Source organism: Actinomadura physcomitrii (genome assembly GCF_008923205.2).
GTDB lineage: Bacteria > Actinomycetota > Actinomycetes > Streptosporangiales > Streptosporangiaceae > Spirillospora > Spirillospora physcomitrii.
In genome coordinates this window covers 1-55,133 of record NZ_WBMS02000042.1, presented here as the reverse complement: position 1 = coordinate 55,133, position 55,133 = coordinate 1, and the positions used below count along the sequence as shown (strand labels likewise).

The following is a 55,133-nucleotide window of genomic DNA, read 5'->3' as shown; positions in this document are numbered from 1 at the left end:
CCACCGAGGCCGGACGCGCCGCCGCGCTCGCCGGGACGGCCGACGCCTCGTCCAGCATGCAGGCGCGGCTGGCGGAGCTGACCCATCAGGCGCTGCCCGCGACGCTGCTCGGCGGCGCGGCCGTCACCGTGCTCGGCATGCTGCGCGGTCTGCCGCTGCGGCGCGCGCTCGGCTCCGGCGTCGCGGTCGCGGTGGCCGCCGTCCCCGAGGGGCTGCCGCTGGTCGCCACCCTCTCCCAGCTCGCGGCGGCGCGGCGGCTGTCGCGGCTCGGCGTGCTGGTCCGCTCGACGCGCGCGCTCGAAGCGCTCGGACGCGTCGACACGCTCTGCTTCGACAAGACCGGCACGCTCACCGAGGGCAGGCTCCGGCTCGTCCGCGCGACCGGACCCCTGCGCCCGCACGCGCTCGCCGGGGCGGGCGAGCGGCGGGTGCTGCGCGTCGCGGCGCGCGCCTGCCCGCCGCCGGGGAGCCGGCAGGTCCCGCACGCCACCGACCGGGCCGTCCTCGACCGCGCCGGCGACCTGCCGCCCGACGACCGCTGGTCGCTGCAGGAGGAGCTGCCGTTCGAGACCACCCGCGGGTTCTCGGCGTCGCTCGGCCACGACGGCTACCGGACGGTCCTCGCGGTCAAGGGCGCGCCCGAGGTGCTGCTGGCGCGCTGCACCCGCGTCCACGCGTCCGCCCACCACGACGAGCCGCTCAGCGCGTCCCGGCGCCGCGCCGCCGCCGGGACCGTGCGGCGGCTCGCCGGGCAGGGGCTCCGCGTGCTCGCCATCGCCGAGCGGGCCGTCGCCGACCCCGGGGCGGTGCGCGGGCGGCTCGCCGACCACGTCGATGACCTGGCGCTGCTCGGCTTCATCGGCATCGCCGACACCCCGCGCCCCACCGCCGAGGAGGCCGTGCAGCGGCTGGGCGCGGCGGGCGTCCGCACCACCATGATCACCGGTGACCATCCGGACACCGCCGCGGCCGTCGCCGCCGAGCTCGGCATCCCGGACGCGGACCGCGTCCTCACCGGCGCTGAACTCGACGCGATGCCCGCCGCCGACCGGATCCGCGCCGTCCAGCGGGCGGCGGTGTTCGCCCGCGTCTCGCCCGCGCAGAAGGTCCGGATCGTCAAGGACCTGCGGCGCGCCGGCCGGGTCGTCGCGATGACCGGCGACGGCGCCAACGACGCCGCCGCCATCCGCCGCGCCGACGTCGGCATCGCGGTCGTCGGGCGCGGCTCCGGCGCCGCCCGCACCGCCGCCGACCTCGTCCTCACCGCCCCCGACACCGCGCTCATCCTGGACGCGCTGCGCGAGGGCCGCGCGCTGTGGAACAGCGTCCGCGACGCCGCCGCCATCCTCGTCGGCGGCAACGCCGGCGAGGTGTCCTTCACCGTGCTCGGCACCGCGCTCAGCGGGGACGCGCCGCTCAGCACCCGGCAGCTGCTCGTGGTGAACATGCTCACCGACATGCTCCCGGCGCTCGCCGTCGCGATCACCCCGGCCGGCTCCGGCGGGGACGCGGCGCCGCTCGGCGGGGCCCCGGTCCGCGGCTTCACCGGCCGGGACATGCGCCGGGCGCTCGCCGTCCGCGGGACCGCGACCGCCGCGGCGGCCCTCGCGTCCTGGCAGCTCGGGCGGCTGACCCGGCTCGTCCCGGGCGGGCGCCGGCGGGCCTCGACGATGGCGCTCGCCGCGCTGGTCGGCGCGCAGCTGGGGCAGACGCTGATCTCCCGCTGGCGCAGCCCGCTCGTCATGGCGACCTGCGCCCTGTCCGCCGCAGCGCTGGTCGCGGTGATCGAGACGCCCGGGGTCAGCGCGTTCTTCGGCTGCACGCCGCTCGGGCCGGGCGCGTGGGCGATCGTCACGGCGTCGGCCGTGGCGGCGACGCTCGCCGCCGCCCTGGCGCCGCGGCTTCTGCCGTCCGCCGCCCCCGAGCCCGAGCCCGAGCCCGCCTGACGGGCGCTCAGCCCATGCTCTTGGCGCCGTCCAGGGCCTCGCGGATGATGTCGGCGTGCCCGGCGTGCTGGAACGTCTCGGCGGCGATGTGCATCAGCACCATGCGGGCCGACCACTCCGCGTCCTGGAACCACGGCGCCTTCGGCAGCGGCTGGGTCGCGCCCAGGTCGGGCAGCGAGACGACCAGCTCGTCGGTCCGGCGCGCGACCTCCTCGTAGTCGGCGAGGACGCCGGCCAGGGTGTCGCCCGGCAGCATGCGGAACTCGTCGGCGCGGCGCTGGAAGTCCTCCTCGGTCATCGCGGTGAAGTCCGGCATGGCGGACGGGCCCCGCACGATGAACTCCGCCCAGCCCCGCTCCACCGAGGCGACGTGCTTGACCAGGCCGCCCAGGCACAGCTCGCTCGCGGTGGTGCGCCGCCCGGCCTGCTCGTCGGTGAGGTCGCGGGCCGGGAACCGCAGGAAGTGCCGGGCCTTGGCCAGCAGCGCCAGCAGATCGGCGCGCTCGCCGGTCGCCTCGGCAACGCCGTCGCGGGTCCCGCCGGCGATCGCGTGCTCGTTCATATCCGTACCTCCTGGTCTGGTCTTTCCCCTGGACAAGACCCACGCTACGGACGACAGCGGCCACTTCCTGACCTCAATTGCGGGACACTCGGAACCATGGCGAACACCAGCACCCGCACCCTGCGGCTCCTGTCGCTGCTGCAGAGCCACCGCTACTGGCCGGGCGCCGAACTGGCCGCGCGGCTCGACGTGTCGCCCCGCACGCTGCGCCGCGACGTCGACAGGCTCCGCGAGCTCGGCTACCCGGTCGAGGCCCGGCGCGGCGTCGACGGCGGCTACCAGCTCGCCGCGGGCGCCGCCCTGCCGCCGCTCGTGATCGACGACGAGGAGGCCGTCGCGCTGGCCGTCGGCCTGCAGGCCGCCGCGCAGGGCCCGGTGGACGGCATCGCCGAGCCGTCCCTGCGCGTCCTCGCCAAGATCGTCCAGGTGATGCCGGGGCGGCTGCGGCGCCGCGTCGAGGCGCTGCGCGCCATGACCGTCAGCGGCGGCTGGGGCGGCCCGGCGCGCAGCGACGTCGACCCGGACGTCCTCACGACCGTCGCGCTGGCCTGCCGCGACAGCGAGCGGCTCCGCTTCTCCTACACCGCCGCCGGCGGGCGCCGCACCGACCGGCACGTCGAACCGCACCGGCTCGTCTCGCTGGGCCGCCGCTGGTACCTGGTCGCCCACGACCTCGACCGCGCCGACTGGCGCATCCTCCGCGTCGACCGGATGTCGCGCCCGGACGGAACCGGCGCCCGCTTCCGCCCCCGCGACCTGCCCGCCGCCGACGTCGCCAAGTACGTCCGCGCCCGGCTGGACACCGCGCCCCGCTCCTACCGCGTCGAGGTGCTGGCGGACGCGCCCGCCGCGACGATCCGCGAGCGGATCGGGCGCTGGGCCGTCATCGACGAGGTCGACGCGGACCACTGCCGCGTGCGCCTCACGTCCGACTCGCTGGACTGGCCGACGGTGGCGCTCGGGGCGCTCGGCGCCGACTTCCGCGTCCTGCACCCGCCCGAGCTGGTCGACCGGCTCCGCGACTGGGCGGACCGCTTCCACCGCGCCGCGTCCCGCGCCCCGGACGGCGACTGACCGCTCCCGCTCCGGCGTACCGGCGGGACGGTCAGGGGGCGGTCAGCGCGGTCAGGCGGGTGGTGGCGTAGTCCCTCATCTCGTCGTCGTGCAGGGAATCGGCGACGTCGCGCGCCCGCTCGTACGCCGCGGCGGCCTCACCGGCATAGCCGAGGTCGCGGAGGCTGCTGCCGAGCTTGCACAGCGTCCAGCCCTCCATGAGACGGTCGTGGATCCGCGTGGCGACGCCCAACGCGGCCTCCAGCGCGGTCTTCGCCCGCTCGTGGTCGCCGTGGGCGCGCGCGGCGTCGGCCAGGTCGTACCAGGACCAGCCGGAGGTCGGCAGGTCGCCGACCTCCTCCGCGCGCCGCGCCGCGCGTTCGAAGAGCGACTCCGCGGTCCGGTACTCCTTCCGCTTCCGCGCGCAGCGCGCCCGGCCCCCCAGCGCGGTGAGCTCGATCTGCGGATGGTCCGGCGACGCCTCGATCGCCTCGTCGTAGCGGGCCGCGGCGGCCTCGACGTCGCCCCGCCGCACGGCCAGCTCGCCGAGGTTGCACAGGTTCCAGGCGCGCAGCGGGACGTCGCCGACCTCCTCGGCGATGGCGAGCGCCTCGGCGAATGCCTTCCCGGCCGCGTCGTCGTCCTCGCGGTGGCGGCGGCAGACGCCGAGGCCGTCCCACGCCCAGCCCTCGTCGCCGCGGGCGCCGACGGCGGCGGACGCCGCCCGCGCCTGCTCGAACAGGGTCTCCGCCCGGTCGAGCCTGCCCGAGCCCCGTGCCGCGTGCGCCTGGTCCAGCAGGCTGCTCGCCATCAGCACCCGGTCGCCGGCCGCGGCGGCGATGGCGTGCAGGCCGTACGCGATGCCTTCGGCGCGGGCGTGCTCGTGCTCCGCGCGCGCGCCGTGGTACGCGGCCTGGAGCAGCTCCACCTGCGGACGGCGGGTCACCGCCTCCTGCAAGGACCGGACGGACGGACGGTCCGCGGGCTCCTTGGCCAGCGCCCGTCCGACGATGTCCCGCAGCCAGTCCGGCAGATCGGACAGGTCCGGTTCCATGGTGAGGACCTGGTTGACGAGCGCCGGGATCGAGTCGGCGGGGAAGCAGGGCCGGCCGGTCGCCGCATGGGCCATCACGGCGCCCCAGCCGAACACGTCCGCCTTCCCCGTCGGCCTCCGCTCGGCCAGAAGCTCCGGCGCCATGTAGCGCAGCGTGCCGATCGGCATCGTCGTGATCCGGGTCCGGTCGAGGTGGTGGGCGATGCCGAGATCGATGAGGACCGGTTCCCCGTCCGGCATGATGATGTTGGCGGGTTTGACGTCCCGGTGGACCAGGCCCGCCTCGTGCAGGGCGTCCAGAGCACGTGCGAGGCCGAGCCCGAGGCGTCCGAGGTCGTCCGGCGCCAGCGGCCCCTCCGCCAGGATCGCCTCCAGCGGCAGCCCCTGGACGTACTCGGTGACCAGGTAGGGTTCCGGGCCCGTCAGGTCGGCGTCGACGAACGCGGCGACGTGCGGGTCGTCGACCTTCCGCAGCGCCTCCGCCTCCCGCTCGAACCGGGGGCGGCCGCTCTCGGCGGCGATGGCGACCCCGTTCATCGTCTTCACCGCGACGATCCGCCCGTCCGGCGCCCGCCCCAGGTGGACGGTGCCCATCCCGCCCGCACCGAGCTTCGTCAGCAGCTCGTAGCGCCCGAACCGTCGTGGGTACATCCGGCCCCCCGCCTCATATGCAAGGACATGTGCGGACAAGGTAGACCAGGTGGGAGCGGCGGCACCGGCGCCACGCCACGGAGCCCGGCCGGCCCCGTCACACGTCGATCTGCGACCCCATGTGGACGGTGCGCGTCTCGGGCAGCGCGAAGTACTCGGCGGGATTCGCGGCGTTGCGGGCCAGCGCCAGGAACAGCCGCTTGCGCCACCGGCGCATGCCGGGCGCGCGCGTCAGCCGCAGCACCCCGCGGGAGAGGAAGTAGGAGGCCTGGTCGGGGTCGAAGCGCATCTCGGCGTGCGGGAGCCGGGACGCCCGCCGCAGCTCCGCCGGGAGGTCCTGGTGGTCCTGGAAGCCGTGCCGCACCGTGACGTGGACGATCCCGTCGTCGCCGTACCCGAGGTCGTCGATGCTCAGCCGCTCCGCCTCCGGGACGTACGGCACGTTCTCCGACACCATCGAGACGATCACGACGTGCTCGTGGACGACGTGGTTGTGCTCGACGTTGGCGCGCAGCGCGATCGGCGTCGTCGTCTTGGTCGGGTGCGGGAACACCGCGGTGCCCGGCACCCGCCGGAACCCTTCGCGGTGCAGCATCTCGATGAACTCCGGCAGCGCGCCCTCCTTGGCCGTCCGGTGCTCGGTGACGATCTCGCGGCCGCGCTCCCAGGTCGTCATCAGCGTGAACACCGCGGCCGCGATGAGCAGCGGCAGCCAGCCGCCGTGCGTGACCTTGGTGAGGTTCGCGGAGAAGTAGGTGATCTCCGCGCCGCCGACGACGACCCCGGCCAGCACGAGCTTCCAGGCCGCCCACCGCCAGGCCGCCCGCGCGATGACGAGGAACAGCACCGTGGTGATCAGGAAGGTGCCGGTGACCGCCATGCCGTACGCGGTCGCCAGCCGGCCGGACGAGCGGAACGTCAGCATGAGGACCAGCACGCCGACGAACAGGACTCCGTTGACGGCCGGCAGGTAGACCTGCCCGATCTCGCGCGGCGAGGTGTGCCGGATGCGCAGCGGCGGCAGGTAGCCGAGCCGGACGGCCTGCCGCGACACCGAGAACGCCCCGGAGATCACCGCCTGCGAGGCGATCACGGTCGCGGCGGTCGCCAGCACGACCATCGGCAGCCGCGCCCAGTGCGGGAACAGCAGGAAGAACGGGCTGCGGACGCTGCGCGGGTCGTTGAGGATCAGCGCGCCCTGGCCGAGGTAGTTCAGCGTCAGCGCGGGGAACACGACCGCGAACCAGACCCGCCGGATGGGGCCCTTCCCGACATGGCCCATGTCGGCGTACAGCGCCTCCGCGCCGGTGATCACCAGGACGATCGCGCCCATCGCGATGAACGCGGTGTAGGGGTGGTCCGCGATGAACAGGACGGCATAGCCGGGCGACAGCGACCACACGATGGCCGGCCGTTCGACGATCTCCGCCAGGCCCGCCGCCGCCAGCGCCGCGAACCACACCAGCATGACGGGCCCGAACAGGCTGCCGACCCGGTGCGTCCCCCAGCGCTGCACCAGGAACAGCAGCGCCAGGATCGTCGCGGCGACCGGCACGACCACGTGCGACAGGCCCGGCGTGCTCACCTTCAGGCCCTCCACGGCCGACAGCACCGAGATCGCCGGGGTGATCACGCTGTCGCCGTAGAACAGCGAGGCGCCGAGCACGCCGAGCGCCATCACCACCGCGGACCGGCCCCGCACGTGGCCGTGGACCCGCCGGACCAGCGCCGCCAGCGCCATCACGCCGCCCTCGCCGTCGTTGTCGGCCCGCAGGATGAGCGTCACGTACTTCACCGACACGATCACCGTGATCGTCCAGAACACCAGCGAGATCACGCCGTGGACGTCGCCGTGGGTCGGGCGGACGGCGCCGTGGTCGATCGAGAACACCGTCTGCAGGGAGTAGAGCGGGCTCGTGCCGATGTCCCCGTAGACGACCCCGAGGGCGCCCAGCATCAGCGCCGAGCGCCCCCGCGCCTCGGACGGCGCGGTGCCGGCCGCCTCCCCCTGGTCGCCCATGAGCCGTTACTTATCCGGATGAGCGCCGGATAGGCATCACCGTTAACGGCAAGCGTTCACGACCCCTGCCGCAACACACCGTCACGGGATACGCAACCCGCGGAACGTCACCCGCCCGCGGACCTCGAAGCCGAGCCGCTCGTAGAGCGCGATCGCGCCGGCGTTCTCCTCGGCCACGTGCAGGAACGGGCGTTCGCCGCGCGCCTCGATGCGCGCCGCAAGCGCGCGCACCAGGCGGGCGGCGTGGCCGCGGCCGCGGCCGCGGGCCTCGGGCGCGGTGCAGACGGCGCTGATCTCCGTCCAGCCCGGCGGGCGGAGCCGTTCGCCCGCCATCGCCACCAGCCGGCCGTTCTCGCGGACGCCGACGTAGGCGACGAGCCGACGACCAGAATGCCACCGCCGCCGGCAACACCGTGCAGTGGGGCGACGCCCCGTACTCGTCCCTCGTCAGTGCTTGACGGTGTAGTGCAGGTGCAGCACGCGGGGCTCTGCGAGGCGTCCGTCGCTCCAGGCACGCGTACGGCGCGTGTCACGAGCAGATGCTAGGCGGGCACCGGCCGCCGCTGCAGCACGAACGCTGCCGTCCCATCGCCTTACCCCGAGCGCACCGCCGATGAGCCCTCCTGTCAGGAGTGGCGCTGCTCGGCGAGGATCTGCACCTCGCCCTCCCCGAACGTGTACGTGATCGTTGACCACGGCGACGACTCGTTGTCCTTCGCCTCGAGGACGTACGCGACCGGCTCCTTGTCCGCCTCCACCTCGTACCCCGCGGCCTTCGCCTTCGTCTGGGTGTTCTCCCACGCGGCGCGGGCGTCGCCTATCCGCATGGTGATCGAGTACTGCAGGCAGGGCACCCCGGCGACACCGGAGTGCGTCTCGGACTTGATGGTGGCGTTGTCCGGCAGCGGGATCTGGTCGCGCGGGCACTCACCACCCTGCGCGGGCGCCGAGGACGCGGTGGACGGCGTGACGCTGGGCTCCGACGACGTCGCGGCGCTGCCGGCCGGAGTGCTCGGAACCGTCGCGGGCGCCGAGGCGGCGACGTTCGTGTGGCCGCCTCCTCCACCGGAACCGCAGCCCGAAACCAGTGCGGCCGAAACGGCGACGATAACGACGAAGACTCCGCGAGGTGACAGCATGCCGTGATCCTAGGAAGGTGGTGACGGCCTGCGATACCGGGAAACACCTGGACTCACCGCCGACACCACCTGCCGCCGGTTCTCGGCCGCATGGTGACGATGTTTACAGATATGAGCAGCCGGACGTATGTTGAGGCGGCCGTGGTGTACGGGAAGCCGGTGCGGAACCGGCGCGGCCCTCGCCACTGTGATCGGGTAGCTCTGTCCGATATGCCACTGGGTCTTCGGGTCTGGGAAGGCGGACGGCGCGAAGTCCCGTCAGCCAGGAGACCGGCCGCGGCACCGACGTAGTCGTTCCACGAGGTGCTGGAAGGCGATCTCCTTGGCCCCACGCATGCGCACGGTCCTGTCCGCTCTCGAACGGCGGGACTGGGCCCGCCTCGCCGGGCTGCTCGGTGTCATCGTCGTGCTGCACGTCGCCGCGTGGGGCGTGCTCGTGCTGCTGGTGGCGCCGCAGCACTACACGATCGGGACCAAGGTGTTCGGTGTCGGGCTCGGCGTCACGGCCTACACCCTGGGCATGCGGCACGCGTTCGACGCCGACCATATCGCGGCGATCGACAACACGACCCGCAAGCTCATGGCCGACGGCAAGCGCCCCGTGTCGGTGGGGTTCTGGTTCGCGCTCGGGCATTCCAGCATCGTCGTCGTGATGGCCGCGCTCATCGCGGTGGGCGCGCACGCCGCCGGGACGCTCCTCGACCAGGACTCCGGGACGCATCGCACGCTGGGGCTGATCGGTACCAGCGTCTCCGGCGGGTTCCTCTACCTGATCGCGTTTCTCAACCTCCTCGCGCTGTTCGGCATCCTCGGCGTCTGGCGGGCGATGAAGCGCGGCGAGTTCGACGAGCGGGCGCTGGAGGCCAAGCTGGACCAGCGCGGCCTGCTCAACCGGTTCCTCGGGCGGCTGCTGCGCGCCATCACCCGTCCATGGCAGATGTACCCGATCGGGCTGGTGTTCGGGCTGGGCTTCGACACCGCCACCGAGATCGCGGTGCTGGTGCTGGCCGGCAGCGGAGCGGCGGGCGGCCTGCCCTGGTACGCGATCCTCACGCTGCCGGTGCTGTTCGCCGCCGGGATGAGCCTGTTCGACACCCTCGACGGCACGTTCATGAACTTCGCCTACCACTGGGCGTTCGCCAATCCCGTGCGCAAGGTCTACTACAACCTCACCATCACCGGCCTTTCGGTCGCGGTCGCCTTCGTCATCGGCACCATCGAGATCGTCGGCCTGCTCCATGACGACGCGGGCCTGGACGACCCGGTGACCAACTGGATCGCCGGACTGGATCTGGACAACGTCGGGTTCATCATCGTCGGTCTGTTCGTCGCGGTCTGGGCGGCGGCCATCGCGTACTGGCGGCTGGCCGGAGTCGAGCGGCGCTGGACGCCTCGGCCCGACGAACTCTGACGAGAACGCATCGGTGGCCGCCTTGGGTGGTCATGATTCCAGCAGGGCGCGGCCGACGTAGTCGCCGGGCGCCGTGGCGCCGCCGGGGACGGCGAAGACGGCGCTGGACTCGTGCCGGATGAACCGGGTGAGGCCGTCCGCGCCGTCGAGTTTGCGCTGCACCTGGATGAACCCGGTGGTGGGGTCGGCCTGCCAGGCGATGAACAGCAGTCCGGCGTCGGGCGCACCGTCGGCGCGGTGGCCGTCGTGGTAGGAGAACCCGCGGCGCAGCAGGGTGGCTCCGCCGTTGGACTCGGGTGCCGCGACCCGGACGTGGGCGTCGCCGGGGACGGCCAGCGTTCCGTCGGGTCCCGTCGCCGACAGGTTCACCGGTGTGGTCTCGGTGCCGCCGGACAGCGGGGCGCCGCTGTCCTTGCGGCGGCCGATGACCCGCTCCTGCCGGGCGGTGGGCAACCGCTCCCAGGTGTCCAGCAGCATCCGGATGCGCCGGACGACCGCGTACGACCCGCCGTTCATCCACGCCTCGGGGCCCGTCGTACGGGAGACGAAGATCTTGGCGTCGAAGCCGGTGTCGGACGGGCGCGGGTTGTTGGTGCCGTCGATCTGGCCCATCAGGTTGCGGACCGTCATCGGCCGCCGGGTGGCCCCCGGCGCGCGGTTGAAGCCGTTCATCTGCCAGCGCGCCTCGGCGGTGCCGGAGGCGGCGCGTTGCAGGACCCGCAAGGCGTGCACGGCGACGAGCGGATCGTCCGCGCCGATCTGGATCCACAGGTCGCCGCCGCTCCTGGTGCGGTCGAGCGCGTCGGCGGAGAACGGCGGTATCTCCACCAGCGCCGCCGGGAGGCGGCTCTCGAGCCCGGTCTTGGCGAAGAACGTCCGGCCGAAGCCGAACGTCACCGTCAGCGAGGACGGGCCCGCGTCCAGCGCGATCTGGTCGTCGTCACCGGGCGGCCGTCCGGCCGTCATCGCCTCGGCCGCCTGCGACCAGCGCCGCATCAGCGCGGCCGCGGCACGGCGGTCCGCATCAGGTCGCAGGTCGAACGCGATCAGATGCCCGCAGGCCTGCAACGGCGTGGCGATCCCGGCCTGGTGGCGTCCGTGAAAGGGGACCGCCGTGGCGCCGACGGTGCTCAGCGCGGGCTCATCGCGTCCGTCCGCTCCGCGGGCTGCGGCACCGGCCAGCCCACCGGCCGCAAGGCCGACGACTCCGGTTCCGCCCGCGATGCCCAGCAACCGCCGGCGAGACAGGAGCGATGCCGCGGCGGCGGCCCGAGCCCTCATACCTGCCCCCGGATCAGCGCGGGCAGGTCGGCCGCGTACCGCTGGGTCGTGGTGCCCGAGGTGTAGATGATGTGGACCTTGTCGTCCGCCGGGGAGAAGGCCAGGACCTCGGCGCCGTGCGTGACGGTGTAGCTTCCGTCGGCGTTCTTCACGGGCTCGTCCACCGACACGCCCACGCTCCGCGCGGCCTTCTGCACGGCGTCGAAGTCGCCGCTCAGCCCGGTGAAGCGGCGGTCGAACGCGGCGAGCCACTGGTGCAGCCGCTTGGGCGTGTCGCGGGCGGGATCGGTGGTCACGAAGATCACCTGAAGGCGCTTCTGGTCCGCTTCGGGCAATTGCTTCACGGCGTTGGCCAGGTCGGCCATCGTCGTCGGACACACGTCAGGACAGTGGGTGTAACCGAAGTACATCAGCGTCGGCTTCCCCGCCGTCCGCTTGACCAGGTCGAAGGGCTTCCCGTGGTCGTCGGTCAGTGTCAGTTCCGGCTTGGTCAGCGGACGGTCGAGCCGGACGGCGGTCCCGCCCGAAGGCGAGGCGGTCGCCGTCGTCGCGGTCGCATTACCGGCGGCTGAACCGCCGCACGCCGAGACGGTCAGGCAGACCGCCGCCAATGCACCGGCGAACCCGACAGTGGTCGGACGGGACGAACGGAAGGAAGCGCGCGAGAAGGCACGCATGATGGCCTCCGAAGGTGAGGAGACACCGCCGGCGGGCACTTCACGCGCGGCGGCGCGAACGTGGGTGAGGTCAGGCCGTTGACACGGCCGTGGAACGCCGGGTCACCGCGATCGCGGTGCGTGTCGACGACGGGTGAAATCTCCATCGCGGCCCCGGCGAGCAGAAGGCTCGACGCCGGCGGACCCCGCCGTGCCCGAGGGGCACAGCGGGGTTCGCCGAGAGCTCGTCACAGAAGCAATGCGAGCATCACCGCCATGCCGAAGGCCATGGCGCCGTGGCACCCGAGATCCCACGCTCCCTCGTCTCCTGCCTGCTCGCCCGCAGGCCCTTCCGCCGCCGCTCCGTCCGCGCGCGCGATGTCGAAGGCTCGGGCCAGCCACCGCAGGGTGAACGCCAGCATCAGGACGGCCAGGACCGCGGCGGCCGCCCGCGCACCGCCGTGCACGCTCATCGACGAGAGCCCCGAGCCACCCGACATGTCCATGCCGGCCATGTCCCCCATGCCGCCGCTGCCGCCGTGCCCGGACATCGCACCGGTCATCGCATGCACCATCCAGGCCATCGCGCCCATCACCAGCACATGGGGAAGCGCGGCGGGAAGCGCCCGGACGCGGGGTACCCCTCCAGGAATCACCACGGCGACCGCGACGAACCACAGCGCCGCCACGGTGAAGAAGACGACCTGCGGCCGCGCGGGAAGGTCCATCCCCCGCGGCCACACCATCGCGCCCATCGCGACGGCCATCGCGGCGTGCAGCGCGTGCGCGACGCGGCCCGTCACCTCGCCTTGCCCGGCGTGCCGACCGCCGTGCCCGGTGATCGCCCGCCACGTGCCGTAGAGCGCGAGCACGGCGAACAGGATGGTCAGCACCCAGCGCAGACCCGTGGCTGCGATCATCGGGCCACCGCCCCGCGCCGCCGCAGCGCGCCCACCGCGAGGTCCACCAGCAGGAACGCCAGCAGCGGCAGGCCGAACAACGGAAGGTAGTAGCCGAGGACGGCCGCGACCACCACGACCGGCGCGAGCACCCGGCCCGGTAGCCTGCGCCAGGCGCCCCTCGCGGGCGGGCGTCCCAGCGTGGGCCGCTGCGCGCGGGTGGGACGCCGCAGCCACCACATCCGGTAGCCCAGAACGAGCAGGGTGATGAGCGACAGCGCCAGCAGCGCGAGGACGATCTGATTGGCCAGGCCGAACAGCAGGCCCATGTGCGCGTCGATGCCCCAGCGCGTCAGCTTGGCGAGCAGCGGGTAGTCGGCGAACCGCAGCTTGGAGACCACCGCGCCCGTGGCGGGATCGACGGCCACCGAGTCCTGATGCTCCGGCCAGGAACGGGTGTTCTCCTTGACCACCCAGGCGGTGCCCGGCTTCTCCGGCGGCGTGATGACGAGCTTGCCGTGCAGGCCGGCGCCGCGGGCCGATCGCGCCACCGCCTCGATGCCGACATCCCGGCCGGCCGCCGCCGATCCCGAGGGCAGCTCGGTGGCCACCGATGGGGTGCTGCCGCCCATCTGGTCCTGGATCGCGCCGATGCTCATGCCGGCGTGCGCGGACCAGGTCAGCCCGGTCGCCGAGAGGCCCAGGAACCCGATCGCGGCCCACAGCCCGACCGCGCCGTGCCAGGACAGCACGCGGCGTCGTCCCCGGCCCGCGTCGCCCGGCAGCAGCGTGCGGCGCAGGCGCCGCCGCGTCCGCGGAGCGCCGAGCCAGAGCGCGAGGCCGCCGAGCACCTCGACCCACAGCCAGCTCGCCGCGAGCTCGCTGTAGTTGCGGCCGACGTCACCGAGGTGCAGCGTGCGGTGCAGGCCGTCCAGCCAGGCGCGCGCCGGGAGCCACTCGCCGTAGGTGCGCAGCGTGCCGAGCACCTTGCCGTTGTAGGGGTTGACGAAGGCGGTCTTGCTGTAGCCCTCGGGCAGGCCGGGGGCGTCCATGACGACCCGCGTGCTGTCGGAACGGCCAGGGCCCGGGGTGACCGACACCAGAGTGCCGCCGGGCACCGCACGGGTACCGGCCTCGACCTGCTGGGCGAGCGGAACCGCCCTACCGTGCGGCGTGACGGTCAGTTCGTGCTTGTACATGATGGATTCGACCTGCGGGGCCGTCGTGTAGAGCAGCCCGGTGAACGCGGTCACCAGCAGGAACGGTCCGATGAGAATGCCCGCGTAGAAGTGCAGGCGCAGGAGGGCGGGCCGGATCCGGCTCCACATTCCCGATCCGCTCCCGTCGAGCGGCGCTCCCCGGCTGGAATCGGCGGCCTCCCGCGGCGCCGGGACGCCCACCGGTCTCGGCGACGCGTCCCTCGCCTGGGCCGGTTTCTGGTTCGTGGTCATGACTCGTTCTCCTCGTCGTGCTCCGGGCACCGGCACGTCTCGCATCACACGCGGGCAGCCCATCCGGGCATGCGGTCATGTGGTGCGGCGTCAGAGCCCAGCGCCGTAATCACGGCCTGGGCGATCCGGGTCGCCGGTGCCGCCGCCGATCGCGGCGTCCGGGCACGCGATCAGGCGGAGGGTGAAAGAACCGGGCGGTCAGGCCGCCCGTACGTTGCTCGCCTCGACACACCCATGGGCGGGCCGCGCCGGATCACCGCGTGGTGCAGCAGGACGATCTGGTCCGGCTTGCCCCGTGCCTCGGCGCCACGGGCGTGCGGGCGCATCGGAGGCAGGGGCAGGGCGGGAAGCCGCAGGAGAGCCGCGTCCAACAGCCTGGCCAACGGACCGCTGAGCACGCCCGTCACGCGCCGCGAGACCCGCTCCAGCGACCACAGGGCGCGGTCCCCGTGGTGCAGCAGCCAGCCGAGCAATGCGGCGGCGACCAGGTGCGCGGCGAACATCGTCGGCCCGGGCATCAGCGACGGGCCCATGTTCATGCCGGCCCCGTGCGCCGGCATCGCAGGCATCGCCGAAGGTGACGCGCCGGGCTCCGGGCCCGCCCCGTGACACTGTCCGAGGGCGAAGAGCACGTGCAGGAGGAGCTGGCCGCACAGCAGCGCCGCGATGATGCCCGGCCTCGACCGCTCCCGTCCGGCCAGCGGCGTCACCAGGCACAGCGTCAGCAGCCACCCGGCGAGGACGGACCACCACGAAAGCCCCGCGCCCGAGGCCGATGCGTGCGCGCAGCCCGATACCGACACGCAGACGACCGAGAACGCCGCCGCGCGCAGCAACCGCATTCCCTGGTCGGCGACGGCCGGCTCCGTCGCTCCTGCGGCCGGGGGCTCTGTCATCGGGGCAGGTCCATCCTCCGTGGGCTCATCGAGCGGGCGGGCTCAGGAGTGGCCGCCGGGCGGGACGACGACGGCGGTGACGCGGACCGTCCCGCTCCGGCGGAACACCAGGGTGAACGGCACGCGCTCACCGGCGGTCAGGGGATGGGTCTGCTGGATCATGACGTCGGTGGTGAACGGGGTCATGCGGATGGTGCCGTGAGCCGGCACGGTCAGCGTGTCGATCATCACCATCGAGCCGGAGCCGTCGTGGTCGGCCTGCCTTCCGATCATGGTGACGACGGAGGCGGAACTGCGGACCGCGACCAGGACGTCGGACGCGTCGCCGCTGTTGGTGAGCGTGAAGAAGGCGGACGTCTGCGGCGCCATCGGCACCATCACCCAGGCGTCGCTCACCCGGACGTCCGCGGGCCGACCGGCGCGGCCGGTCATCGTCCAGGCGCTGAGCGAGCCGAGGGTGACCGCTCCGGCCAGAAGCGGGGCGATGGCGGCCCGGAAGACGCTCACCGGCGCCCCCCGCGCAGCAGCCGCAGGCTGTTGACCGCGACGAGCAGGGAACTGCACGACATCGCGGCGGCGGCGAGCATCGGATTGAGGCGGCCGACCGCGGCGAGCGGGACGGTGACCACGTTGTAGGCGAACGCCCACGCCAGATTCATCCTGATCGTCCGCGCGGTGCGGCGGGCGAGGGCGATGGCGTCGGCGATGCCGCCGAGGTCGGGGTGGACGAGCGTGACGTCCGCGGCGCCGATGGCGGCGTCGGTGCCGTCGGCGACCGCGATGCCCAGGTCGGCGCGGGCGAGCGCGGCGGTGTCGTTGATGCCGTCGCCCGCGACCGCGACCGTCCGGCCGTCGGCCTGCAGGCCCGCGACGAGGTCGGCCTTGCCGATCGGGTCGAGGCCGGCGCGCAGGTCGGCGACGCCCAGCCGCCGCGCGACGGTCCGGGCGGGCGCGGGGCGGTCGCCCGTGGCCATGATCGTTCGCAGTCCCATCCGTTTCAGCCGCCCGACCAGCCCGTCCGCTCCGGCGCGCAGGCCGTCGCCGACGGTCAGCACGGCGAGCGGCCGCCCGTCGGCGGTCACCACGACGCTGGTGTGCCCGCGTTCGTCGGCGTCGCCGACCGCGTCGCGCAGCACGTCCGGGAGGGTCTCGGGATCCTCGCAACGGCCGACCGCCACCGCACGTCCGTCGACCTCGCCCCGCACGCCCCGGCCCGGCTCCGTCACGGCGTCGGCCGCCGGCGACGGAGTGCCGTACGGGACGGCCGCCTGGCGCACCGCCCTCGCGATCGGATGCTCGGACACCGACTCGACGGCCGCCGCCGAGCGCAGGACCTCCCCCGTGTCCTCGCCGGGCAGCACGCTCACCGCGAGCACCGGCATGGCGCCGGCGGTGAGGGTGCCGGTCTTGTCGAGCACGACGGTGTCGATGCGTCCGAGACGTTCGAGCACCTGCGGGCCGCCGACCAGAACGCCCCGGCGCGCTCCGGCCCCGGTCGCGGCGACCAGCGCCAGCGGCGTCGCCAGCCCGAGCGCGCACGGGCACGCGACGACCAGGACCGCGATCGCGGCGGTCAGCGCGGCCCCGGTGTCCGCGCCCGCGCCCCACCAGAACCCGAACGTGGTCACCGAGACCGCCAGCACCATCGGGACGAACACGCCGGCGATCTGGTCGGCGCGGCGCTGCGCGCTGGCCTTGCCCGTCTGCGCCGACTCCACCAGTTCGGTGATCCTCGCCAGGCGGGTCCCGGCGCCGACCGCGGTGGCGCGGACCACGAGGGTGCCGCTCAGGCTGGTGGTCCCGGCGGCCACGCGGTCGCCGGGTCCGCATTCGGCCGGGGCGCTCTCGCCGTTGAGCAGGTGGGTGTCGACCGCGGAGCTCCCTTCGACGACGATGCCGTCGGCGGCGATCCGCTCGCCCGGCTCCACGACGAACCGCCCCCCGACGGCGAGGTCGGCGATCGGCGCCCTGCGACCGTCCTCCAGCCGGACGTCCCGGGCGGCCAGCGACGTCAAACCGGTCAGGACGGACCCGGTCCGCCGCCGGGCGCGCGCCTCGAGGAAGCGGCCGAGCGAGACGAACAGCGGGACGCCGACCGCCGCCTCCAGGTAGAGGTGGGCGGTCGCGTCCTCGGGAGTCGCGGTCCAGGCGAAGGACATGTGCATCCCGGCCATGTCCGCGCCGCCGGCGTACAGGGCGTACACCGACCAGCCGAACGAGGCCAGCACCCCGAGGCTGAGCAGGGTGTCCATCGTCGCGGTGGCGTGCCGCAGCCCGGCCGCGGCACGCGCGTGGAACGGCCACGCGCCCCAGGTCGCGACGGGGGCCGCCAGGGTGAAGCAGAGCTGCTGCCAGTTGCGGAACTGCAGCGCCGGAACCATCGACAGGACGATCACGGGAACGGCAAGCAGAGCCAGGATGACGAGACGGTCGCGGGCCGCCCGATCCGCTGACGGTCCCTCCTCGGCGCCCTGCCCGGCGGCCGGACGCTGCGGCACTTGGGCTCGGCCGGTGTATCCCGCACGCTCGATCGCGGCCAGCAGGTCGTCCAGCGACACCGAAGGCGGATGATCGACCCGCGCCCGCCCGGTCGCGAGGTTGACCGCCGCCGTCACCCCCTCGATGCGGCCGAGCCGTTTCTCGACCCGCGACACGCACGCCGCGCAGGTCATCCCCTCGATGGTCAGATCGGTGGTGCTCACGGCATGTCCATCCCGGTCATGCCGTGCGAGCCCTGGTCGGGCGGCGCCGAGTCGGCGGCGCCGGGCGCGACCCGGTGCATCCCCGGCCCGACGGGACCGGCCAGCCGACCGGTGAAGAAGGCCGCGGCGAACAACGCGGCGAGCAGCACCGCGAAGCCGGCCAGTTGGAGCGGCGGACGAACGTCCGGCGCGGATTTCAACGTCATACGGAGTCCTCCAAGGAAGAGCGAGAACGTCGCCGCCGTGACGCCGCCATCCCGGTCACAGGTCGTGACCCACGTAGGTGTACGGACCGCGCCACCCATCCGGTTCGGATCGGAAGCAGCGCGACGGGCCCGCGCCTCTGCGGCGGCGGGCGGGCGATGTGACGACGAGGGCCGAGGCGCTCAGCCCGGTCGGGTCAGACCCGGGCGAGAGCGCGCGGCGGCGAAGGAGGACCGCGGCGGACGAGCACATGCCGCAAAGCGGTCGTCTCTGGAGGCGGTTCGTCCTCGCCTCTCCCGGTGGCCACGGCGAGCGGCCCGACCACCGGGGCCACCACGTGCCCCAGCAGCAGGACCAGGACCTGGAGCGCGCGTTCGACCAGGAAATCGGCGATCACCATGAGGGCGCGCCACAGCGCCCGCTCCCCCGCGTACAGCCAGCCCGCGGCCACCGCTCCGGCCAGCGCGTGGGCGGCGAGCATCCCCACGGACATGCAGGCGCCGTGGCTCACGCCTGCGTCACCGACCTGTGCGGCCTGCATGCCGGCCATATGCGCTCCAGCACCGTGCGTTCCGGCCGCCGGAGGCCACGGTTCTGATGCCGGCGATGCGCAGAAGCTGAACCACGAATGCAAGGCGAACTGGACGACCTCTACGGCCAGCAGGATCCACCACGCCGGACGCCGCCGGTCCGCAAGGCAGTACCCGACGCCGCCCACACCGGCCAGGGCGGCGCATCCCGCCCAGAAGGGCGCCGGTCGTTCGGCGAACATGTCATGCCCCACCTGGGACACCACGACGCACACCGCGGCGAATGCCCCGGCGCGCATCAGGCGGAACCATCCGGGAGGACGCATGACCTCGCTCGAAACCACGGCGGTACTACGCGGACATTACACCGGCCGCTTCGACGCTTTCCGTGGGCCCCCAGCCACCGACTACAAACCGTAGTACATTGCGGACCGCAACGGTGAACCGCGGAGCGGCCGTCCGCGTACCACCATCGATCACCGGTTGAGCGGACGCGCCGTCGCATCGGCGCGTCCGGCGGGAGGTTCCAGATGAGCGACCTGTCGATCTCGGTGTCCGGCATGAGCTGCGGGCACTGCGCTTCGGCCATCAAGGAAGAGCTGTTGCCGCTGCGCGGCGTCCAGGACGTGCGCGTCGACGTACCCGCGGGTCTCGTCACGGTCGTCGGCGCCGGAGACGTCGAGGAGTCGGCAGTGCATGCGGCGATCGCCGAGGCCGGCTACCAGGTGGTCACCTGACCCCCGCCCCGGTTACCCGACGGTCGGGCTTCGGCGTTCGAGCAGCACGACATCGCGCCATCGGCCGTGCAGGCGGCCGAGTCGGCGGCGGGTGCCCACTGTGCGGAACCCGGCCTTGGTGTGCAGGCGGAGGCTCGGGGTGTTCTCGGGAAAGATACCGGTCTGGATGGTCCAGATGTCGTCGGCCTCGGTGGCGGCGATGAACACGGTCAGCAGGGCCGCGCCTATGCCTTGGCCGCGGGCGTGGGGGCTGATGTAGATGCTGTGCTCCACCACCCCCGCATAGCAGCAGCGGTCGGAGACGTGGCCGGCTGCGATCCAGCCGAGCACGTCGCCACTCGGCTCGGCGGCGGGGTCGGTCGCGACGAATCGGTGGCGATCGAGCTTGGCCGCGTCGAATTCCTGCCAGGTGGGGGCGGTGGTCTCGAAGCCGGCGTTTCCGGTGTCCAGGCCGTGCTGGTAGATCGCCAGTACCTGGTCGGCGTCGTGGCGTTCCATGGCGCGGATGGCGATGCCGAGGGGCCTGCGCTGGGGGCGTGGCATGGCGTTCTTCCGGTCAGCCGCGGGTCGGCGGCTTGGATGATGGCGGGCGTCGGGCATCAGGCGTCTCCTTGGGGCGGGCAGGCCGCCGCGGCCGGTGCGGGGCGTCCCATGACCAAGTCGGCGGCAGTGGGGAAGCACTCCACGCACGCGGTGTTGATCCGGTAGAAGCGGGAGGTGCCGTGCCGGTCGACCAGCACGAACCGGACCTCGGCCAGCACCTTCAGGTGTGCGGACACCGTCGACTGCCCGACGTGGACGGCGTCGACGATCTCGCCGACGTTCATCGGCCGCCCCTGCCGGGCGAGCAGGGACACGATCTGGACGCGCGTCGGGTCGGCCAGCGCCTTGAACCAGGACGCGTACTCGGTGGCGGTCGGCCGGTCGAGCGGCCCTTTCCCCTCTTTCATCGTCCATCGACGATAGACGATGAACCAGACCTGGGGAAGACCGGCGCGGTCACTCGTCGGCGGGCAGGAGTTCGGCGAGCAGGGCGCGAACGCGGGCGTCGATCTCGTCACGGATGGGCCGGACGTTCTCGATCGGCCGGCCGGCGGGGTCGTCAAGCTGCCAGTCCAGGTAGCGCTTGCCGGGGAACACGGGGCAGACGTCGCCGCAGCCCATGGTGATGACCACGTCGGCGGCCTGGACGGCTTCGCCGGTGAGAGGCTTGGGGAACTCCTTGGACAGGTCCAGGCCGAGTTCGGCCATCACCGCGCGGACGGCGGGGTTGATCTCGTCGGCGGGCGCGGACCCGGCCGAGCGGACGCGGACCCGTCCGGCGGCGTGGTGGTCGAGCAGGGCGGCGGCCATCTGGGAGCGTCCGGCGTTGTGGACGCACACGAACAGCACCTCGGGCACATCGGCGGTCTGGGTCATGGGGTCTCCTGCGGGGTGAGGCGGCGGCGCAGCGCCAACTCGAAGTTGTTGCCGGCGGCGGTGAACGCCAGCGTCGCCAGCGCGATCCGGGCGACGTCCCACGGCCGTCGTCCTGGTGGGCGACCTGGATGTCCGGTTCGGCGCCGGTCACGAAACGGCCGCGGTGACGCGCGGCCCCAGGATCGCCGACAGCCGCTCAAGGACGCCGGGGTTGAGCCAGTAGTAGACCCAGGTCCCGCGCCGCTCGGAGTCGATCAACCCGGCCTGCTTGAGCACCTTCAGGTGATGGCTGATGGTCGGCGCCGTGAGGTCGAACGCGGCGGTCAGGTCGCATACGCACGCCTCGCCGCCCTCGTGGCAGGCGATCAGCGACAGCAGACGCAACCGGACAGGGTCGGCGAGGGCCTTGAACAGCGGCGCCAGCTCGGCCGCCTCGGTCTCGCTCAACGGCTCGCAGACCAGGGGCGTGCAGCACGCTCCCTCGGCGTCGGCGGAGTTCACGATCGGCAGCCGCTGGTTAGACATGCCTCTAATTTGACATCCATCTATGCACGGATGCAAACTCGGGCCACGGGCTGCTTAGACAGGCATCTAAACAGCGACCCGGAGCCGGCACCGCCCACGACCCGAGGAGGAACCGCATGTCCCGCGTCCAGCTCGCTCTGCGCGTGTCCGACCTGGAAGGCTCGATCGCCTTCTACTCCAAGCTGTTCGGCACCGAGCCGGCCAAGCTCCGGCCGGGCTACGCCAACTTCGCCATCACCGAGCCGCCGCTCAAGCTCGTCCTGATCGAGGGCGAGGCCGACGAGCCGACCCGCATGGACCACCTCGGCGTCGAGGTCGAGGGCTCCGGGCTCGTCACCGACGCGACGAAGCGTCTGACGGACGCCGGCCTCGTGACCCTGGAAGAGAACGACACCTCGTGCTGCTACGCGCTGCAGGACAAGGTCTGGGTCCACGGCCCCGGCGGCGAACCGTGGGAGGTCTACACGGTCAAGGCCGACGCCGACACCCTCGGCAAGAGCGCTGCCGACTCGGCGGACGGCGACGCCTGCTGCGGCACCTGGACGCCTTCGACAAGATCCGCAACCGTTCGAAACCCGACTCGATCCGCGCCGTCTGATGCCTTGTGGCTCCTCGGGCGAGTTCCCGGGGAGCCACCGGCCCAGCCTCGCCGCCCGGTTGCCGATGACGGCGCCCGCACGGACAGGACGGCGCCCCGTTGGAGTCACTGAGGCGAGGTCGCACCCTTACAGCTGGGTGTAGACCGTCTTGGTCTGCATGTACGACTCGATGCCTTCGCGGCCGAACTCGTGACCCCAGCCGGACTGCTTGTAGCCGCCGAACGGAAGAGCATGGTCGTAGACCAGCTGGCAGTTCAGCGTGACGGTTCCCGCCTGAAGACGCTTCGCAAGACGGTGAGCACGGCTGATGTTCTGGGTGTACACGCTGCCCGCCAGCCCGTAGCTGGTGTCGTTGGCCAGCGCGACGGCTTCGTCATCGTCGTCGAACGGCAGGACCGTGACCACCGGCCCGAAGATCTCCTGCTGGTAGAGCCGCATCCCGCGGTCGACGTTGGTGAGCACGGTGGGGTGCACGAAGTATCCGCGCCGGTCCAGCCGGTGCCCGCCGGTGATGACCTCGACGCCGTCGCGCTTACCCTCGTCGACGAAGCCCATGACGCGGGTGAGCTGCTTGGCGCTGATCAGCGGGCCGATGACGGCTCCGTCTTCTTTGGGGCCGCCGAGCTGCAGGGAGTTGGCGATTCCCGCGAGGCCCTCGACGACCTGGTCGTAGGAGCTGCGCTGGACGAAGATGCGGGATCCGCAGACGCACCCCTGGCCGGAGTGGACGAAGATGCCCATCGCCGCGGAGAAGATCGCCGTGTCCATGTCGGCGTCGTCGTAGATGAGCACGGGCGACTTGCCGCCCAGCTCCAGCATGACCTTCTTCAAGTTGCCCGAGGCCGCCTGCACGATCTGCTTGCCGACCTCGGTCGAGCCGGTGAAGGCGATCTTGTCCACGCCAGGGTGCGCGCTCAGTGCCGCGCCTGCGGTGTGCCCGTATCCGAGCACGAGGTTCACCACGCCTTCGGGGACGCCCGCTTCCGCGAGGATCCTCTCCAGGACGAGCGCCGACAGCGGTGTCTCCTCAGCCGGCTTGACGACGCTGCTGCAACCGGCGGCGAGGGCCGGGGCGAGCTTGGCGCACGCGTTGAAGATCGGGCCGTTCCAGGGGAAGATCAGCCCCACCACGCCATAGGGCTCCTTGAGTGTGTAGGCGTGCAGGTCGGCCTGCGCGCCGGTGATCCCGGCGGTCATCTGGACGTCGAACGCGCTGCCCTCGGTCTTGGTGCACCATCCCGCGTAGTAGCGGAACATCTCGGCGCAGGTGGGCAGGATCATCTCCGCCGCGATCAGCGGCATTCCGGTGTTGAGCGAGTCGAGCCGGTTCAGCTCGTCGGCGTTCTCCTCGATGAGGTCAGCGATACGCCACATGATCTTGGCTCGCTCGCGGTCCGGCATGCCGGACCAGACGCCCGACTCGAAGGACGCCCGGGCCCGCGCGACCGCCTCGTCCACGGCTTCGGCTCCGCCGTCGGTGAACTCGGTGATCTGCTCTTCGGTCACGGGGTCGATGACCGGGATCACCTCCCCGGAACCGGGACGCTTGCTTATGTCGTCCAGTACCGATCGCACAGTCATCCGTGCCTCACTTCCCTCACGCCATGGAGCCCGATCAACTCGTCGACATACTTCATTCTTCAAAATGAGAATGTCATTCTCTACGGTTCATCGCCAACTATGCCACCGGGCCCGAAGGCGGGCAAGAGACTCCTCACGGGGCCCATCGCCGTATCGGCAGGACGGCAGGACGGCAGCAAGGACGCTGGTCCAGCCGTTCCAGCAGGATCTCCAGACCTTGTCCACAGGTGGCCGAGCTACGACCGATCACGCGCGGGCGGCCCACAACAGCCGCTCGTCTCCCGGGTCACCAGCCCTTGTCCTGGCGGTACCCGGTGCTCGATCCGCTTCGTGTCCCGTCGGCCGGACCCCAGAAGCGAGGCATCACGTGCAGGTCACCGACCCGACCGCCCTCTACCGCCTGCGTGACGGCGCCTACGCCGCCGACCTGCTGATCGCGGCCGTCACCGGCCTGGACCTGTTCTCCTGACTCGCCGAGCGGGAGACACGGTAAATGCTGGTCCACGGCCGAACTCCCGGACTGACCCGCAGCACGCCCCAGCGACCTGCACGGTCGTTTTGCCGGCACTGGCTCGTGATCCTCACACCACCATTGGCGCCGGTGTGGGACGTCCGTAACCGGGCGCGGAGGTCTCGCGTGACATGTACTTAACGCCCGTTTCATACGGTCGGCGCGCTGTCCGATCCGACAGGGGGGACCGATCGTTGACCGCGCGGGCTTCGCAGGCCGGCACCGACCAGGTGCGGACGGTTTGTTCTTACTGTGGTGTGGGCTGTGGCATGGTCCTGGACATCGTCACGCGGGCGGACGGGCGCCGCGAGGTGGTGAAGGCGTCCGGCGACAAGGCGCACCCGGCGAACTTCGGGCGGTTGTGCACCAAGGGCGCGACGACGGCGGACATGCTCGCGGCGCCCGGCAGGCTCACCACCGCGCTGGTGCGTCCCGACCGCGGCGCCGAACCGGCTCCGGCCGCGGTCGACACAGCGATCGCCGAGACGGCGGGGCGGTTGCGCGCCATCGTCGACGAGCACGGACCCGACGCGGTCGCGCTGTACGTCTCGGGGCAGATGAGCCTGGAAGCGCAGTACCTGGCCAACAAACTCGCCAAGGGATACATCGGCACCAACCAGATCGAGTCCAACTCACGGTTGTGCATGGCCAGCGCGGGCACCGGCTACAAGCTGTCACTCGGCGCCGATGGCCCGCCCGGCTCCTACCAGGACTTCGACAAGGCCGACGTCTTCTTCGTCATCGGCTCCAACATGGCCGACTGCCACCCGATCCTGTTCCTGCGCCTGATGGAACGGGTGAAGGCGGGCGCCAAACTGATCGTCGTCGACCCGCGGCGCACCGCCACCGCCGTCAAGGCCGACCTGTTCCTCCAGGTCAAGCCCGGCACAGACCTCGCGCTGCTGAACGGCCTGCTGCACCTGCTGGTCAAGAACGGGCATACCGACGCGGCCTTCATCGCCGACCGCACCGAAGGCTGGGAGGCGATGCCGGAGTTCCTGGCCGACTACCCACCCGCCACCGTCGCCGAGATCACCGGCATTCCCGAGGACGACCTGCGCACGGCGGCCGAATGGATCGGCACGGCCGGCGAGTGGACGAGCTGCTGGACCATGGGGCTCAACCAGAGCACCCACGGCACCTGGAACACCAACGCGCTGATCAATCTCCATCTGGCCACCGGCGCCATCTGCCGGCCGGGCAGCGGGCCGTTCTCCCTCACCGGCCAGCCCAATGCGATGGGCGGCCGGGAGATGGGCTACATGGGTCCCGGCCTGCCCGGACAGCGTTCGGTGCTGGTGGCCGAAGACCGCGACTTCACCGAACAGGTGTGGGGCCTGAAGCCCGGCACCATCCGCGAGGACGGCTCCGGCAAGGGCACCATCGAGATGTTCCAGCGCATGGCCGACGGCGAGATCAAGGCCTGCTGGATCATCTGCACCAACCCCGTCGCCTCCGTCGCCAACCGTAGGACCGTCATCGACGGACTGGAGGCCGCCGAGTTCGTGGTGGCCCAGGACGTCTTCGCCGACACCGAGACCAACGCCTACGCCGACATCGTCCTGCCCGGCGCGCTGTGGACCGAGACCGACGGCGTACTGATCAACAGCGAGCGCGACCTCACGCTCGCCCGGCAGGCCGCCGACCCTCCCGGAGAGGCGCTGCCAGACTGGCAGATCATCGCGCGGGTCGCCTGCGCCATGGGGTACGAGCACGCCTTCTCCTACACCGCTGCCGAGGAAGTCTTCGAAGAGATCAAGAACTTCTGGAACCCAAGAACCGGCTACGACCTGCGCGGCGTGACCTATGAGCGGCTGCGCGGCACTCCCGTCCAGTGGCCCGCCCGCGACCCGGACGGCCCGGACCGCAACCCGATCCGCTACATGGACGACAGCGGCGGCGGACCGGTTTTCCCGACCCCGAGCGGGCGAGCGGCGTTCTTCGCCCGACCGCACATCCCCGCGGCCGAGATGCCCGACGACGCCTTCCCGTTCGTCCTCAACACCGGACGGCTCCAGCACCAGTGGCACACCCTCACCAAGACCGGCAAGGTCGCCAAACTCAACAAGCTCAACCCGTCCCCGTTCATCGAGGTGCACCCGCAGGACGCGCAGGCCCTCGGCATCGGCGAGGGCGACCACATCGAGGTCGCCTCCCGGCGCGGCCGCGCGGTGCTGCCCACGGTCGTCACCGACCGGGTCCGGCCCGGCTGCTGCTTCGCCCCGTTCCACTGGAACGACCTGTTCGGCGAGTATCTGAGCATCAACGCCGTGACCAGCGACGCTGTCGACCCGCTGTCCTTCCAGCCCGAGTTCAAGGTGTGCGCGGTGTCACTGACCAAGGTCGCCGCCCCGGCGGCGATGCCGGCACCGGTGCGCGAGGAAGTGCGGGAGGATTCCCGGGCGCCCGGGCAGGCCAGGCCGCTCGCACCCGCCGGAGCCGTCGCCGCGATGAACGCCTTCGGGCTCCAGGACCTCACGCCGCCCACGTTCACCGAACACGAACGCCGCTATCTCGCCGGATTCCTCACCGGGGTGGACGCTGGGGCACCCGGCATCCCCGTCCTGCCCCCGACGGCACCGTTCGACGACGAGACCGCACTGTGGGTGAACGGCGTCCTGGCCGGGCTGAACTCCCGGATCGCGCGACCGGCCGAGCCCGCACCGGACAGCGACGCCCCCGCGCACGAGACCGTCGTGCTGTGGGCGTCCCAGACGGGCAATGCCGAAGACTTCGCCGCGACCACCGCCGAGCGCCTCACCGCCGCGGGCCACAAGGTCACCGTCCAGTGCATGGACCAGGCCGACCCGCGTTCCCTCCCGGCCGCCGACCTGCTGCTGATCACCAGCACGTTCGGCGACGGCGACGCGCCCGACAACGGCTCGAACTTCTGGAACGCCCTCACCACCGGCGATCCTCCGCCGCTGGACGGCAGGCGCTATGCCGTCCTGGCCTTCGGCGACTCCTCCTACGACGACTTCTGCGGCCATGGGCGCCGCCTGGACGACCGCTTGGAAGAGCTCGGAGCAGAACGACTGACCCAGCGCACCGACTGCGAACCCGACTACGAGACCGCCGCCCACGCCTGGCTCGACGAGGTCCTCGCCGCTTTGGCGGCTCCCACGCCGGCCACCGGGGGAGCCCCGCCCGCCCGCCGCGCCAAGCCCGGCCCCACCGCCGTCCGCCTTGCCGGCAACCGGCTGCTGAGCCTTCCCGGATCGGGCAAAGAGGTCCGGCGCTTCACCTTCGACGTCAGCGACACACCACTCGTCTACGAGGCTGGCGACGCGCTGGGCGTGCACCCGGTGAACCGCCCCGACCTGGTCACCGAATGGCTGGCCGTCACCGGACTCGCCCCGGCCGCCCCAGTGGACCTCCCCGGAATCGGCCAGATCCCGTTCAGGGATGCTCTCCACCAGCACCTGGACATCACCCGGATCAACCAAGACCTCCTGCGGTTCATCACCGAACGCACCGGCGACCGCACTCTGAAGAAACTGCTGCGCCCCGACAACAAGGGCCAGCTCGCCCAATGGTCCTGGGGGCGCCAGAGCGTCGACGTCATCACCGAGCACCCCGTCCGCGCGACCGCCCAGGAATGGGCCGACGTCCTCAAACGCCTGCGACCTCGCCTGTACTCGATATCCTCCAGCCCGCTAACGCAGCCGGACGAGATCTCACTCACCGTCTCGGTCGTCCGCTACGACAATCCCCGCGGACGACCCCGCCACGGTGTCTGCACGGGCTTCCTCGCCGACGCCGACGCCGACACGCCCGTACCTGTCTTCGTCCAACCCTCACCGCACTTCCGGCCCCCGTCCGACCCCGCCACGCCCATGGTGATGATCGGCCCCGGTACCGGCGTCGCCCCCTTCATCGGCTTCCTCGACGAGCGGCGCGCTCGCGGACACCACGCCCCCAACTGGCTCTTCTTCGGCGAGCAGCACAGGGCCACCGACTTCTACTACCAGGACGAACTCACCGCGCTCCAGCAGGACGGCCACCTCACCCGCCTCGACACCGCCTTCTCGCGCGACCAGCGCAACCGCGTCTACGTCCAGGACCGCATGCGCGAACAAGGCCACCGCCTCTGGTCCTGGCTCCAAGACGGCGCCCACCTCTACGTCTGCGGCGACGCCTCCCGCATGGCCAAAGACGTCGACCGGGCACTACGCGGCATCGCCACCACCCACGGCGGCCTCACACCCGACGACGCCGCGGTCTACTTCAAGCAGCTCGCCAACGACAAACGCTACGTCCGCGACGTCTACTGACCCGAACCAAGGCTCGTACCTTCGATCTAGAGGGCCGCTCGGGTGAATACCCTCTGATCACCGGGGCTGATCACCCGCCGCCCGGATGCTGAATGGCACCGACTGCTCCGCATTCAGCGGGGCCGCGTCCGCGATTCAGCGAACACGCTCAGAAGCCTGCCGATACGCCTCGGCCCGCAGGTAGGGCTCTGTCCGGTCGTTGAAGTACCAGGACTCCGTCGGAGATCTTGAGGCGGTGCCCAGGACGTGAGCGCGTGGGCGGCATGTGGCGTAAGGTGAGGTCTTGGCTGCCGGGACGGGTTATCTGGTGCCGGCCAGTCTTGATGACGTCTCGGTGACAAACGGTCAAGGGCCTGATCGGAGTATGCTCCGATCAGGCCCTTGACCTGCACGTTCTCGGTGGAGCTGAGGGGATTTGAACCCCTGACCCCCTCGATGCGAACGAGGTGCGCTACCGGACTGCGCTACAGCCCCGAGGACTCTGTAAGGTTAGCGCACTTCGAGGGGTGCTCGCGCACGGGCCGGTCATTCGCCGACGGCGCGGCGGTCGTCGGCGTACTGGTCGAAGACCTCCTCCTGGGTGACCAGTTCGATGACCTCGGCGGGCTCGGTGTCCTGCTCGGCCCGGCGGGCCTCGATCGCGCGGGCGCGGGCGGCGGCGCGGGCCTCGGCGGCGGCGCGGCGGCGGGCGGCGTCCATGCCGACGGCGACGCGCAGCAGGCTGAGGTGGCCGGCCAGCAGCAGCGCCGGCGGCAGCGTCGCCCACCAGGGCAGCAGGCCGGACGCGACGAGGGCCACGGCGGTGACGAGCAGGGCCGCGAGGCCGGACGTGCGGCGGCGGCGCCGGGCGATGACGGCGGCGCGGGTCACCGGGCGGCGGGGCCGCGGGGCGGCCTGGGGCTCGTCGGTGTCCTGCGGCTCGTCTTCCTCGTCGTCGAGTTCGTCGGCGCGTTTGTGGAGGAGCCGGGTGATGCCGGTGGTCTCGGTGTCGCGGCGCAGCCACATGGGTACCAGGACGATGGCCCAGACCGCGACGATGGCGAGGTAGAGGACGGCGCTGCTCACGCGGTCACCGCCCCGGGCCGTCCCAGGGCACGCGAAATCGGCGGGCCGACTTTCGGCGCGCGGGCGTGCAATGGGAGCAGGGTCACGCCCCGCACGGTACGAGCCGGTGTCAGAGGTTGACGAGCATAAGGGGCGGTGTGTCGCGAGATCGATGCCGCCGTTACTCTCCGTTTGCCGAGTCTTCTCGATCGCAGGATTCTTACGCGGCGAAAGTCACTCCGGACTCAAGTGCGCCGGGGAAATGCCTGTTTGCGTTCGGCCAGCCAGCGGGCCCGCAGGCCACCGGGGACGTCCTCGACGGTCAGGGCGTAGCAGATGTGGTCGCGCCAGGCGCCGTCGATGTGCAGATGGCGGCGCCGAATTCCTTCTTCCCGGAATCCGAGCTTTTCGACGACGCGGCGGCTGGCGGCGTTCTCCGGGCGGATATTCGCTTCGAGGCGGTGCAGGCCGACGGTGAAGAAACAGTGGTCGACGGCGAGGGCGACCGCGGTGGGAATGACGCCGCGTCCGGCGACCTGCTTGTCGACCCAGTAGCCGATCTGCGCGGAGCGGGCCGAGCCCCAGACGATCGCGCCGATGGTGAGCTGGCCGACGAAATGGTCCTCGTTGGTGACGACCCAGGGCAGGGCGAGGCCCTGGCGGGCTTCGCGGCGCATGGTGTGCACCATGCTGACGTAGGGGCCGAGGCCGCTGCGGAACAGCGGTGTCTCGGGGTTGGTGGGCTCCCAGGGGCGCAGCCAGTCGGCGTTGCGGACCCGGAGCTCGCGCCAGGTGGCGGCGTCGCGGTGCCGCAGCGGTCGCAGCCCGACGGAACCCTCGGTGAGGGTGACCGGCCATCCCCGCAATCGTTCCACGGTTCCATGATTCCCTGGTAGGACCTGCGAACGCCATCCATTGTGGCCGGGAAAATCGCCTGGGGGCGCGCGGGTCAGACCCAGCGGCCGGCCTTCATGACGCGGTGGACGGACATATCGTCGTTGAGGACCACGAGGTCGGCGTCCTTTCCGGGTTCGAGGGAGCCGACACGCGAGTCGAGGCCCAGCGCGCGCGCCGGAACCAGAGACGCCGCCACAGCGGCCTCTTCGAGAGGCAGGCCGAGGACGGCGACGGCGCGGCGGAACGCGTCCGCCATCGTGATGGTGCTTCCGGCGATGGACGTCCCGCCGGCGAGGGTGGCGCGGCCGTCGCGGACCTGGACGTCCATGACGCCGAGGCGGTAGTCGCCGTCGCCCATGCCGGCGGCGGCCATCGCGTCGGTGATCAGGGCGACGCGGCCGGGGGCGGCGGCGAGGGCCAGCCGGGCGACCGGGGCCTCCAGGTGCACGCCGTCGTTGATCAGTTCGGCGGTGACGCGGGGGTCGTTGAGGGCGGCGGCGACCGGGCCGCCCTCGCGGTGGTGCAGCGGGCGCATGGCGTTGAACAGGTGGGTCGCGACGGTGGCGCCGGCGTCGAACGCGGCGCGGGCGGTCGCGCCGGGCGCGTCGGTGTGCCCGACGGCGGCGAGGACGCCGGCGTCGGCGGCGTCCCGGACGAGGTCGAGCGCGCCGGGCAGCTCGGGCGCCAGGGTGATCATGCGGAGGTGGCCGCCGCCGAGCCGGACGAGGCGGGCGAACTCGGCGCGGTCGGGGCGGCGCAGGAGATCGGGGTCGTGGGCGCCGCAGCGGTCCCGGGCGAGGTAGGGGCCTTCGATGTGGACGCCGGCGATGAGGCCGTCGGCGGCGAGGTCGGCGAGGCCCGACACCGCGTTGGCGAGCTCGTCCGGCGTGCCGGTGACGAGGCTGGCGACCGTCGTGGTCGTCCCGTGGGCCAGGTGGAAGAGCGCGGCCCGGCGCGCCTCCTCGGGACGTCCGGTCTGGTACGAGGCGCCCGCGCCGCCGTGGACGTGCATGTCCACGAAGCCGGGGACGACGTGCCGGCCGCCGAGATCGACGGTCTCGCCGGGCCCGGTGGGCGACGCGGCGATGCGGTCGCCGTCGATGTGCAGGGTCCCGGACGTGACGCCGCCGGGGAGGACGATCCGGGCGTTCGTGAGGTTCAACATGAGGCGTCCAGGATGACGGAGCGGCTGAGGTGCCGTGGGCGGTCGGGATCGTCCCCGCGCGCGCGCCAGCGCGTCCAGGACCGCGGCCCGCCGCCAGCGGTCGGGCTGCGACGCGATCTCCGCCTCGGTGTGCCCCCGCCGCGCTCCGCCATGGACCTCTCCCCCTGCAGCCGTCTGCGTGTTCTTGCTTGTTCAATACCAAGTCCGAGCAGAAAAGACCATAGTGGTGCATCGCTACAATCCAGGGCCAAGCCGTCCCGCGGGACCGTCCGCGTACCGGAGAGGGGCCGGGGTGACACGCCACGAACGCTGGAACGCGCTGCTCGGACTGCTCGCGGACGCCGGCCGGCTGAGCGTGGAGGAGGCGGCGGAGCGGATGGCGGTGTCGGCCGCGACGATCCGCCGCGACTTCGACCAGCTCGCCCAGCAGCAGATGCTCACCCGCACGCGCGGCGGCGCGGTCGCCCAGAGCGTCAGCTACGACCTGCCGCTGCGCTACAAGACCGCGCGGAACGCGACGGAGAAGCAGCGCATCGCCGCCGCGACCGCCGAGCTGGCCCGGCCCGGGTCGATCATCGGGCTGAACGGCGGCACCACGACCTCCGAGGTGGCGCGGGTGCTCGCGACGCGCGCCGACCTGCACGCCGAGGGCGGCGCCCCGGCGATCACCATCGTGACGAACGCGCTGAACATCGGCACCGAGCTCGCCGTCCGGCCGCACGTGAAGATCGTGCTGACCGGCGGCGTGCCGCGCCCGCAGTCCTACGAGCTGACCGGCCCGCTGGCCGGCGGGATCTTCGACCACGTGACGCTGGACGTGGCGGTCCTCGGCGTCAACGGGGTGGCCGTCGAGCACGGCGCGACCTGCCACAACGAGGGCGAGGCGGAGGTCAACCGGCTGATGGCCGAGCGCGCCGACCAGGTGGTCGTGGTCGCGGACGGCTCGAAGGTGGGCCGGCGCGCGTTCGCCCGGATCTGCGCCACGAGCCGGATCGACGTGCTGGTCACCGACGGCACCGTCCCGGCCGCCGAGGTCGCCGCCTTCACCGAAGCGGGCGTCCGGGTCGTCCAGGCCTGACCCAGTTCATCCCGAAGCGGGGCGGGGGTGGTCGCCGCCGCCGATCTGGTCGACGGCGTGCGCCAGGACGCGGCCGAGGACGGCCATGCCGTCGCGGACGCCGCCGGTCGAGCCGGGCAGGTTGACGATCAGCGTCCGCCCGGCGAGCCCGGCGAGGCCGCGGGACAGGATCGCGGCGGGCACCTTGTCGCGGCCCTCCAGCCGGATCGCCTCGGCGATCCCGGGGACCTCCCGCTCGATGACGAGCCGGGTCATCTCCGGCGTCCGGTCGGTCGGGGTGAGGCCGGTGCCGCCGGACGTGACGACGACGTCGTAGCCCTGCGCGACGGCGTCGCGCAGCACCTCGGCGACCGGCTCGCCGTCCGGCACCACGACGGGGCCGTCCACCTGGCAGCCGAGGTCCTCCAGCAGCTCGACCAGCACCGGGCCCGACTTGTCCGCGTACACCCCGGCCGCCGCGCGGTTGGACACGGTGACCGCCATCGCGCGGATCATCGACGCCACACGCCGGTCTTGCCGCCGGTCTTCTCCTCGACCCGCACGCCGGTGATCACGGCGGCCGGGTCGACCGCCTTGACCATGTCGACCAGCGCGAGCGCGGCGACGGAGACGGAGGTGAGCGCCTCCATCTCCACGCCGGTGCGGTCGGCGGTGCGGGTCACCGCCGTGATCGCCACGCCCTCGTCGCGGATCTCCAGCTCGACGGTGACGCCGTGCAGCGCGATCGGGTGGCAGAGCGGCACCAGGTCGGGGACGCGCTTGGCCCCCATGATCCCGGCGATCCGGGCGACCGACAGCGCGTCGCCCTTCGGCATGTCGCCGGCCCGCAGCAACCCGACGCATTCGGCGGAAAGCCGGACGAACCCGGTCGCGGTGGCGGTCCTGGCCGACACGTCCTTGCCGGACACGTCGACCATGCGGGCCGCGCCCTTGTCGTCCAGATGCGAGAACTCGGTGCCCATGGCGCTCATGGCAACCTCATGACGTCGACGTGCGAGCCGGCGGGCAGCGCCTCGCTGTCCTCCGGCAGGACGATCAGCGCGTTCGCCATGGCGAGCGAGCCGAGCTGGTGGGACCCCTGCGTCTCCGCCGGGGTGACGGTGTAGTGGCTGCGGTTGAACGCCAGCCGCCCGCGCACGAAGTGCCGCAGCCCGGCGGGCGACTTGATGTCCTCGGCCAGGACGGCGCTGACGGTGGGCATCGGTTCGGGCGGCAGCCCCTGCATGGCGCGCAGTGCGGGACGCACGAAAACCTGGAACGAGACGTACGCGCTTACGGGGTTCCCCGGCAGCGTGAAGACGGGCGTGCCTTCCAGTAGCCCGAACCCCTGCGGCTTGCCCGGACGCATACGCACCTTGTGGAACCGCACGGTGCCGGTGCCGGACAGCACCTCCTTCACCACGTCCCTGGTGCCCATGGACACGCCGCCGGAGGTGACGATGGCGTCGGCACGGACGAGCTGGTCCTCCAGCATCTCCATGACCTTGGCGGGCTCGTCGTGGACGGTCGCCTGCCGGAAGCCCATCCCGCCCGCCTCCACCACGGCGGCGGTGAGCATGTAGCTGTTGGACTCCCAGATCTGCCCGTGCGCGAGCGGCGCACCGGGCTCCTGCAGCTCGTCCCCCGTGGAGACGACGACGACGCGCGGCTTCGGCCTGACGACGACATGGGAGCGCCCTACCGCGGCGACCATGCCGATCTGCGTCGCGCCCAGCCGCGTCCCGGCCTCCACGACGGTCTGCCCGGCGAGGACGTCCTCGCCGGACCGCCGGATGTAGTTCCCCGCCGGTGCGGGACGGCTGACGCGGACGGTCGCGGCACCGCCGTCGGTCCACTCGACCGGGATGACCGCGTCGGCGCCGGCGGGCAGCGGGGCGCCCGTCATGATGCGCGCGGTCAGGCCCGTCCGGATCGCCGAGACGCCCGGGTCGCCGGCCACGATGTCCCCGACCACGGGCAGCGTGACCGGTTCCGCCTCGGTGGCCCCGGCGATGTCCGCCGCGACGACGGCGTAGCCGTCCATCGCGGAGTTGTCGAACGGGGGCAGCGGGACCGGCGCGGTGACGGGCTCGGCGAGCACCGTCCCCTGCGCCTCCAGCAGCGCGAGGTCGAGCGGCGGCAGCGCCGCGACGCTGCCGAGAATCTCCGTCAGGTGCTCATCGACCGTTCTCATGCCCATCTCCCCAGCCCCCTTGAACCAGTGTGACGGGTCGTCACGCGTCGGCGGAGCCGCCCACGCCGTCGGCGGCGTCATGGGCCTGCACGAACTCGCGCAGCCACGGGATGAACTCGGGCGCCAGATCGGGGCGTTCGGCGGCGAACTGCACGACCGTCCGCAGGTACTCCAGCTTGTTGCCGGTGTCGTAGCGGCGGCCGCGGAACTTCACGCCGTACACGCCGCCGCCGTTCTCGGCGGGCATGTCGGCGAGGGTGCGCAGCGCGTCGGTCAGCTGGATCTCGCCGCCGCGCCCGGGCGGGGTCTTCTCCAGCACGTCGAACACCGCGGGGTCGCAGACGTACCGGCCGATGATGATCCAGTTGCTCGGCGCCTCCTCGGCGGCGGGCTTTTCGACCAGGTCGGAGATGCGCACGACGTCGTCCTCGCCGGTCGCCTCGATCGCGGCGCAGCCGTAGGCGGACACCTGGTCGGGCTCGACCTCCATCAGCGCGACGACGCTGCCGCCGTACTGGCCGCGCACCTCGATCATCCGCTGCAGGAGCTTGTCGCGCGCGTCGATCATGTCGTCGCCGAGCAGCACCGCGAACGGCTCGTGGCCGACGTGCTGGCGGGCGCAGTGCACCGCGTGGCCGAGCCCGCGCGGCTCGCCCTGCCGGACGTAGTGCATGATCGCCAGGTCGGCGGACTCGCGGATGGCCGCGAGGCGCTCGCTGTCACCCTTGGCGTTGAGCGCCTCCTCCAGCTCGTAGGCGCGGTCGAAGTGGTCCTCGATGGACCGCTTGCTGCGCCCGGTGATCATCAGCACGTCGCTGAGGCCGGCGTCCACGGCCTCCTCGACGACGTACTGGATCGCCGGTTTGTCGACGACGGGCAGCATTTCCTTTGGCGTCGCCTTCGTGGCGGGCAAGAATCGGGTACCGAGGCCTGCCGCCGGGACGACGGCCTTGAGCACGGGTGCAATGTCGACCATGAACAGACCCTAGCCATCCACGAGGACAACAGCGTGCACGACATCGTTTCGAAGACCGGCGTCCGCACCGGACTGCTGGAAAGGCGTGGGATCATGGGTCCCGAGGAGCGCGCCGCGGCGGGCAGGTCGCTGCGCGACGCGCTGCTGTCCGTTCCCGAGATCGAGATGGCGGGGACGATCGCCGCCTACGTCTCCACGGGCACCGAACCGGACACCAGGAGCCTGCTGTTCGCGCTGTGGAAGCGCGGCGCGTACGTGCTCCTCCCCCGCCTGCTGCCGGACGGCGACCTCGACTGGGCGTCCTACGAGGGCCCCGACTCGCTGGCGCCGGGCCCGCGCGGATGCCTGGAGCCGACCGAGCCGCCGCGCGGCACGGGGGCCGTGGCCAGCGCGGACGTGGTGCTGGCCCCGGCGGTCGCGGTCGACCGGACGGGGATGCGGCTGGGCCGCGGCGGCGGTTCGTACGACCGGGCGCTCGCCCGGGTGGGGCCCGCGATCCTGACGGTCGGGCTGGTGTACGACTCCGAGCTGGTGGACGAGCTCCCTTCGGAGCCGCACGACCAGCGCGTGCGCGCCGCGGCGACGCCGTCCGGGGGGCTGGTGCGGTTCGGCTGAGGCGGGGCGGCAGGACGCCCGGGAAGGCGCCTCTCGCGGCCTTGGAGGTGTGGCCTCGCGGTCAGCAGGACCTGGCCCTGTGGCCAGTACCGGACGGCCGCATAGGGTGAGAGTCGGCAAGATCGCGGCTTCGGGGACCGCGGTCGGACGCGAGGCTCACCGGGAGGTTCGAGATGACGGCGCCGTGGCGGATCCTTTCCCTCCCCCCGCTGGGGGAGGACATCGTGCGGGGCCTGTTCGGATCGTTCGGCGACGCCGTGGAGGTGACGTTCCCGAAGACCAGGGACCGTCCCGGCCTCCTCGCGGCGCTCCCGGACGCCGAGCTGGTCATCGGCGACTTCAGCGGCCGGCTGAAGCTCGACGCCGAGGCCGTCGCCGCGGCGCCGCGTCTGGCGTTCGTGCAGATGCCCGGGGTGGGGACGGACAGCATCGACGGCGACGCGCTGGCACGGGCGGGTGTGCCGCTGGCCAACGCCGCGGGTGCCAACGCTCGCGGAGTGGCCGAATGGGCGGTCGGCGCCGCGTTCGCCCTGTGCCGCCACCTCCTCTGGGGCGACCGGCGTGTGCGCGCGGGCGACTGGCCGCAGGCGGAGCTTCTGGCGCGGGGCACAAGGGAAGTCCATGCGCAGCGCGTAGGAGTCGTCGGTTACGGGGCCATAGGCGCGGAGGCGGCGCGGCTGTTCCAGGCTCTCGGCTGCGAGGTGTCGTACTGGACGAGGCGTCCGCGCGAATCGGCACCGGTCCCCTACAAGGAGCTGGACGATCTGCTCGCCGCGTCCGACATCCTGGTGCTCGCCCTGCCGCTCACCGACGATACGCGCGGTCTCATAGGCCCGGATCGTCTCGCGCTACTCCCCGACAAGGCGCTGCTGGTGAACGTGGCGCGCGGGGGCATCGCGCCGGACGACGCCGTCCTCGCCGCGCTGGAGTCGGGACGGCTCGCCGGCGCCGCCCTGGACGTCTTCGACGAGGAGCCTCCCGCGGCCGACCACCCTCTGCGCGCGCACGAGAACGTCCTGCTGTCACCGCACGCGGCGGGCGGGACGACGCAGGCGCAGCGGAACATCGTGACGATGCTGCTCGACAACGTCACCAGGGCCGTCCAGGGACACGCGGTGCAGAACGTGGTCAACGGGGTGGATCCGCAGGTCAGACGGAGATAACGGACGTTCTAGACGTCCCGTTCATCAACCGCAAGTATGCATTTGACGCATTAATCTGTAGTATTGCTAAAAGTTCAACTTTGACGACCCCGAAGGGTGGGATGTGCATCTCGACATCTGGCTACTCCTCGGGGCCGTGCTCGTACTCAGCGCCATCGTCGCGGTCCGGCTGTCGCATCAGGCCGGCCTGCCGACCCTCCTGGCGTACATCGGCCTCGGCCTCTTCATCGGCGAGTCCGGTCCCCTGCACATCGACTTCGACAACGCCGAACTGGCCGAGACGCTCGGCCTCGCCGCGCTCGTCCTGATCCTCGCCGAGGGCGGCCTCACCACCAGCTGGCGGCACGTGCGGCCGTCCGTGCCCGCCGCGATCAGCGTCTCCATCATCGGCACCCTGATCAGCATCGCGGTGGTGGCGCTCGCCGCCCAGTGGCTCATCGGGATGGACTGGCGCCCGGCGTTCCTGCTGGCCGCCGTGCTCGCCCCCACCGACGCCGCGGCCGTGTTCTCGGTGCTGCGCCGGCTGCCCCTGCCGTCCCGGCTGACCGGGCTGCTCGAAGCCGAGTCCGGCTTCAACGACGCGCCCGTCGTGATCATCGTGGCGACGCTCAGCGTCGAGCACACCGTCCCCAACCTCGCCGAACTCGCCGGCGTGATGGTGTACGAACTCGCCGCCGGCGGCCTGCTCGGCTTCGCGATCGGCTGGCTCGGCGCACAGGCGCTGCGCCGCGTCGCCCTCCCCGCATCCGGCCTCTATCCCATCGCCGTGATGTCGCTGTCCATCGGCTCCTACGGCGCCGCCACGCTGCTGCACGCGAGCGGCTTCCTGGCCGTCTATGTGAGCGCGCTAGTGCTGGGCAATGCGCGCCTGCCGCACCGACCGGCCACGAGGGGCTTCGCCGAAGGCATCGGCTGGCTCGCCCAGATCGGGCTGTTCGTGATGCTGGGGCTGCTGGCCTCGCCCAGCGCGCTCCCCGGCCAGATCGTCCCGGCGCTCGTCATCGGGTTCGTGCTGCTGCTCGTGGCGCGCCCCGTGTCGGTCGTCCTGTCCTCGATCGGGTTCAAGCTGTCGTGGGGCGAGAAGGTCTTCGCCTCATGGGCGGGGCTGCGCGGCGCCGTCCCCATCGTCCTGGCCACCATCCCGATGGTGGAGGACGTGCCCGACGCCGACCGGCTCTTCTCCATCGTCTTCAACATCGTCGTGGTGTTCACGCTCCTGCAGGGCCCCACGCTGCCCCTGGTGGCGCGCTGGTGCCGCCTCAAGAGCGACGAACAGACCCGGGAGCTGGACGTGGAGGCCGCACCCCTGGAGGAGCTCCATGCGGACCTGCTCGAAGTCCGCATCCCGCCCGACTCCCGGTTGAGCGGTGTGGAGATCTTCGAGCTGCGGCTGCCCGCCGGAGCGTCCATCACCCTCGTCGTCCGGGACGGGGAGAGCTTCGTGCCGGAACCAACCACGCGCCTGCAGAGCGGCGACACGCTCCTGGTGGTGACCACCGACACCGTGCGCGAGACCACGGAGCGCAGGCTGCGCGCCATCAGCCGCCGCGGGAAGCTGGCCGGCTGGTTCGGCGAGACCGGTACATGACCGCGCCGGGGCCCGGTACATGACCTCGCCGGGGCCCGGGAACAGACCCGCGGCGAATCGTGTTCCAGGCATGGGTACCATTAGCAGTCATCTAGAGTGAGTGCCAGTCCCGGACGGCGCCCGGGCTGAGTCAGCTAGGAGGAACCGTTGCCGACGTATCAGTACGTTTGCACCGAGTGCGGCGAGCCTCTGGAGGTCGTGCAGAAGTTCAGCGACGACGCGCTGACCGAATGCCCGGCGTGCAACGGAAAGCTCCGCAAGGTCTTCTCCGCCGCGGGGATCATCTTCAAGGGGTCGGGCTTCTACCGCACCGACAGCCGCGGCTCCGGCAAGTCGTCCTCCACCGTGGGCAGCTCGTCCAACGGGTCGAACGGCTCGTCGTCGTCGAGCGGTGACTCCGGCAAGTCCGACACGTCCTCCTCGTCGAGCTCGTCGAGCGACTCGTCGTCCTCGTCTTCCGCCTCGCCGTCGAAGTCCTCTTCGTCCGAGAAGGTGGCCTGACTCCAGGGCACGCCCCACCGCGCTTCCGAAGGCCGGAGGAACCCGACCGGGTTCCTCCGGCCTTCGTCGTGCTACGGCCACCCCGGGGGGCGTCCCTGAGGCCACCCCTAAGGGAACCCTGAGGCTACCCCGAGATTTCGCGATATAACTTGCTTTCTCTCTTCATCAGAGAGACTCTGGTTCTGAGCGAGTTTCACGTCATATCGCGAGATCAACGGGCATCCCCAGGAGATCGACCATGCGCGCACAGAGCCAGGCTCCCCCCAGAACACCGGCCCGCGGGCCCGCCGGGCCGATCGCCGGACGCCGCGGCAAATGGGCCGTCCTCGCCGTCTGGATCGTCCTGCTGGCCGCCCTCGGCCCGCTCGCCGGCAAGCTGGCCGACGTCGAGGACAACGACGCCGCGTCCTGGTTGCCCGCCAGCGCCGAGTCCACGCGGATCGTCAAGCAGCAGGACACTTTCCGCAAGGACGAGACGATGCTCGCCGTCATCGTCTACGAACGCCCCTCCGGCATCACCGCCGCCGACCGCGCCAAGGCCGCCTCCGACACGCACGCCTTCGAGCGCCTCCCCGGCGCCGAGAAGGCGCGGGGACCGATCCCGGCCGAGGACGGCAAGGCGCTGGAGACCCTCGTCCCGATCAACAGCGACGACGTGACCGACGCCGTCGACCAGGCCCGCGACATCGTCAAGCGCGGCCCGCCCGGACTGTCCGCGCACGTCACCGGGCCCGCCGGCGCCGGCTCCGACCAGTTCGGCGTGTTCCAGAGCCTCGACGGCTTCCTGCTCATGGCCGCCGGCATCGTCGTGATCGTCCTGCTGCTGATCATCTACCGCAGCCCCGTGCTGTGGTTCATCCCGGTGCTCAGCGCCGTCTTCGCCCTTGGGCTCGCCCAGTCCGTCATCTACCTGCTGGCCAAGTACGCCGACCTGACCGTCAACGGGATGAGCTCCGGCATCATGACCGTGCTGGTCTTCGGCGTCGCGACCGACTACGCCCTCCTGCTCGTCGCCCGCTACCGCGAAGAGCTCCACCGCCACGAGGACCGGCACGAGGCCATGGCGTTCGCCCTGCGCCGCGCCGCGCCCGCCGTCATCGCCTCCGCCGCGACCGTCGCCGTCGCCTCCGCCGCGACCGTCGCCGTCGGCCTGCTGTGCCTGCTGCTCGCCGACCTGAACTCCACCGCCGGGCTCGGCCCCGTCGCGGCGGCGGGCGTCCTCACGGCGCTCGCCGCGATGGTCACGCTCCTGCCCGCCCTGCTCGTCATCTTCGGCCGCTGGGTGTTCTGGCCGCTCGTCCCGCGCTACGACGCCAAATACCTCGAGCCCGAGGCGTACGAGGCGGAACACGGGATCTGGTCCCGCGTGGCGGCCCTCGTGGGCAGGCGCTCGCGCGCGCTCTGGATCACCACCGGCATCGTCCTGGTCGGCCTTACCTTCGGCCTCGGCTCGCTCAAGGCCGACGGCCTCTCCAACGCCGGGCAGTTCACCGGACGTCCCGACTCGATCGTCGGGCAGGAGAGCCTGGCGCGGCACTACCCCGCCGGATCCGGCTCCCCGGCCGTCATCATCGGCAAGGCGTCGGCGGCGCCCCAGATCGCCGCCGCGGCCGCACGCACACAGGGTGTCGCCCAGGTCAGCCCGCCCGCCACCGCGAACGGGCTCGTCATGTACGAGGCGACCTTGCGCGACCCCGCCGACAGCAAGGCGGCCGAGCGGACCATCGACCGGCTCCGGAACGCGGTGCACGCCGTCCCATCCGCCGACGCGAAGGTGGGCGGCACCACCGCCACGTCCCTGGACACCAAGCGCGCCTCCACCCGTGACAACAAGGTCATCATCCCGGTCGTGCTGGGCGTGGTCTTCGTCATCCTCGTCCTGCTGCTGCGCGCGCTCGTCGCGCCGCTGCTGATGATGGGCACCGTCGTCCTGTCGTTCCTCGCCTCGCTTGGCGCGTGCGCGCTCATCTTCAGGCACGGCTTCGGCTTCGAGGGCACCGACACAGGGTTCCCCCTGCAGGCGTTCACCTTCCTGGTGGCGCTCGGGGTCGACTACAACATCTTCCTCATGCACCGCGTACGGGAAGAGTCCCAAACCCTTGGCACGCGGCGTGGCATCCAGCGCGGCCTCACCGTCACCGGGGGCGTCATCACCTCGGCCGGGGTGGTGCTGGCGGCGACGTTCGGCGCGATGGCGACGCTGCCGCTGGTGTCCATGGTGGAGATGGGCTTCGTCGTGGCGTTCGGTGTCCTGTTCGACACGCTGGTCGTCCGGTCGCTGCTGCTGCCCGCCCTGTCGCACGACCTCGGGCGGCGCATCTGGGCGCCGGGCCGGCTCGCCGCCCGTGAGGTCCGCTCGGGCCGTTCCCAGGTCCTCGACCGGGTCGGCTGACGCGATCCCCCGGAGTCGGGAGGGGTCCGGCGCGGCGCCGGGCCCCTCCGCCGCGTCCGACGATCATGAAGTTATCCACATTTCGCGGCGGGTCCGCACGCGCTGCGGCGGGCTGGTTAGTGTCGGCGGCATGTCCACCAACTCGCAGTCCACGGCCGAGATCGCGGTCATCGGCGGTTCCGGTTTCTACTCCTTCCTCGACGACGTCGAGGAGGTGCGCGTCGACACGCCCTTCGGCCCGCCGAGCGACGCGATCGCCGTCGGCGAGCTCGCCGGGCGGCGCGTCGCGTTCGTCCCCCGGCACGGCCGCGACCACCGCTTCCCGCCCCACAAGATCCCCTACCGGGCCAACCTGTGGGCGCTGCGGTCGCTCGGCGTCCGGCAGGTCCTCGCGCCGAGCGCGGTCGGCTCGCTGACCCCGAACCTCGGGCCCGGCACGCTCGCCGTCCCCGACCAGCTCGTCGACCGGACGTCCGGGCGCCCGCAGACCTACTACGACGACGGCGCCGCGATCCACGTCTCGTTCTCCGACCCCTACTGCCCGACCGGCCGGCGCACCGCCGTCGACGCCGCGAACGCCGCCGGCTGGGCACCCGTCGACGGCGGCACCCTCGTCGTCATCGAGGGCCCCCGCTTCTCCACCCGGGCCGAGTCCCGCTGGTACGCCGGCCAGGGCTGGACGCTCGTCGGGATGACCGGCCACCCCGAGGCCGTCCTCGCCCGCGAGCTGGCGCTCTGCTACACCCCGCTCTGCCTGGTCACCGACCTCGACGCCGGCATCGAGGAGGGCGAAGGCGTCACCATGGACGAGGTGCTGCGGGTGTTCGGCGAGAACATCGGGCGGCTGCGCGGCCTCGTCGCGGACGTGGTCAAGGCGCTGCCCGCCGAACGCGGCTGCCCCTGCCCCGCCGTCCTGGACGGCATGGACCTCCCGCTGGAGCTGCCGTGAGGGCACCCGCCGCGGCGGCCGCGGCGCGGCTACGGCGCCCGCTGGCGGCGCTGTCCGCCGCGGCCGCCGCGGGCCTGGCCCTCACCGCGCTGCGCCCCGGCCCGGCGCCCTCGGTCCGCGTCCTGGCAGCGTCCCGCGACCTCCCCGCCGGCGCCACGCTCGGCACGTCCGACCTGCGCGCCCTCGACCTGCCGCCCCCGGCCGTCCCGGCGGGCGCGGTCCGCTCGGGCGCGGCCGGGCGGGTCCTCGCGGGCCCCATGCGGCGCGGCGAGCCGCTCACCGACGCCCGCCTGGTCGGCGACGGGCTCCTGCACGGCTACGGCCCCGGAACGGTCGCCGCGCCCGCCCGGATCGCCGACGCCGGCACCGTCCGGCTGCTGCACGCCGGCGACCGCGTCGACGTGCTGGCCGCCCCGCCGCCCGCCGGCCCGGGCGACCTCCCCGGCAACGGCGGCCGGTGGAGCGAGGCCAGGGTGATCGTGTCCGGCGTCCCCGTGATCACCGTGCCCCGGCACGCCGGCGAAGAAGGCCAGGAAGGAGCCCTGGTGGTCCTCGCCACCGACCACGCGCAGGCCCAGGCCCTGGCCGCTGCCGGTCCCACCCTCTCGATCACCATCACGGCCCCATGACCACCCGGCCCAGGCCTCCAGATCCCGGACACACCCGCCCGCGGCCATCCCGGGCCGACCCGAGGCTCGCCGGGCCGTTACCGGGCGGGGGTGCGGCGCCGGCGGGATCAACTTGGCGCAAGAGGTGAAGCTTCATTACCATCCGTAGCCGTTCCGTCCGTCCCCGACCGGACCGAACATCACTGACATCGTGCACGCGGGACCGAGAACCCCCTCCGAGCAGGGCGGATCGAGCGCGGATCGGCCGTGCCCGTCCCCCGCGCGCCCGCAGCCGACCGCCGTCGGGAGCGCGTCCGACCGGACGCGCCCCACCTACCCCCGGGAGCACACCATGGGCGGATTCAAGAAGTTCCTCTTCCGCGGGAACCTCGTCGACCTCGCCGTCGCGTTCGTCGTCGGCGCCGCGTTCGCCTCGCTCGTCAAGGACTTCGCGAACTCATTCATCACCCCGCTGATCGCGCTGATCGGCGGCAAGCCCGACTACACCCGGCTGTCGGTGTCGATCAACGGCACGACGTTCCCGTACGGCGTCTTCGTCACCTCGGCGATCGCCTTCGTCATCACCTCGGCGATCGTCTACTTCCTCGTCGTGCTGCCGACCACGAAGCTGATCGAGCGGATGGACCGCGGGAAGGAGGCCACCGAGCGCGAGTGCCCCGAGTGCCTCGCCGAGATCCCCATCAAGGCGCGGCGCTGCCGGTTCTGCACCTCCGAGATCGTCCCGCTGGCGCAGACCCCCTGACGGCTCAGTACTGGCTCTCGGTGCCGTACTCCCAGTGCCAGGGCTCGAACGGGTTGCTGTAGGCCCACGCCGGGTGGAACCAGCCGTACTTCTTGGAGTTGGCCTTCAGCCAGTCGAACTGCACCGAGCCCTGGTTCTGCACCCCGCCGCAGACGTCGATGGCCTGCCCCTTGCCGTGGTTGCTGGTGCCGGGCACGGCCGCGAAGCCGGGCCGCCGCACGTACACCGACTGCTGCTCGGCCAGGCTCCGGTAGGAGTCCGTCAGGCACATGTCGCGGCCGAAGTGCGCCTTGTACGCCGCGTTCAGCTTGTAGAAAGCCAGCGCCGCGTCCGCGCGCAGCTCGCGCCCCTTCTGCGGCAGCGGGCACAGGTACTTCTGCGGGATCAGCCCGTTGGGGAACTTCTTGGCGTCGGCGGCGAGGCTCTTGTCGCACCCGAGCTCCAGCCGCTTGCTCTCGGGCAGCTTCTTGAGCATCGCGTTCAGCTGGTCGGTGAGCTGCGCCGACCGCTGCTTGAGCCCGTCGATGTCCTGCTGCACACGGGTCTGCGCGATCGCGTTGCGGGACTGCAGGTCCTGCGCCGTGGACGCGAGCTGCTGCCTGCGCTTCTGCAGCGCGTCGGCACGGTCCACAAGCTCCTGCTGCGACCGGGCGAGCATGCTCACGTCCGCGGTGGCGCGCAGCGCCTCCTCCGGGTTCCCGCCGCCGAACACCGCCATCGACCCGGCGGCACCGGGCTGCTGGTAGGAGGAGTTCGCGAGCCGTGCCAGCGGCTGCCGGATCTCGTTCAGCTGCGCCTCGGCCTCCGCCAGGTCCTTCAGCGTCGCCTTCAGCTTGCTCTGCGAGGCCGCCAGGTCCTTCTTGCGGCCCTCCATGTCCTTGGTGGCCGACTCGAGTTCGTCGCGAGCCTTCGCGGCGGCCTCGCGCAGCGACTTGACGTCGTCCCCGCCTTCGGCCGCCCTGCCGGCACCCTGCGGCACGAGCGTCGCCATCACCAGGACGGCCGCGGCCAGCGCAGCCGACCGGGGGTTCGGCACGGTGCTTTTCCTCCTGATGCCCGAATACGAACAGCGGCAGAACGCTACTACAGGTTCACCGGTGAACTGGGCGCAACCGCATCAGCGGCCTGTATGACGAGGGCGATGGCACCACCGGTCGAAGTACGGGACGCCCCACCACGGGCACGACGGCCGCACGTCCGGCTGCCGCGTGGGCTTCGGGGTCGCCTTGCTCGTCGGCTTCGCCTGCGGCGTCACGACCTTGCGCGGCGCCTTCGTCTCCGCCTGCGGGTCGCTCTCCGGCGGGATGTACTGCCCGAACGTCGGCTCCGCCGTGGGCGAGGCCTCCACGGCCCGCGGCGTCGGCGTCACCGCCCCGTCCGGCCGTCCCGCGGGCTCCTCGCGCAGCGCGAACGCCACCACGGTCGCCAGCGCGACGGGCACCAGGAACGCCCCCGCGATCATCGCGACACGCCTCCGCCGAGGCGCACGCGTCTCGGCGGCCTCACCGGTCCCCCGGTCCTTCGGCTGCCCGCGATGCCGACCCGTCACGGCACCGAAGCGTACCCACACCGACCCCACCGGGCCTAGAGCGCGCAGGCCGTCTCCCGCCGCCCTTTTGGCGCTCCCTTCAACCGCGATCGCCCCATAACGGGGAGCGCCCAGTACGCCCCTTCCCCTACGCTGTAGGTGCCGTCCGCTACGCTCTTCCGGCGAGCGACGACATGCCTCCGTAGCTCAGGGGATAGAGCACCGCTCTCCTAAAGCGGGTGTCGCAGGTTCGAATCCTGCCGGAGGCGCCGAACCCGCAACGCGCTGACCAGCCGAAACACAACGGCCGGGAGGCGCGTTCGTCGTCCCGGGTGATCGTCACCGGGCCGTGCTGGCACATTGCTGGCACCATCGGCTCACGCCCGGTTCCGGCGCGGCACGAACGCCGCGATCCTCGCCGCGGCGTCCTCGGCGAGTTCCTCGGCCACCACCGCGTACACATCGGAGGTGAACGCCGCGGACGCGTGCCCGAGGATCTCCGAGACGACCTTCATGTCGACGCCCGCGGCGAGCAGCATCGTGGCGGACCCGTGCCGGAGGTCGTGCAGGCGGACGGGCGGGAGCGGCGGCCCGGCCAGCGCCACCTCGACTTCGTGCTCGGAGACGCGGGCCCGCTTGACGATCTGCTCGCGCGTCCAGCCGTCCGCGTGGTGCCGGCGGATCGATCCGTACCGGCGGATGAGGCGGACGAAGTGCTGTGACACCGACTCGGGGCGGAGCGCCTGGCCGTCCTCGCGGGTGAACACGCGGCCGGTGTCCGTCCAGGCCTCGCCCCACTGCACGCGCTCCTTCATCTGGCGCTTGCGCCACGCCTTCAGCACGTCGGCCGTCGCCTCATCGAACACGACGATGCGGGCGGAGTCCTCGGACTTCACGTCGTCCAGCTCGTCATCGGGCTGCGCTTGCAGGACGTGCAGGCGGCGCCGCTCGAGGCTGACGCCACGCCAGTCCAGGCCGACCAGCTCACCGCGCCGCATGCCCCAGTAGGCGTCCAGGTGCCACAGCGGGTACAGCCGGTCAGCCTCGGCGAAGTCGAGGAACGCGCCGCACTGCGCGGCCGTCCAGACCATGACGCGGGCCGGAACGTTGCCGGTCTTCTCCCAATGCGCGACGCGCTCATCCGTCCACAGCAGCGGTTTGGCCTTGCCCTTGCGGGCGGCGCCGCCCTTGCCGCGGAAGACGCCGGCGGCCGGGTTGACGAGCAGCAGCTTGGACACCGTCACAGCATCGTTCAGCGCGGCGTTCAGCACGATGTGCACGCGCTTCACCCGGGACTCCGAGACGGGCCGGTTGGAGTAGCGCGCCCCGTGCTTGACGGCGCGGGCCTCGAGCAGCCGTCGGAGCATCTCGGACGGGCGCTTGCCCTCGCCGTCGCGGTTGATCTGCCGCATGGCGGTGTACAGGTCGCGTATGTGGTGGTCGCGCAGGTCGACCAGCTTCACGTGCCCGAGGCCTGGCTTCAGGTACAGGTCGATGATCTCGCGATCGGTCGCCAGGGTTGAGCGCTTCAGGCCGCCGCCCGTCTCGGCCTCGGAGACGCGCCACTCGTGCCGCTTGTCCAGGTAGGCGCCGAGCGTCATCTTCCGGTCGTCGACGTGACCAGTCTTGCCGACCTGCCCGAGGACCTCGGCCAGCGCCGCCTTGCACTCCTTCTCCGTGGCGAACGGGCCGACGCGCGGCTGACGGCGCTTCCCGTTGACGGGCGGCGCCTCGTACCGGGCATACCACGCCCCATGGTGGCGTTTCGGCAGGTCGGGACAGTTCTTGCCGAGCAGCTTGCCGGTCTCAGGGTCCCGGCAGGAACACGACTTGTACGGCTTCATGACGTCCCGCCCGCTAGCGGCTGCTCGATAAGGCGCAGCATCGATCGCAGCTGCATAGCGATCGTCTCGAGCGTGGCTTCGCTCGAGGTGGCGCTCACGATCACCTGGCCTTCTCTCTCCGCATCGGTCGCCGAGAAGTAGCCGACGCGCCACGTGAGGCCGCGGTGGGCGAGCACAGGTGCGATCGCGTCCCTGAACTCGGCCGAGGGCTTCATGGCCATGGCCATGATCAAGAGGTCCAGGGTTTCGATCGTCTCGGCTTCACCATCCGCATGTGCGCCGAGCGAGTAGAGCCAGGCGCCGTTCGGCCGGCTAGGCAGGAAGAAGTACGCCAGCGGCTGCGCAAAGACGCGGCAGAAGGCCATGAGCTCGTTCGCGTCGAACTCCCGCGTCCGTCCGGTCTCCGAGGATCGTTCGGCCGCTCCCAGTGTGGCGCTGGTCCAGCGCTTGCCCGTTGCCGCCGTCAGGCGGGCCGCAGTCTCCTCCTGCGTCCACCCCTTCTGACGGCGGGCGCGCGCGAGGTTGAAAGCGACTAGCTGATTCACGGTAGGTGCTGCTTTTCCCTCCGACACATGCTCACCGTAGACCAGCAGTCAACGTCGATACAAGGTTATCGAACACAGATGTTGCCTCCGTGACCACAAGGGCCTAACCTCACATACATGAAGGTGGATCAAACACCTGTGCAGGGTTACGCCCTGCTCAAGCAAGCCCGCGAGGCCAGACGCCTCTCCCTCCGCAGGGCAGCCGAGCAGGCCGGCATTGACCCTGCGCATCTCTCGCGGGTCGAACGGGGAGAGCGGCAACTCAGCGTCGAAGCGCTCCAACGACTTGCCCAAGTAATCGGGCTTCAGGAAGTGGCTATCAGCCTGCGCCCGTTCGTCGCAGAGCGGCCGAGCTCGTGACTGTGCGGTGGTCCCGCGAGGCGCTCGAGGCGCTCGGCCCGGTCACCGACGTGCCGACCACGGCGTCTGTGCTCCAGGTCAGCGACTGGACGGTGTATGAGGCGATCCGTCGCGGCGAGTGGACTATGACGCGGGTGCTCCGCCTCGGCCGGATGATCAAGATCCCGACGAACGACCTGATCACGCTTCTGTACGGCGCGGGCCCCGCGGCCGGGCCCGCCGCCGACACCGTCCCGGAGGACGCCACCACCCATGAGCCTACGCCCCTGCGCGCCGTCTAGGCCCGCGGCTGCCTTCCCGATGGTGCCGATGCCGTGCCATCATCCGGCATCGGTGCTGGTCACAGGCTCGTCACCGCTTCCCCTAAGCGATGGTGCCCGATGACGTCGGCCGCGCCGCCGCCCCGGCGGCCGACTCCGGCGCAGCAGTTCACCGATCACGTGTGGGACTCCGACCTTCCGCCGAATGAGCGCCTGGTGGCGCTGTGCTACGGCAACCACGGCAAGGAGAACGGCCGCCCGGTCTCCTACGGATGGGTTGTCACAGCACGACTCATACAGCAGACCGGCTTGTCCCGCTCAGCCGTGATCGCCGCTCGCCAGAACCTCGTGGCATGGGGATGGCTGATCGACCTCGGGCCGCGCAAGACCCACAAGCAGATCCACAACTACCGGTTCGGCTTCCCCTCGGGGCCGACGCCCGTGCAGGGCAGGGCCAAGCGTGCCCGCAACGGCAAGGGCCGGTTCGTCGGAACCGGTCCACAGACGGAACCGGTCCATGCTGTGGACCGGTCTGAAGTAGATGCGCAGGTCACATCAGGTACGGACGCGTCTGGTGAGGCGACCGGTCCACAGACGGAACCGGTCCATGACGTGGAGAGAGACCGGTCCACAGCACGGACCGAAACCGGTCCACAGCATGGACCCGACCCTCTTTACCCTCCTACGGACCCCCCTCCCCCGTCCGCCCCGGCTTTCACGGCTGAGGACGTGCCGTCGCCGAGCTCGGCGACGAACGGGGGGGACGAGACACACGGGAAGGGCAACCCGGCGCGGGCCGAGCTCATCACGCAGGTGCACCGAGCACGACCGGAGTGGAAGCCTGCCGCGATCGGCGCCGCCATCGATGCCGCCCTGGCTGCGGGCCGTCCCCTCGAGCACATCGCCGCGGTGCTGCCCAAGCTCGCGGCCGACCCGGACACCGGCGCTCCCGGCCGCCTGACCGCGCCTCATGGCCTCTGGCCCGACCCGCCCGCCGCACCGAAGGTGTACGAGCGGAGCGTGGCCGACGCGCACGCCGTCGCACGCCCGGAAGGCGTCCCGGACCCTGCGGCGATCCGTCCGACCGCTCCCCCCGAGCTGCGCGAGGCGCTCGAGCCGCTGCGCGGTCGCGGCACGAACGTGAACTACCTGACGCGCCCGCGGCACACCACCGTCACCCGGGAGCGCGCGGCCGAGCTGGCGCGCCTCGCCCGCGAGCACGGAACGCCCGTCACGCCCGCACCCCTGCTCACCGCTGAGCCCGAGTTCTGCGGCCGATGCCAGGAACTCACGCCCTACTGCACGTGCCCGGCGCCGCCGGACGCCGAACCCTCCGGAGGGACCACGCCGTGACCGATGACCGCACGGACGCCGAGCTACGGCAGGCCGTTGACGAGCGCCTCGCCCGCCTACGCGAGCTCCACCGCCAGCGCCGCGCCGCCCGGCAGAACCGCGCCGCCGCCCACCAGGCCCGCCGAGACGCCGGCCTGCGCGCGCGGCACGCCGCGAAACTTCAGCGCGCCCAAGATGAGACAAAAGACGAATAATGTCTCACTGCCTCACCGGGGCAACGCGTTCGCCGGTCCGACCTGCACAAACGCCGATCAAGGGAGGACACGTTAAGAGTGAAACACCCACCCCGCCGCGGCGGCCCCGTCCCCTACTGCCGGCTGAACAGCGTGCAGGCCGTACAGCAGGGCCTCGCCGTCGTCCGCGAGATCACCGCGGGCCGGTCGATCCGGCAGGCAGCCGACGCGGTCGGCCTCGCCCCCACCACCGCGTGGCGGCGCTACTGGCTCGTCATGGACTGGACGCGCTCGGCGATGCGCGGGCCGCGGCCGCCGCTGCGGGGAACCGCGGCATGGGACCGCGAACGGGTCCGCTGGTGACCGCCGTCCGGGCCGCACTGACGATCGCGGGTTTCGTTCTGCTGACCGCGGCCGCCTGGACGCTCGCCCCGGCCGCCGGCCTCGCCTCGGGCGGGGTGTTCTGCCTGGTGACCGAGTACCTCACCACCCCTTCAGGGAGGGACAACGATGGATGAGTTCGAAGCGATCGCCGCGCGGCTGCTCGCTGATGACGAGCTGGCGGCCGCGTTCCATGCCGCGGTGGACGAGATCACCGCCGTCGTGATGCGGGACCCGCGGTTCCGAGCGCGGACGAATCGGGTGCTGCGGCCGGGCCGCGCGGTCGCGTTCGTGGGCGGGAAGACCTACCACTCCGACGACCGCGGGAACCTGCCCGCGGCCGCCCGCCGCAAGATGGCCGACTACGCCGCGAGCATGCGCGGCGGCGGCCGCCAGGCGTTGCTGGCCAACAGCCGATGGCACCAAACGGTGATGGTCGCCGCGGCCGCCAACCGGGCGTTCTCCGACCTGGACGACGACGCGCGCGGCCTGGACTACCTCGAGCGGGCGCGGCGCGCGCGGCGCATCGAAGAGGCCGCGGCCGCGCTCACGCCCGGTGGCCTGCGCGCGTGGGTGACGCACGAGCAGGCGATGCGGGCCCGCGCCCGGACGGGCGTGGCGCCGGCGCCGCACGCGGGTGCGCTCGCCCGGTTCCTGTCCATGTGGTTCGACCCCCAGTAGGAGGATGATCATGACGACGTATTCCACCGGCCACAGCATCACGGCCACCATCACCTTTCCCACCCTCACCGGCGCCGAGCAGGGCGAGGCCCTGCAGAAGGCCGGCCGGATCCTGAAGGGCACGTACGCGGACTCGGCGCCGGGCAGGGCGCTGGCCACCGTCCTGGAGGCGCTGCGCACGGGTGAGGAGTCGGCGACCATCACGCTGAACCGGCGGGACGCGAGCTCGCTCATCCGGTGCAGCGAGAACACGGCGCGCCGCGAGGGCGGCCCCGCCGATGTTCTTCTGCGCGCCGTGGTCGCGGCGCTGCTGGCCGCGGACCAGACGGCGAACCCGGGCGCCGACGACATCCGTTACCTGTAGGAGGAACTCGTGATCACCGAGGACGACATCCGGCGCGCCGAGCTCGAGCTCGCCGAGGCGCAGGACGCGCTCGCCGAGCTCGGCCCCGGCCGCCGGTTCGCGTGGCTGACCGGCCGGGAGAGCGGCGCCGTCCGCGCGGCGCGGGTCGGTTGGGTCGACCAGGCGGCCGAGCGGCTCGAGGCGCTGCGCGCGCAGTACGCGGCCGAGCGCGCGGACCTGGCGGACCGGCCCGCGCGGGAGAAGGCCGCCGGGAAGGTGGTGGCCGATGCGGGCAAGGCGCTCGAGGCGTCCCGCAAGCGGGTCACCGACGCGGCCGCCGCGGCACAGGCCGCGATGGTCGAGCTGCTGGACGCGGGCGCCGCGCATGACGAGCTCGTCCAGCACACGGCGGCCGAGCTCGTCCGCTGCGGTCTGCCGCTCAGCGACGGGTCGGGCGTCGACCACCAGACCGGCGGGACGCGCGGCGCGGTCCGGTTGCGCGGCGCCTGGTGGACGGGCGTGGAACCGTCGTCGCTGGCGGTGTGGGTGCTTCACCGGGTCGCGGTCGCGCGTCTGCCGCGCCTGCACGGCCTGACCCGGCACCTTCAGCACTTCGGGCGCCGTCTCGAGCTGGACGCGCGGCCGGACGGTCTGCTCGACAAGGTGCCGGCGCTGGCGGCCGCGCGGGTACGCGAGCTCCCCCGGCCGGAGATCGGCGAGGTTCACGGCGCGCCCGTGGTGTTCGCCGACGACTACGAACGGGGAAAGGCCGAGCGGCAGGCGCGGGAGGCCGTGAAGGTCGGACGGCCGGTCAGCCTCGCCGAGGCGGAACAGGAGTACCAGCAGAACCGCCGTTGGCGGAGCGGGTGACGCGGCCGCCGCTGTCGCGCAGATGTGCCAGCTCGGAGTAACCGGCCCACATCTGTGCAGGTCAGAGAGCATGGCACCGCAGTAGTAAAGCGGTTGGACCGCGGCCCCGGGCTCACCCCGCGAAGAGCTACCCGGGGCCGCGGCCGCTGGTAGGGGGACGGTCAGCCGGCGACGGGGGTTTACCCGGCCGCACCGTCCCCCTGTCCGCGGTCCCGAGGCGCCGGTTTCACTCGGGACCGCGGAGTCATCTGGGCCGTCAACTTGGCGTGCAGCTCGGCCGCGGTGACGGCCTGGACGGCGCTGCTGCCGAGGACCTCGCCGTTCAAGCCGCGCGAGGCCCACCACTTCCCGGTCGCGCGCGCGATCCGCCATCCCGGGTGCGCGGCGCGTAGCGCGGCCTGGTCCTCGGCAACGTCGCCTGTGAACTCCGGCGCCGCGGTCATCGGCCGGCCTCGAGCCGCTGGACGCCCTCGAGAAGCTCGCGCAGGCGCTCGGCGCTCCCCGCCCGGATCCACGAGACTCCGCCATCGATGGGGAGCCGGTTCTCGCGCCGGCGCGCTTCCCAGTCGTGCAGGGTGCAGTCGGGGTTGTGGTGGTGGAACCACCAGTCCGGGAAGTCCCGCTCGAGCTGCTCGCGCTGCCGCGCCCACTCGGCGAGGTTCTCAGGGGTCAGCTCGACCACCATCGGCACGGCGGTCATGACCGCGCCGCCGCGTGCTTGGCGTCGATGATCTGGACTTCGAGCAGCAGTTCGCGCAGCAGCTCGGGGGAGGTCGCCTCGAGCGCCCAGATACCGCCCGTCCAGAACGCGCCGCGGCGGCGCTTGGCGTCCCATCCGACGTTCTTGTGAGAGCGCCCGAACCACCACCCGGGGAACTCGTGGCGTAGCCGGTCGAGGGCCTCCGAATCCGCAGGCGCCGCCCGCTCAGTCTCTGTGTGTGTCATGTGACACAGAGTTGCGCGGTCGGTTGCAGGGCACCACGGACGGGCCGTCCGGATCGGCGTGGCCGCGCACGGCCATACCCGGACGCGGCGTCCGGGCGGCGCGGGCCGAACCCGGCTCACCCGGACGGGACGTCCTACTCGTCTTCGAGGTCGAGTGCCTTGACCAGCGTCCGCGTCTCCGGGCTCAACCGGCGTTCCTGCTCGCGTATCTCGGCTGTCACGGACCGCGCGATGCGCTGGTGGCGGAACCACACGGGCGACACCTGCCGGGCCTCCAGCAGCGCCCTGGACGCCGTCCGGCGGTGCCCGGCGTCAAGGTGGGCCTGTGCTACGTCCATGAGGTGCGCGCCCCACGAGATGCCCTCCAGGTCGCCCGGCCGGATCCGCCGGGACGCCTCCAGGACCTTGCCCGGTTGCTTCAGCACGGCGTACCCGTAGCCGGCTTGCATCGCGACCGTCGCGGACCCGAACCCTGTCCTGTACACCGACACGCGGCGGCCGAGGCGCTCGGCGCCGGCCGCGGCGAGGCTGAGGTACTCGCCCGGGTCCCGGTCCCGTGCGACCGCCGGAGCGACCGCGGACGTGAGCAGGCTGCCCCATACGGCGATCTCGCGGTCCTCGCCGCGGAACCCGGGTTCGATCCGCTCGGCCGTCTTCACGGCGAGGTCCTCAGCCTCGGCGTAGCGGTCCTGGTGCAGCAGCACCCACGAGTACGCCGCGTGCATCCACGCCCACAACAGCAGGTCATCACCCTCGTGTGCGGTGGTGACGGCGCGCTCGGCCGCGATGATGCCCAGATCGGTCCGGCCGATCTGGGTCAGCAGTGAGCTGGTCACTTCGTAGGCCTGCGCGAGGGACTGCACGGCCGGCGCGCCGAGCGCCTGCCGGGTGACGCGGGCCTCGCCGATCAGGCCGGGCAGCATCGCCAGCAGCTCGCCGAACTCCCCGGCCCAGTACTGCCGCCACGCGCGGTCGACCGTGCGCGTGAGCTGTTCGATCGGAGTCGGGTCGCCGGAGTCGTCGGCATCGAACCCGGGTAGCAGCGACGGGGAGGTGAGCACGTCCCGCAGGGCTAGGACGCTGCCGCCGTCGCGGTCGGTGCCGAGGCGTTCGCGCCGGTCGATCAGTGCGGAGATCTCGACGTCCAGCGCGCTGGCCAGTTTCGCGAGCGTGGTGACGCGCGCGGTTACGCGGCGGCCCTGCTCGAGCTTGCCGACCAGGTCGACCGAGACGCCGGCGGCCTCGGCGAGCTGTTCCTGTGTGAGGGTGCGTTCCCTGCGGAGCGCCCTGAGACGGGCGCCGATCGATGTAGGCTCGGGCATGGCCCCGTACCTCCAGGTGGAGTCTCGACAACTCCCACCGTAGGCGCGGGGCCTGCGCATTTCACAGGGTCCCGCCGATCGGACGTGGGAAGGCCCCGCACTGGTCGCGTCAGTGCGGGGCCTTCCGGTCCGGGGGCGAGCTACTCGAGCGGCTCGACCAGGCGCAGGTGCCGGCGGCGCGGGCCAGGCGCGGCCGCCGGGTGCTCGGCGGTCAACAGCATGGTCTGAAGGTGCATGACGTGGACCATCTTGTTCAGGGTGGCCTGGACCTCCCTGAGCTGCTCGGCGATGGTCTGTCCGTCCTCGGCCGTAAGCTGCGACATGCGTCATTCCTCCGTAGGGGGCGTGGACGGGCCCGGCCGGCGTGGCGTTCGCCGTGCCGGGCCCTACTAGATGAATGAGTCCAAGGGTTCGCCTGCGGACATGGGGCGAGGGCGTCCAATGTCAGTGTGTGAAGACAGACCTAGACACCCTCGCAACGGCACTCTATGCCCGGATCGACGACGAGTTGAAGG

At 72.1% G+C, this 55,133-nt stretch carries 55 protein-coding genes, 2 tRNA genes, 3 pseudogenes and 1 riboswitch (1 of these 61 running past the window's edge); of the genes and pseudogenes, 24 read left to right on the top strand and 36 right to left on the bottom strand.

Annotated features, from left to right (window positions below; all coding sequences use genetic code 11):
• A protein-coding gene (locus F8568_RS50760) for a cation-translocating P-type ATPase (protein WP_151598286.1) crosses the window boundary here: on the top strand, nucleotides 1-1,946 show its 3' portion. The gene continues 2,662 nt to the left of window position 1, outside the view; the window shows 1,946 of its 4,608 coding nt (coding positions 2,663-4,608); its start codon lies beyond the left edge, outside the window; it ends in the stop codon at nucleotides 1,944-1,946.
• A gap of 7 nt (nucleotides 1,947-1,953) precedes the next feature.
• On the opposite strand, the gene F8568_RS36970 is transcribed toward F8568_RS50760, so the two are convergent.
• Entirely contained in the window at nucleotides 1,954-2,508 is a 555-nt protein-coding gene (locus F8568_RS36970; protein WP_151598285.1) for a DinB family protein, read from the bottom strand.
• Between the two features lie 96 nt (nucleotides 2,509-2,604).
• On the opposite strand from F8568_RS36970, the gene F8568_RS36965 reads away from it, so the two are divergent.
• On the top strand, nucleotides 2,605-3,582 hold the full coding sequence (locus F8568_RS36965; RefSeq protein WP_151598284.1) for a helix-turn-helix transcriptional regulator: 978 nt from the start codon (nucleotides 2,605-2,607) through the stop codon (nucleotides 3,580-3,582).
• Nucleotides 3,583-3,613: 31 nt separating this feature from the next.
• Here the strand turns inward: F8568_RS36965 and F8568_RS36960 are convergent, their stop codons facing one another.
• The 4 genes and pseudogenes from F8568_RS36960 to F8568_RS36945 form a co-directional block, all read right to left on the bottom strand.
• Entirely contained in the window at nucleotides 3,614-5,266 is a 1,653-nt protein-coding gene (locus F8568_RS36960) for a protein kinase domain-containing protein (RefSeq protein ID WP_151598283.1), read from the bottom strand.
• Between the two features lie 97 nt (nucleotides 5,267-5,363).
• On the bottom strand, nucleotides 5,364-7,286 hold the full coding sequence (locus F8568_RS36955) for a potassium transporter Kup (protein WP_151598282.1): 1,923 nt from the start codon (nucleotides 7,284-7,286) through the stop codon (nucleotides 5,364-5,366).
• Between the two features lie 81 nt (nucleotides 7,287-7,367).
• Nucleotides 7,368-7,676: pseudogene (locus tag F8568_RS36950) on the bottom strand (GNAT family N-acetyltransferase); the annotation flags it as partial.
• 236 nt (nucleotides 7,677-7,912) lie between these two features.
• Complete coding sequence (locus F8568_RS36945) at nucleotides 7,913-8,425, bottom strand: hypothetical protein (protein WP_151598281.1); 513 nt, start codon at nucleotides 8,423-8,425, stop codon at nucleotides 7,913-7,915.
• A 125-nt stretch (nucleotides 8,426-8,550) separates the two neighbouring features.
• Nucleotides 8,551-8,718: riboswitch (cobalamin riboswitch) on the top strand.
• 29 nt (nucleotides 8,719-8,747) lie between these two features.
• Here F8568_RS36945 and nicT point away from each other — a divergent pair.
• Complete coding sequence (gene nicT / locus F8568_RS36940) at nucleotides 8,748-9,836, top strand: Nickel transporter NicT (RefSeq protein WP_236009863.1); 1,089 nt, start codon at nucleotides 8,748-8,750, stop codon at nucleotides 9,834-9,836.
• Between the two features lie 30 nt (nucleotides 9,837-9,866).
• Here the strand turns inward: nicT and efeB are convergent, their stop codons facing one another.
• From efeB to F8568_RS36895, 9 genes are all read right to left on the bottom strand, one after another.
• Nucleotides 9,867-11,117: an iron uptake transporter deferrochelatase/peroxidase subunit gene (gene efeB, locus F8568_RS36935; RefSeq protein WP_151598280.1), complete on the bottom strand. Its 1,251-nt coding sequence runs from the start codon at nucleotides 11,115-11,117 to the stop codon at nucleotides 9,867-9,869.
• Nucleotides 11,114-11,794 (bottom strand): SCO family protein, encoded by a 681-nt coding sequence (locus F8568_RS36930; protein ID WP_151598279.1) that lies wholly within the window; start codon nucleotides 11,792-11,794, stop codon nucleotides 11,114-11,116. The genes efeB and F8568_RS36930 overlap by 4 nt, the downstream gene beginning before the upstream one ends.
• A 227-nt stretch (nucleotides 11,795-12,021) precedes the next feature.
• Nucleotides 12,022-12,693, bottom strand: a complete 672-nt coding sequence (locus F8568_RS36925; protein ID WP_151598278.1) for a DUF5134 domain-containing protein — start codon at nucleotides 12,691-12,693, stop codon at nucleotides 12,022-12,024.
• Entirely contained in the window at nucleotides 12,690-14,123 is a 1,434-nt protein-coding gene (locus F8568_RS36920) for a PepSY-associated TM helix domain-containing protein (RefSeq protein WP_151598277.1), read from the bottom strand. Before F8568_RS36920 ends, F8568_RS36925 begins: the two co-directional genes overlap by 4 nt.
• Before the next feature lie 170 nt (nucleotides 14,124-14,293).
• Entirely contained in the window at nucleotides 14,294-15,019 is a 726-nt protein-coding gene (locus F8568_RS36915) for a hypothetical protein (protein ID WP_151598276.1), read from the bottom strand.
• 42 nt (nucleotides 15,020-15,061) lie between these two features.
• A complete protein-coding gene (locus F8568_RS36910) occupies nucleotides 15,062-15,526 on the bottom strand; it encodes a copper chaperone PCu(A)C (protein ID WP_151598275.1) in 465 nt (154 codons plus the stop codon).
• Nucleotides 15,523-17,721: a heavy metal translocating P-type ATPase gene (locus F8568_RS36905; protein WP_328601185.1), complete on the bottom strand. Its 2,199-nt coding sequence runs from the start codon at nucleotides 17,719-17,721 to the stop codon at nucleotides 15,523-15,525. Before F8568_RS36905 ends, F8568_RS36910 begins: the two co-directional genes overlap by 4 nt.
• Nucleotides 17,718-17,927 (bottom strand): hypothetical protein, encoded by a 210-nt coding sequence (locus tag F8568_RS36900; RefSeq protein WP_151598274.1) that lies wholly within the window; start codon nucleotides 17,925-17,927, stop codon nucleotides 17,718-17,720. The genes F8568_RS36905 and F8568_RS36900 overlap by 4 nt, the downstream gene beginning before the upstream one ends.
• 194 nt (nucleotides 17,928-18,121) lie before the next feature.
• Nucleotides 18,122-18,754, bottom strand: coding sequence for a hypothetical protein (locus F8568_RS36895; RefSeq protein ID WP_151598273.1), 633 nt, complete (start codon nucleotides 18,752-18,754; stop codon nucleotides 18,122-18,124).
• 231 nt (nucleotides 18,755-18,985) lie between these two features.
• Here F8568_RS36895 and F8568_RS36890 point away from each other — a divergent pair, with 231 nt between their 5' ends.
• The gene (locus tag F8568_RS36890) at nucleotides 18,986-19,192 is read left to right on the top strand and encodes a heavy-metal-associated domain-containing protein (RefSeq protein WP_151598272.1); all 207 of its coding nucleotides are present in this window, start codon (nucleotides 18,986-18,988) and stop codon (nucleotides 19,190-19,192) included.
• Between the two features lie 12 nt (nucleotides 19,193-19,204).
• On the opposite strand, the gene F8568_RS47515 is transcribed toward F8568_RS36890, so the two are convergent.
• The 4 genes from F8568_RS47515 to F8568_RS36870 form a co-directional block, all read right to left on the bottom strand.
• Nucleotides 19,205-19,792, bottom strand: a complete 588-nt coding sequence (locus tag F8568_RS47515; protein WP_236009861.1) for a GNAT family N-acetyltransferase — start codon at nucleotides 19,790-19,792, stop codon at nucleotides 19,205-19,207.
• Nucleotides 19,792-20,142 carry an ArsR/SmtB family transcription factor gene (locus F8568_RS47510; protein WP_151598271.1) on the bottom strand — a complete coding sequence of 117 codons (351 nt, stop codon included), beginning with the start codon at nucleotides 20,140-20,142 and terminating at the stop codon, nucleotides 19,792-19,794. The genes F8568_RS47515 and F8568_RS47510 overlap by 1 nt, the downstream gene beginning before the upstream one ends.
• 49 nt (nucleotides 20,143-20,191) lie before the next feature.
• On the bottom strand, nucleotides 20,192-20,611 hold the full coding sequence (locus F8568_RS36875; protein WP_151598270.1) for an arsenate reductase ArsC: 420 nt from the start codon (nucleotides 20,609-20,611) through the stop codon (nucleotides 20,192-20,194).
• A 147-nt stretch (nucleotides 20,612-20,758) separates the two neighbouring features.
• On the bottom strand, nucleotides 20,759-21,136 hold the full coding sequence (locus F8568_RS36870; protein ID WP_151598269.1) for an ArsR/SmtB family transcription factor: 378 nt from the start codon (nucleotides 21,134-21,136) through the stop codon (nucleotides 20,759-20,761).
• A 116-nt stretch (nucleotides 21,137-21,252) separates the two neighbouring features.
• Between F8568_RS36870 and F8568_RS48955 the strand changes: the two are divergent.
• A pseudogene (locus tag F8568_RS48955) lies at nucleotides 21,253-21,672 on the top strand (ArsI/CadI family heavy metal resistance metalloenzyme); the annotation flags it as partial.
• A 189-nt stretch (nucleotides 21,673-21,861) separates the two neighbouring features.
• Here F8568_RS48955 and F8568_RS36860 read toward each other — a convergent pair.
• Entirely contained in the window at nucleotides 21,862-23,316 is a 1,455-nt protein-coding gene (locus tag F8568_RS36860; RefSeq protein ID WP_151598267.1) for an aldehyde dehydrogenase family protein, read from the bottom strand.
• Nucleotides 23,317-24,057: 741 nt separating this feature from the next.
• Between F8568_RS36860 and F8568_RS36855 the strand changes: the two genes are divergently transcribed.
• Nucleotides 24,058-28,101, top strand: coding sequence for a bifunctional nitrate reductase/sulfite reductase flavoprotein subunit alpha (locus F8568_RS36855; RefSeq protein WP_328601187.1), 4,044 nt, complete (start codon nucleotides 24,058-24,060; stop codon nucleotides 28,099-28,101).
• A 400-nt stretch (nucleotides 28,102-28,501) separates the two neighbouring features.
• On the opposite strand, the gene F8568_RS36850 is transcribed toward F8568_RS36855, so the two are convergent.
• The 4 genes from F8568_RS36850 to nagA form a co-directional block, all read right to left on the bottom strand.
• Nucleotides 28,502-28,575, bottom strand: a tRNA-Ala gene (locus F8568_RS36850).
• 51 nt (nucleotides 28,576-28,626) lie between these two features.
• Nucleotides 28,627-29,166 carry a divisome protein SepX/GlpR gene (gene sepX / locus F8568_RS36845; RefSeq protein WP_151598265.1) on the bottom strand — a complete coding sequence of 180 codons (540 nt, stop codon included), beginning with the start codon at nucleotides 29,164-29,166 and terminating at the stop codon, nucleotides 28,627-28,629.
• Nucleotides 29,167-29,390: 224 nt separating this feature from the next.
• Entirely contained in the window at nucleotides 29,391-30,020 is a 630-nt protein-coding gene (locus F8568_RS36840) for a GNAT family N-acetyltransferase (protein WP_328601184.1), read from the bottom strand.
• A gap of 74 nt (nucleotides 30,021-30,094) precedes the next feature.
• The gene (gene nagA / locus F8568_RS36835; protein WP_151598264.1) at nucleotides 30,095-31,207 is read right to left on the bottom strand and encodes an N-acetylglucosamine-6-phosphate deacetylase; all 1,113 of its coding nucleotides are present in this window, start codon (nucleotides 31,205-31,207) and stop codon (nucleotides 30,095-30,097) included.
• A 292-nt stretch (nucleotides 31,208-31,499) separates the two neighbouring features.
• On the opposite strand from nagA, the gene F8568_RS36830 reads away from it, so the two are divergent.
• Complete coding sequence (locus F8568_RS36830; protein WP_151598263.1) at nucleotides 31,500-32,285, top strand: DeoR/GlpR family DNA-binding transcription regulator; 786 nt, start codon at nucleotides 31,500-31,502, stop codon at nucleotides 32,283-32,285.
• Nucleotides 32,286-32,291: 6 nt separating this feature from the next.
• Here the strand turns inward: F8568_RS36830 and F8568_RS36825 are convergent, their stop codons facing one another.
• The 4 genes from F8568_RS36825 to galU are packed head-to-tail and all read right to left on the bottom strand — an operon-like array spanning nucleotide 32,292 to nucleotide 35,434.
• Entirely contained in the window at nucleotides 32,292-32,780 is a 489-nt protein-coding gene (locus F8568_RS36825; protein WP_151598305.1) for a MogA/MoaB family molybdenum cofactor biosynthesis protein, read from the bottom strand.
• Nucleotides 32,777-33,256 (bottom strand): cyclic pyranopterin monophosphate synthase MoaC, encoded by a 480-nt coding sequence (gene moaC, locus F8568_RS36820; protein WP_151598262.1) that lies wholly within the window; start codon nucleotides 33,254-33,256, stop codon nucleotides 32,777-32,779. The genes F8568_RS36825 and moaC overlap by 4 nt, the downstream gene beginning before the upstream one ends.
• The gene (gene glp / locus F8568_RS36815; protein WP_151598261.1) at nucleotides 33,253-34,458 is read right to left on the bottom strand and encodes a molybdotransferase-like divisome protein Glp; all 1,206 of its coding nucleotides are present in this window, start codon (nucleotides 34,456-34,458) and stop codon (nucleotides 33,253-33,255) included. The genes moaC and glp overlap by 4 nt, the downstream gene beginning before the upstream one ends.
• Nucleotides 34,459-34,498: 40 nt before the next feature.
• A complete protein-coding gene (gene galU, locus F8568_RS36810; RefSeq protein WP_151598260.1) occupies nucleotides 34,499-35,434 on the bottom strand; it encodes a UTP--glucose-1-phosphate uridylyltransferase GalU in 936 nt (311 codons plus the stop codon).
• Nucleotides 35,435-35,476: 42 nt separating this feature from the next.
• Between galU and F8568_RS36805 the strand changes: the two genes are divergently transcribed.
• From F8568_RS36805 to F8568_RS50755, 4 genes and pseudogenes are all read left to right on the top strand, one after another.
• A complete protein-coding gene (locus tag F8568_RS36805; RefSeq protein ID WP_407924505.1) occupies nucleotides 35,477-36,049 on the top strand; it encodes a 5-formyltetrahydrofolate cyclo-ligase in 573 nt (190 codons plus the stop codon).
• Between the two features lie 173 nt (nucleotides 36,050-36,222).
• On the top strand, nucleotides 36,223-37,212 hold the full coding sequence (locus F8568_RS36800; protein ID WP_151598259.1) for an NAD(P)-dependent oxidoreductase: 990 nt from the start codon (nucleotides 36,223-36,225) through the stop codon (nucleotides 37,210-37,212).
• Between the two features lie 103 nt (nucleotides 37,213-37,315).
• On the top strand, nucleotides 37,316-38,800 hold the full coding sequence (locus F8568_RS36795) for a potassium/proton antiporter (protein ID WP_151598258.1): 1,485 nt from the start codon (nucleotides 37,316-37,318) through the stop codon (nucleotides 38,798-38,800).
• Nucleotides 38,801-38,947: 147 nt separating this feature from the next.
• A pseudogene (locus F8568_RS50755) lies at nucleotides 38,948-39,088 on the top strand (FmdB family zinc ribbon protein); the annotation flags it as partial.
• A gap of 14 nt (nucleotides 39,089-39,102) precedes the next feature.
• Here the strand turns inward: F8568_RS50755 and F8568_RS50750 are convergent.
• A complete protein-coding gene (locus tag F8568_RS50750) occupies nucleotides 39,103-39,312 on the bottom strand; it encodes a hypothetical protein (protein WP_328601190.1) in 210 nt (69 codons plus the stop codon).
• Between the two features lie 227 nt (nucleotides 39,313-39,539).
• On the opposite strand from F8568_RS50750, the gene F8568_RS36785 reads away from it, so the two are divergent.
• The 4 genes from F8568_RS36785 (at nucleotide 39,540) to mscL (ending at nucleotide 44,013) form a co-directional block, all read left to right on the top strand.
• Nucleotides 39,540-41,693 (top strand): MMPL family transporter, encoded by a 2,154-nt coding sequence (locus F8568_RS36785; RefSeq protein WP_151598256.1) that lies wholly within the window; start codon nucleotides 39,540-39,542, stop codon nucleotides 41,691-41,693.
• Between the two features lie 130 nt (nucleotides 41,694-41,823).
• Entirely contained in the window at nucleotides 41,824-42,642 is an 819-nt protein-coding gene (locus F8568_RS36780) for an S-methyl-5'-thioadenosine phosphorylase (RefSeq protein ID WP_151598255.1), read from the top strand.
• Nucleotides 42,639-43,271: an SAF domain-containing protein gene (locus F8568_RS36775; RefSeq protein ID WP_151598254.1), complete on the top strand. Its 633-nt coding sequence runs from the start codon at nucleotides 42,639-42,641 to the stop codon at nucleotides 43,269-43,271. Before F8568_RS36780 ends, F8568_RS36775 begins: the two co-directional genes overlap by 4 nt.
• Before the next feature lie 331 nt (nucleotides 43,272-43,602).
• Entirely contained in the window at nucleotides 43,603-44,013 is a 411-nt protein-coding gene (mscL, locus tag F8568_RS36770) for a large conductance mechanosensitive channel protein MscL (protein WP_151598253.1), read from the top strand.
• Nucleotides 44,014-44,017: 4 nt separating this feature from the next.
• Here the strand turns inward: mscL and F8568_RS36765 are convergent, their stop codons facing one another.
• Nucleotides 44,018-45,049 (bottom strand): D-alanyl-D-alanine carboxypeptidase family protein, encoded by a 1,032-nt coding sequence (locus F8568_RS36765; RefSeq protein WP_151598252.1) that lies wholly within the window; start codon nucleotides 45,047-45,049, stop codon nucleotides 44,018-44,020.
• A gap of 81 nt (nucleotides 45,050-45,130) precedes the next feature.
• Nucleotides 45,131-45,475, bottom strand: coding sequence for a hypothetical protein (locus F8568_RS36760; protein WP_151598251.1), 345 nt, complete (start codon nucleotides 45,473-45,475; stop codon nucleotides 45,131-45,133).
• Between the two features lie 262 nt (nucleotides 45,476-45,737).
• Between F8568_RS36760 and F8568_RS36755 the strand changes: the two genes are divergently transcribed.
• A tRNA-Arg gene (locus F8568_RS36755) sits at nucleotides 45,738-45,810 on the top strand.
• 108 nt (nucleotides 45,811-45,918) lie between these two features.
• On the opposite strand, the gene F8568_RS36750 is transcribed toward F8568_RS36755, so the two are convergent.
• Together F8568_RS36750 and F8568_RS36745 are read right to left on the bottom strand one after the other, a co-directional pair.
• Nucleotides 45,919-47,385 carry a site-specific integrase gene (locus F8568_RS36750; protein ID WP_151598250.1) on the bottom strand — a complete coding sequence of 489 codons (1,467 nt, stop codon included), beginning with the start codon at nucleotides 47,383-47,385 and terminating at the stop codon, nucleotides 45,919-45,921.
• The gene (locus tag F8568_RS36745) at nucleotides 47,382-47,930 is read right to left on the bottom strand and encodes a hypothetical protein (RefSeq protein ID WP_151598249.1); all 549 of its coding nucleotides are present in this window, start codon (nucleotides 47,928-47,930) and stop codon (nucleotides 47,382-47,384) included. The genes F8568_RS36750 and F8568_RS36745 overlap by 4 nt, the downstream gene beginning before the upstream one ends.
• Nucleotides 47,931-48,047: 117 nt before the next feature.
• Here F8568_RS36745 and F8568_RS36740 point away from each other — a divergent pair, with 117 nt between their 5' ends.
• From F8568_RS36740 to F8568_RS36710, 8 genes are all read left to right on the top strand, one after another.
• Nucleotides 48,048-48,290: a helix-turn-helix domain-containing protein gene (locus F8568_RS36740; protein WP_151598248.1), complete on the top strand. Its 243-nt coding sequence runs from the start codon at nucleotides 48,048-48,050 to the stop codon at nucleotides 48,288-48,290.
• Nucleotides 48,287-48,571, top strand: coding sequence for a hypothetical protein (locus tag F8568_RS36735; protein ID WP_151598247.1), 285 nt, complete (start codon nucleotides 48,287-48,289; stop codon nucleotides 48,569-48,571). Before F8568_RS36740 ends, F8568_RS36735 begins: the two co-directional genes overlap by 4 nt.
• 708 nt (nucleotides 48,572-49,279) lie before the next feature.
• Complete coding sequence (locus tag F8568_RS36730; RefSeq protein WP_151598246.1) at nucleotides 49,280-49,903, top strand: hypothetical protein; 624 nt, start codon at nucleotides 49,280-49,282, stop codon at nucleotides 49,901-49,903.
• A 272-nt stretch (nucleotides 49,904-50,175) separates the two neighbouring features.
• Complete coding sequence (locus F8568_RS36725; protein ID WP_151598245.1) at nucleotides 50,176-50,439, top strand: hypothetical protein; 264 nt, start codon at nucleotides 50,176-50,178, stop codon at nucleotides 50,437-50,439.
• Complete coding sequence (locus tag F8568_RS47215; protein WP_151598244.1) at nucleotides 50,412-50,594, top strand: hypothetical protein; 183 nt, start codon at nucleotides 50,412-50,414, stop codon at nucleotides 50,592-50,594. Before F8568_RS36725 ends, F8568_RS47215 begins: the two co-directional genes overlap by 28 nt.
• The gene (locus tag F8568_RS36720) at nucleotides 50,587-51,138 is read left to right on the top strand and encodes a hypothetical protein (protein ID WP_151598243.1); all 552 of its coding nucleotides are present in this window, start codon (nucleotides 50,587-50,589) and stop codon (nucleotides 51,136-51,138) included. Before F8568_RS47215 ends, F8568_RS36720 begins: the two co-directional genes overlap by 8 nt.
• A 10-nt stretch (nucleotides 51,139-51,148) precedes the next feature.
• Entirely contained in the window at nucleotides 51,149-51,502 is a 354-nt protein-coding gene (locus F8568_RS36715) for a hypothetical protein (RefSeq protein WP_151598242.1), read from the top strand.
• A 9-nt stretch (nucleotides 51,503-51,511) separates the two neighbouring features.
• Complete coding sequence (locus F8568_RS36710; RefSeq protein ID WP_151598241.1) at nucleotides 51,512-52,351, top strand: hypothetical protein; 840 nt, start codon at nucleotides 51,512-51,514, stop codon at nucleotides 52,349-52,351.
• Between the two features lie 439 nt (nucleotides 52,352-52,790).
• Here the strand turns inward: F8568_RS36710 and F8568_RS36705 are convergent, their stop codons facing one another.
• From F8568_RS36705 to F8568_RS36690, 4 genes are all read right to left on the bottom strand, one after another.
• Entirely contained in the window at nucleotides 52,791-53,051 is a 261-nt protein-coding gene (locus tag F8568_RS36705; RefSeq protein WP_151598240.1) for a hypothetical protein, read from the bottom strand.
• Nucleotides 53,048-53,296 carry a hypothetical protein gene (locus tag F8568_RS36700; protein WP_151598239.1) on the bottom strand — a complete coding sequence of 83 codons (249 nt, stop codon included), beginning with the start codon at nucleotides 53,294-53,296 and terminating at the stop codon, nucleotides 53,048-53,050. Before F8568_RS36700 ends, F8568_RS36705 begins: the two co-directional genes overlap by 4 nt.
• 134 nt (nucleotides 53,297-53,430) lie before the next feature.
• Nucleotides 53,431-54,618 carry a helix-turn-helix domain-containing protein gene (locus F8568_RS36695; RefSeq protein WP_160573897.1) on the bottom strand — a complete coding sequence of 396 codons (1,188 nt, stop codon included), beginning with the start codon at nucleotides 54,616-54,618 and terminating at the stop codon, nucleotides 53,431-53,433.
• A 140-nt stretch (nucleotides 54,619-54,758) separates the two neighbouring features.
• Nucleotides 54,759-54,941: a hypothetical protein gene (locus tag F8568_RS36690; protein WP_160573896.1), complete on the bottom strand. Its 183-nt coding sequence runs from the start codon at nucleotides 54,939-54,941 to the stop codon at nucleotides 54,759-54,761.
• Nucleotides 54,942-55,133 lie beyond the last annotated feature (192 nt).

What these genes read in the sequence shown, in the direction of transcription:
- F8568_RS36785 (WP_151598256.1), top strand. Translation starts at nt 39,540, where the DNA reads ATGCGCGCACAGAGCCAGGCTCCCCCCAGAACACCGGCCCGCGGGCCC.
- F8568_RS36720 (WP_151598243.1), top strand. Translation starts at nt 50,587, where the DNA reads ATGGATGAGTTCGAAGCGATCGCCGCGCGGCTGCTCGCTGATGACGAG.
- F8568_RS36970 (WP_151598285.1), bottom strand. Translation starts at nt 2,508, where the DNA reads ATGAACGAGCACGCGATCGCCGGCGGGACCCGCGACGGCGTTGCCGAG.
- F8568_RS36870 (WP_151598269.1), bottom strand. Translation starts at nt 21,136, where the DNA reads ATGTCTAACCAGCGGCTGCCGATCGTGAACTCCGCCGACGCCGAGGGA.
- F8568_RS36760 (WP_151598251.1), bottom strand. Translation starts at nt 45,475, where the DNA reads ATGATCGCGGGGGCGTTCCTGGTGCCCGTCGCGCTGGCGACCGTGGTG.
- F8568_RS36875 (WP_151598270.1), bottom strand. Translation starts at nt 20,611, where the DNA reads ATGACCCAGACCGCCGATGTGCCCGAGGTGCTGTTCGTGTGCGTCCAC.
- F8568_RS36920 (WP_151598277.1), bottom strand. Translation starts at nt 14,123, where the DNA reads ATGACCACGAACCAGAAACCGGCCCAGGCGAGGGACGCGTCGCCGAGA.
- F8568_RS47510 (WP_151598271.1), bottom strand. Translation starts at nt 20,142, where the DNA reads ATGAAAGAGGGGAAAGGGCCGCTCGACCGGCCGACCGCCACCGAGTAC.
- F8568_RS36925 (WP_151598278.1), bottom strand. Translation starts at nt 12,693, where the DNA reads ATGATCGCAGCCACGGGTCTGCGCTGGGTGCTGACCATCCTGTTCGCC.
- F8568_RS36750 (WP_151598250.1), bottom strand. Translation starts at nt 47,385, where the DNA reads ATGAAGCCGTACAAGTCGTGTTCCTGCCGGGACCCTGAGACCGGCAAG.
- F8568_RS47515 (WP_236009861.1), bottom strand. Translation starts at nt 19,792, where the DNA reads ATGCCCGACGCCCGCCATCATCCAAGCCGCCGACCCGCGGCTGACCGG.
- F8568_RS47215 (WP_151598244.1), top strand. Translation starts at nt 50,412, where the DNA reads ATGGGACCGCGAACGGGTCCGCTGGTGACCGCCGTCCGGGCCGCACTG.
- F8568_RS36860 (WP_151598267.1), bottom strand. Translation starts at nt 23,316, where the DNA reads ATGACTGTGCGATCGGTACTGGACGACATAAGCAAGCGTCCCGGTTCC.
- F8568_RS36955 (WP_151598282.1), bottom strand. Translation starts at nt 7,286, where the DNA reads ATGGGCGACCAGGGGGAGGCGGCCGGCACCGCGCCGTCCGAGGCGCGG.
- F8568_RS36700 (WP_151598239.1), bottom strand. Translation starts at nt 53,296, where the DNA reads ATGACACACACAGAGACTGAGCGGGCGGCGCCTGCGGATTCGGAGGCC.
- galU (WP_151598260.1), bottom strand. Translation starts at nt 35,434, where the DNA reads ATGGTCGACATTGCACCCGTGCTCAAGGCCGTCGTCCCGGCGGCAGGC.
- nagA (WP_151598264.1), bottom strand. Translation starts at nt 31,207, where the DNA reads ATGTTGAACCTCACGAACGCCCGGATCGTCCTCCCCGGCGGCGTCACG.
- F8568_RS36895 (WP_151598273.1), bottom strand. Translation starts at nt 18,754, where the DNA reads ATGCGCGCCGGGGCATTCGCCGCGGTGTGCGTCGTGGTGTCCCAGGTG.
- F8568_RS36945 (WP_151598281.1), bottom strand. Translation starts at nt 8,425, where the DNA reads ATGCTGTCACCTCGCGGAGTCTTCGTCGTTATCGTCGCCGTTTCGGCC.
- F8568_RS36705 (WP_151598240.1), bottom strand. Translation starts at nt 53,051, where the DNA reads ATGACCGCCGTGCCGATGGTGGTCGAGCTGACCCCTGAGAACCTCGCC.
- efeB (WP_151598280.1), bottom strand. Translation starts at nt 11,117, where the DNA reads ATGAGGGCTCGGGCCGCCGCCGCGGCATCGCTCCTGTCTCGCCGGCGG.
- F8568_RS36800 (WP_151598259.1), top strand. Translation starts at nt 36,223, where the DNA reads ATGACGGCGCCGTGGCGGATCCTTTCCCTCCCCCCGCTGGGGGAGGAC.
- F8568_RS36900 (WP_151598274.1), bottom strand. Translation starts at nt 17,927, where the DNA reads ATGACGTTGAAATCCGCGCCGGACGTTCGTCCGCCGCTCCAACTGGCC.
- F8568_RS36965 (WP_151598284.1), top strand. Translation starts at nt 2,605, where the DNA reads ATGGCGAACACCAGCACCCGCACCCTGCGGCTCCTGTCGCTGCTGCAG.
- F8568_RS36715 (WP_151598242.1), top strand. Translation starts at nt 51,149, where the DNA reads ATGACGACGTATTCCACCGGCCACAGCATCACGGCCACCATCACCTTT.
- F8568_RS36780 (WP_151598255.1), top strand. Translation starts at nt 41,824, where the DNA reads ATGTCCACCAACTCGCAGTCCACGGCCGAGATCGCGGTCATCGGCGGT.
- F8568_RS36915 (WP_151598276.1), bottom strand. Translation starts at nt 15,019, where the DNA reads ATGACAGAGCCCCCGGCCGCAGGAGCGACGGAGCCGGCCGTCGCCGAC.
- mscL (WP_151598253.1), top strand. Translation starts at nt 43,603, where the DNA reads ATGGGCGGATTCAAGAAGTTCCTCTTCCGCGGGAACCTCGTCGACCTC.
- moaC (WP_151598262.1), bottom strand. Translation starts at nt 33,256, where the DNA reads ATGAGCGCCATGGGCACCGAGTTCTCGCATCTGGACGACAAGGGCGCG.
- F8568_RS36740 (WP_151598248.1), top strand. Translation starts at nt 48,048, where the DNA reads ATGAAGGTGGATCAAACACCTGTGCAGGGTTACGCCCTGCTCAAGCAA.
- F8568_RS36890 (WP_151598272.1), top strand. Translation starts at nt 18,986, where the DNA reads ATGAGCGACCTGTCGATCTCGGTGTCCGGCATGAGCTGCGGGCACTGC.
- F8568_RS36930 (WP_151598279.1), bottom strand. Translation starts at nt 11,794, where the DNA reads ATGCGTGCCTTCTCGCGCGCTTCCTTCCGTTCGTCCCGTCCGACCACT.
- F8568_RS36690 (WP_160573896.1), bottom strand. Translation starts at nt 54,941, where the DNA reads ATGTCGCAGCTTACGGCCGAGGACGGACAGACCATCGCCGAGCAGCTC.
- F8568_RS36695 (WP_160573897.1), bottom strand. Translation starts at nt 54,618, where the DNA reads ATGCCCGAGCCTACATCGATCGGCGCCCGTCTCAGGGCGCTCCGCAGG.
- F8568_RS36825 (WP_151598305.1), bottom strand. Translation starts at nt 32,780, where the DNA reads ATGATCCGCGCGATGGCGGTCACCGTGTCCAACCGCGCGGCGGCCGGG.
- F8568_RS36960 (WP_151598283.1), bottom strand. Translation starts at nt 5,266, where the DNA reads ATGTACCCACGACGGTTCGGGCGCTACGAGCTGCTGACGAAGCTCGGT.
- glp (WP_151598261.1), bottom strand. Translation starts at nt 34,458, where the DNA reads ATGAGAACGGTCGATGAGCACCTGACGGAGATTCTCGGCAGCGTCGCG.